Annotated in this window: 46 protein-coding genes and 1 tRNA gene (2 of these 47 running past the window's edge); 35 read left to right on the top strand and 12 right to left on the bottom strand. The window is 42.4% G+C overall.

Going from position 1 to position 57,671, the window contains the following annotated elements; genetic code table 11:
- A protein-coding gene (locus ACFOSV_RS16580; protein WP_377907165.1) for an alpha/beta hydrolase crosses the window boundary here: on the bottom strand, positions 1 to 197 show its start. Its footprint begins 640 nt before the window's first position; only the first 197 of its 837 coding nucleotides appear in the window; it begins with the start codon at positions 195 to 197; the stop codon falls past the left edge of the window.
- A 195-nt stretch (positions 198 to 392) separates the two neighbouring features.
- On the opposite strand from ACFOSV_RS16580, the gene ACFOSV_RS16585 reads away from it, so the two are divergent.
- On the top strand, positions 393 to 1,625 hold the full coding sequence (locus ACFOSV_RS16585; protein ID WP_377907166.1) for a serine hydrolase domain-containing protein: 1,233 nt from the start codon (positions 393 to 395) through the stop codon (positions 1,623 to 1,625).
- Between the two features lie 59 nt (positions 1,626 to 1,684).
- On the opposite strand, the gene ACFOSV_RS16590 is transcribed toward ACFOSV_RS16585, so the two are convergent.
- On the bottom strand, positions 1,685 to 2,080 hold the full coding sequence (locus ACFOSV_RS16590; protein WP_377907167.1) for an alkyl hydroperoxide reductase: 396 nt from the start codon (positions 2,078 to 2,080) through the stop codon (positions 1,685 to 1,687).
- Positions 2,081 to 2,213: 133 nt separating this feature from the next.
- The gene (locus ACFOSV_RS16595) at positions 2,214 to 3,047 is read right to left on the bottom strand and encodes a 1,4-dihydroxy-2-naphthoyl-CoA synthase (protein WP_377907168.1); all 834 of its coding nucleotides are present in this window, start codon (positions 3,045 to 3,047) and stop codon (positions 2,214 to 2,216) included.
- An 82-nt stretch (positions 3,048 to 3,129) separates the two neighbouring features.
- Here ACFOSV_RS16595 and ACFOSV_RS16600 point away from each other — a divergent pair, with 82 nt between their 5' ends.
- From ACFOSV_RS16600 to ACFOSV_RS16610, 3 genes are all read left to right on the top strand, one after another.
- On the top strand, positions 3,130 to 4,203 hold the full coding sequence (locus tag ACFOSV_RS16600; RefSeq protein ID WP_377907169.1) for an AMP-binding protein: 1,074 nt from the start codon (positions 3,130 to 3,132) through the stop codon (positions 4,201 to 4,203).
- On the top strand, positions 4,200 to 5,045 hold the full coding sequence (locus ACFOSV_RS16605) for a hypothetical protein (RefSeq protein ID WP_377907170.1): 846 nt from the start codon (positions 4,200 to 4,202) through the stop codon (positions 5,043 to 5,045). Before ACFOSV_RS16600 ends, ACFOSV_RS16605 begins: the two co-directional genes overlap by 4 nt.
- A gap of 61 nt (positions 5,046 to 5,106) precedes the next feature.
- On the top strand, positions 5,107 to 6,111 hold the full coding sequence (locus ACFOSV_RS16610) for a toll/interleukin-1 receptor domain-containing protein (RefSeq protein WP_377907171.1): 1,005 nt from the start codon (positions 5,107 to 5,109) through the stop codon (positions 6,109 to 6,111).
- Here ACFOSV_RS16610 and ACFOSV_RS16615 read toward each other — a convergent pair.
- Together ACFOSV_RS16615 and ACFOSV_RS16620 are read right to left on the bottom strand one after the other, a co-directional pair.
- A complete protein-coding gene (locus tag ACFOSV_RS16615; RefSeq protein ID WP_377907172.1) occupies positions 6,108 to 6,878 on the bottom strand; it encodes an XRE family transcriptional regulator in 771 nt (256 codons plus the stop codon). The two genes, ACFOSV_RS16610 and ACFOSV_RS16615, sit on opposite strands and share 4 nt — an antisense overlap.
- Entirely contained in the window at positions 6,875 to 7,132 is a 258-nt protein-coding gene (locus ACFOSV_RS16620) for a hypothetical protein (RefSeq protein ID WP_377907173.1), read from the bottom strand. The genes ACFOSV_RS16615 and ACFOSV_RS16620 overlap by 4 nt, the downstream gene beginning before the upstream one ends.
- Before the next feature lie 237 nt (positions 7,133 to 7,369).
- Between ACFOSV_RS16620 and ACFOSV_RS16625 the strand changes: the two genes are divergently transcribed.
- Positions 7,370 to 10,135, top strand: a complete 2,766-nt coding sequence (locus ACFOSV_RS16625; protein WP_377907174.1) for an outer membrane beta-barrel protein — start codon at positions 7,370 to 7,372, stop codon at positions 10,133 to 10,135.
- Between the two features lie 88 nt (positions 10,136 to 10,223).
- Here ACFOSV_RS16625 and ACFOSV_RS16630 read toward each other — a convergent pair whose 3' ends face one another.
- Positions 10,224 to 12,470 carry a Tex family protein gene (locus ACFOSV_RS16630; protein ID WP_377907175.1) on the bottom strand — a complete coding sequence of 749 codons (2,247 nt, stop codon included), beginning with the start codon at positions 12,468 to 12,470 and terminating at the stop codon, positions 10,224 to 10,226.
- A gap of 150 nt (positions 12,471 to 12,620) precedes the next feature.
- Between ACFOSV_RS16630 and ACFOSV_RS16635 the strand changes: the two genes are divergently transcribed.
- The 4 genes from ACFOSV_RS16635 (at position 12,621) to ACFOSV_RS16650 (ending at position 17,749) form a co-directional block, all read left to right on the top strand.
- Positions 12,621 to 13,241, top strand: coding sequence for a TlpA family protein disulfide reductase (locus ACFOSV_RS16635; protein WP_377907176.1), 621 nt, complete (start codon positions 12,621 to 12,623; stop codon positions 13,239 to 13,241).
- A gap of 126 nt (positions 13,242 to 13,367) precedes the next feature.
- Positions 13,368 to 15,758 (top strand): hypothetical protein, encoded by a 2,391-nt coding sequence (locus ACFOSV_RS16640; protein WP_377907177.1) that lies wholly within the window; start codon positions 13,368 to 13,370, stop codon positions 15,756 to 15,758.
- The gene (locus ACFOSV_RS16645) at positions 15,758 to 16,471 is read left to right on the top strand and encodes a hypothetical protein (protein ID WP_377907178.1); all 714 of its coding nucleotides are present in this window, start codon (positions 15,758 to 15,760) and stop codon (positions 16,469 to 16,471) included. The genes ACFOSV_RS16640 and ACFOSV_RS16645 overlap by 1 nt, the downstream gene beginning before the upstream one ends.
- 3 nt (positions 16,472 to 16,474) lie before the next feature.
- Positions 16,475 to 17,749 (top strand): cation:proton antiporter domain-containing protein, encoded by a 1,275-nt coding sequence (locus ACFOSV_RS16650; RefSeq protein ID WP_377907179.1) that lies wholly within the window; start codon positions 16,475 to 16,477, stop codon positions 17,747 to 17,749.
- A gap of 429 nt (positions 17,750 to 18,178) precedes the next feature.
- Here ACFOSV_RS16650 and ACFOSV_RS16655 read toward each other — a convergent pair whose 3' ends face one another.
- Positions 18,179 to 20,338 carry an alkaline phosphatase family protein gene (locus ACFOSV_RS16655; protein ID WP_377907180.1) on the bottom strand — a complete coding sequence of 720 codons (2,160 nt, stop codon included), beginning with the start codon at positions 20,336 to 20,338 and terminating at the stop codon, positions 18,179 to 18,181.
- 241 nt (positions 20,339 to 20,579) lie between these two features.
- Between ACFOSV_RS16655 and ACFOSV_RS16660 the strand changes: the two genes are divergently transcribed.
- From ACFOSV_RS16660 to ACFOSV_RS16700, 9 genes are read left to right on the top strand one after another with little or no spacing between them, the layout of a single operon-like run.
- Positions 20,580 to 21,605, top strand: coding sequence for a hypothetical protein (locus tag ACFOSV_RS16660; protein ID WP_377907181.1), 1,026 nt, complete (start codon positions 20,580 to 20,582; stop codon positions 21,603 to 21,605).
- Position 21,606: 1 nt separating this feature from the next.
- Positions 21,607 to 22,398: a gamma-glutamylcyclotransferase family protein gene (locus ACFOSV_RS16665; RefSeq protein ID WP_377907182.1), complete on the top strand. Its 792-nt coding sequence runs from the start codon at positions 21,607 to 21,609 to the stop codon at positions 22,396 to 22,398.
- 48 nt (positions 22,399 to 22,446) lie between these two features.
- Positions 22,447 to 23,163: a hypothetical protein gene (locus ACFOSV_RS16670; RefSeq protein ID WP_377907183.1), complete on the top strand. Its 717-nt coding sequence runs from the start codon at positions 22,447 to 22,449 to the stop codon at positions 23,161 to 23,163.
- A 3-nt stretch (positions 23,164 to 23,166) separates the two neighbouring features.
- Entirely contained in the window at positions 23,167 to 28,578 is a 5,412-nt protein-coding gene (locus ACFOSV_RS16675) for an AAA family ATPase (protein ID WP_377907184.1), read from the top strand.
- A gap of 51 nt (positions 28,579 to 28,629) precedes the next feature.
- Positions 28,630 to 29,619: a glutathione synthase gene (gshB, locus tag ACFOSV_RS16680; RefSeq protein WP_377907185.1), complete on the top strand. Its 990-nt coding sequence runs from the start codon at positions 28,630 to 28,632 to the stop codon at positions 29,617 to 29,619.
- Positions 29,616 to 30,686: a deoxyribonuclease II family protein gene (locus ACFOSV_RS16685; protein WP_377907186.1), complete on the top strand. Its 1,071-nt coding sequence runs from the start codon at positions 29,616 to 29,618 to the stop codon at positions 30,684 to 30,686. Before gshB ends, ACFOSV_RS16685 begins: the two co-directional genes overlap by 4 nt.
- 22 nt (positions 30,687 to 30,708) lie before the next feature.
- Positions 30,709 to 32,067: a glutamate-cysteine ligase family protein gene (locus ACFOSV_RS16690; protein ID WP_377907187.1), complete on the top strand. Its 1,359-nt coding sequence runs from the start codon at positions 30,709 to 30,711 to the stop codon at positions 32,065 to 32,067.
- Positions 32,068 to 32,109: 42 nt separating this feature from the next.
- Positions 32,110 to 32,853 (top strand): hypothetical protein, encoded by a 744-nt coding sequence (locus ACFOSV_RS16695; RefSeq protein ID WP_377907188.1) that lies wholly within the window; start codon positions 32,110 to 32,112, stop codon positions 32,851 to 32,853.
- Between the two features lie 23 nt (positions 32,854 to 32,876).
- Positions 32,877 to 34,199: a hypothetical protein gene (locus ACFOSV_RS16700; protein ID WP_377907189.1), complete on the top strand. Its 1,323-nt coding sequence runs from the start codon at positions 32,877 to 32,879 to the stop codon at positions 34,197 to 34,199.
- A gap of 460 nt (positions 34,200 to 34,659) precedes the next feature.
- On the opposite strand, the gene ACFOSV_RS16705 is transcribed toward ACFOSV_RS16700, so the two are convergent.
- The 3 genes from ACFOSV_RS16705 to ACFOSV_RS16715 all read right to left on the bottom strand — a co-directional run bounded on the left by ACFOSV_RS16705 (position 34,660) and on the right by ACFOSV_RS16715 (position 35,944).
- A tRNA-Pro gene (locus ACFOSV_RS16705) sits at positions 34,660 to 34,734 on the bottom strand.
- Between the two features lie 475 nt (positions 34,735 to 35,209).
- Positions 35,210 to 35,593 carry a DUF4174 domain-containing protein gene (locus ACFOSV_RS16710; protein ID WP_377907190.1) on the bottom strand — a complete coding sequence of 128 codons (384 nt, stop codon included), beginning with the start codon at positions 35,591 to 35,593 and terminating at the stop codon, positions 35,210 to 35,212.
- A gap of 63 nt (positions 35,594 to 35,656) precedes the next feature.
- Positions 35,657 to 35,944, bottom strand: a complete 288-nt coding sequence (locus ACFOSV_RS16715; RefSeq protein WP_377907191.1) for a hypothetical protein — start codon at positions 35,942 to 35,944, stop codon at positions 35,657 to 35,659.
- 124 nt (positions 35,945 to 36,068) lie between these two features.
- Here ACFOSV_RS16715 and ACFOSV_RS16720 point away from each other — a divergent pair, with 124 nt between their 5' ends.
- The 4 genes from ACFOSV_RS16720 to ACFOSV_RS16735 are packed head-to-tail and all read left to right on the top strand — an operon-like array spanning position 36,069 to position 38,511.
- Positions 36,069 to 36,518 (top strand): DM13 domain-containing protein, encoded by a 450-nt coding sequence (locus ACFOSV_RS16720; protein ID WP_377907192.1) that lies wholly within the window; start codon positions 36,069 to 36,071, stop codon positions 36,516 to 36,518.
- A gap of 3 nt (positions 36,519 to 36,521) precedes the next feature.
- Positions 36,522 to 37,421: a hypothetical protein gene (locus tag ACFOSV_RS16725; protein ID WP_377907193.1), complete on the top strand. Its 900-nt coding sequence runs from the start codon at positions 36,522 to 36,524 to the stop codon at positions 37,419 to 37,421.
- Positions 37,418 to 38,044 carry a Crp/Fnr family transcriptional regulator gene (locus ACFOSV_RS16730; protein ID WP_377907194.1) on the top strand — a complete coding sequence of 209 codons (627 nt, stop codon included), beginning with the start codon at positions 37,418 to 37,420 and terminating at the stop codon, positions 38,042 to 38,044. The genes ACFOSV_RS16725 and ACFOSV_RS16730 overlap by 4 nt, the downstream gene beginning before the upstream one ends.
- Before the next feature lie 11 nt (positions 38,045 to 38,055).
- Positions 38,056 to 38,511 (top strand): hypothetical protein, encoded by a 456-nt coding sequence (locus ACFOSV_RS16735; protein WP_377907195.1) that lies wholly within the window; start codon positions 38,056 to 38,058, stop codon positions 38,509 to 38,511.
- A 149-nt stretch (positions 38,512 to 38,660) separates the two neighbouring features.
- On the opposite strand, the gene ACFOSV_RS16740 is transcribed toward ACFOSV_RS16735, so the two are convergent.
- Together ACFOSV_RS16740 and ACFOSV_RS16745 are read right to left on the bottom strand one after the other, a co-directional pair.
- Positions 38,661 to 40,115, bottom strand: coding sequence for a sensor histidine kinase (locus ACFOSV_RS16740; protein WP_377907196.1), 1,455 nt, complete (start codon positions 40,113 to 40,115; stop codon positions 38,661 to 38,663).
- A gap of 9 nt (positions 40,116 to 40,124) precedes the next feature.
- Positions 40,125 to 40,823 (bottom strand): response regulator, encoded by a 699-nt coding sequence (locus ACFOSV_RS16745; protein ID WP_377907197.1) that lies wholly within the window; start codon positions 40,821 to 40,823, stop codon positions 40,125 to 40,127.
- A gap of 316 nt (positions 40,824 to 41,139) precedes the next feature.
- Here ACFOSV_RS16745 and ACFOSV_RS16750 point away from each other — a divergent pair, with 316 nt between their 5' ends.
- The 13 genes from ACFOSV_RS16750 to priA form a co-directional block, all read left to right on the top strand.
- Complete coding sequence (locus ACFOSV_RS16750; protein ID WP_377907198.1) at positions 41,140 to 41,919, top strand: SdiA-regulated domain-containing protein; 780 nt, start codon at positions 41,140 to 41,142, stop codon at positions 41,917 to 41,919.
- A gap of 131 nt (positions 41,920 to 42,050) precedes the next feature.
- The gene (locus tag ACFOSV_RS16755) at positions 42,051 to 44,333 is read left to right on the top strand and encodes a sodium-translocating pyrophosphatase (protein WP_377907199.1); all 2,283 of its coding nucleotides are present in this window, start codon (positions 42,051 to 42,053) and stop codon (positions 44,331 to 44,333) included.
- An 87-nt stretch (positions 44,334 to 44,420) separates the two neighbouring features.
- Positions 44,421 to 45,728, top strand: a complete 1,308-nt coding sequence (locus ACFOSV_RS16760; RefSeq protein ID WP_377907200.1) for a D-alanyl-D-alanine carboxypeptidase/D-alanyl-D-alanine-endopeptidase — start codon at positions 44,421 to 44,423, stop codon at positions 45,726 to 45,728.
- Positions 45,729 to 45,732: 4 nt separating this feature from the next.
- Positions 45,733 to 47,805 carry a S9 family peptidase gene (locus ACFOSV_RS16765; RefSeq protein WP_377907201.1) on the top strand — a complete coding sequence of 691 codons (2,073 nt, stop codon included), beginning with the start codon at positions 45,733 to 45,735 and terminating at the stop codon, positions 47,803 to 47,805.
- Between the two features lie 266 nt (positions 47,806 to 48,071).
- Positions 48,072 to 48,428 carry a hypothetical protein gene (locus tag ACFOSV_RS16770; RefSeq protein WP_377907202.1) on the top strand — a complete coding sequence of 119 codons (357 nt, stop codon included), beginning with the start codon at positions 48,072 to 48,074 and terminating at the stop codon, positions 48,426 to 48,428.
- An 11-nt stretch (positions 48,429 to 48,439) separates the two neighbouring features.
- On the top strand, positions 48,440 to 49,612 hold the full coding sequence (locus ACFOSV_RS16775; RefSeq protein WP_377907203.1) for an alpha/beta hydrolase-fold protein: 1,173 nt from the start codon (positions 48,440 to 48,442) through the stop codon (positions 49,610 to 49,612).
- 93 nt (positions 49,613 to 49,705) lie between these two features.
- Positions 49,706 to 50,224 (top strand): lipocalin-like domain-containing protein, encoded by a 519-nt coding sequence (locus ACFOSV_RS16780; RefSeq protein ID WP_377907204.1) that lies wholly within the window; start codon positions 49,706 to 49,708, stop codon positions 50,222 to 50,224.
- A 47-nt stretch (positions 50,225 to 50,271) separates the two neighbouring features.
- Positions 50,272 to 50,787 carry a DUF4440 domain-containing protein gene (locus ACFOSV_RS16785; RefSeq protein WP_377907205.1) on the top strand — a complete coding sequence of 172 codons (516 nt, stop codon included), beginning with the start codon at positions 50,272 to 50,274 and terminating at the stop codon, positions 50,785 to 50,787.
- A 211-nt stretch (positions 50,788 to 50,998) separates the two neighbouring features.
- A complete protein-coding gene (locus tag ACFOSV_RS16790; protein ID WP_377907206.1) occupies positions 50,999 to 51,409 on the top strand; it encodes a DUF1801 domain-containing protein in 411 nt (136 codons plus the stop codon).
- Complete coding sequence (locus ACFOSV_RS16795) at positions 51,406 to 52,146, top strand: DUF1835 domain-containing protein (protein ID WP_377907207.1); 741 nt, start codon at positions 51,406 to 51,408, stop codon at positions 52,144 to 52,146. The genes ACFOSV_RS16790 and ACFOSV_RS16795 overlap by 4 nt, the downstream gene beginning before the upstream one ends.
- An 83-nt stretch (positions 52,147 to 52,229) precedes the next feature.
- The gene (locus tag ACFOSV_RS16800; protein ID WP_377907208.1) at positions 52,230 to 53,219 is read left to right on the top strand and encodes a GSCFA domain-containing protein; all 990 of its coding nucleotides are present in this window, start codon (positions 52,230 to 52,232) and stop codon (positions 53,217 to 53,219) included.
- A gap of 11 nt (positions 53,220 to 53,230) precedes the next feature.
- Positions 53,231 to 55,261 carry a thioredoxin domain-containing protein gene (locus ACFOSV_RS16805; protein ID WP_377907209.1) on the top strand — a complete coding sequence of 677 codons (2,031 nt, stop codon included), beginning with the start codon at positions 53,231 to 53,233 and terminating at the stop codon, positions 55,259 to 55,261.
- 4 nt (positions 55,262 to 55,265) lie between these two features.
- Positions 55,266 to 57,671 carry the 5' portion of a replication restart helicase PriA gene (priA, locus tag ACFOSV_RS16810; protein WP_377907210.1) on the top strand. 114 nt of this gene lie beyond the right edge of the window, so the window shows 2,406 of its 2,520 coding nt (coding positions 1–2,406); it begins with the start codon at positions 55,266 to 55,268; its stop codon lies beyond the right edge, outside the window.

Consider the following 57,671-nt stretch of genomic DNA (forward strand, 5'->3'; position numbering starts at 1 on the left):
CCATGACCTCTCCCATCAAATGTAAAAACGGATACTCCAGCCTCAACCAACTTTTCAACCAAATGAACATATCGAGAACTATGCTCTCCAAGTCCATGAACCAGAAGTAAACTCGCCTTGGGCGAATCACTCATCCATGCTTGTAGGTACAACTTCTTCCCATCATGGGTATCATAAGTGGTTTCGAGGTGTTTCATTCGTTTATTTTTTACTTGTCTATGGCGGCCTTGTTTACTTGAGAGAGGTAGAAAATCGCGCCTGCTCTTTTCATTTATCCAGTGGACTTTCGGGTTCGGCTCGAATTCATTTGTTCAAATTAGGAAAAAGCATGAAAAGTGAATTAAATTCAAGCAAATTGTATACGAACCAAACTAACCTTAAATCCCATTTTCATGATAAAACTATACCTCAAATTTTTAATTGTACCCCTATTTATCCTTAGTACGGGGAGTTTTGCGCAAACCATTGCTGAAAGACACCATGCCACCACCTCCATTTCTGTCGATCGCCTAGGAAGATACGATGCATTTATTGAAAACGAAGTTGATGAAGGCAGATTAGCCGGAGCTGTGACTTTGATCTACAAGGATGGAAAGAAAGTGCATGAGAATACCATTGGTTATTCAGATTTAGAAGCGAAAAAAGAAATGGCGCTTGATCAGATTTTCTTTATCCAATCTATGACCAAACCTATCATTACCACGGCATTTATGATGCTTTATGAAGAAGGGCATTTTCAGCTAAATGACCCCTTGTATCGCTATTTACCAGAATTCAAGGATGTGATGGTAGCAAAAGACCCAATGCTAGGAACCGAAGGAGGCCTCGAGCCTGCAAAGTCTCCCATCCGCATCCATCAGTTGATGAGTCACACCGCAGGCTTATCGCATGGTCTTGGTAGATCCAAAGTGGACGAAGAGGTTGTGCAGGGCATTTACTACACACCTCATAAAGACATCGCTTCGAGAGTTTCTGCTTACGCAAAGCTGCCGCTGTACGCGCATCCAGGTGAAATTTGGTACTATTCTGCGTCTCCTGATATTTTGGCTCGATTGATTGAAGTTTTCTCAGGTCAAACGGTTGAAGAGTTTCTGAACGAAAGACTTTTTGAGCCTTTAGGCATGAAGGATACCGGCTATAACCTTAACGAAGAGCAACAGCAGCGAATGGCCACCCTACACACCTATGACGAAGAGGGGAAACTTATCAAAGCCCCACGGCAAACCCCAACTTCAGGCAATACAGTCTTTGCTGGAGCCAATGCCTTGTTTTCCACAGCTCAGGATTACGCGACTTTTGCCCAAATGCTGCTAAATGAAGGTGAATGGAATGGCAAACGATACTTAAGCCCTAAGACTATCGAGATCATGACCATGAATCAAATTGGAGAGATCAAGCGAGATCCGGGACAAGGTTTTGGATTTGGTTTTGGAGTTACAACAGATTTGGCTGACGCAAAGTCTTTAGGTTCAGAAGGGCAATACTATTGGAGTGGAGCTTATTGCACCTATTTTTTCGTCGATCCGAAAGAAAACCTCATTTCAATCATGATGACTCAAACGGCACCTTTCAGTGGCTACTACGATCAAAAAATGAAGCAATTTGTCTATCAGGCCATTGAGTAGGATTTTGGGGATTTCTCCCAAAAAAGAAAACAATAAGTGAATAAAGAGAGAAATGGCAATTAAAGTTGCCATTTCCATTTTCTAGCCTCATTTAAAATAAGGAAAAAAGGAATCCACCAGATCAGATCATTAGTGATTAGTGTGTATCCAAATGAACCGGGAACAACCCCGTTCAAATAATTAAACACAAAACCTAAGGGTCCAAAAATTTTCCCAAGAAAGCCTACAGCCACTATGGGCCAATGCTTGACAGGATTTGCTCCAGCCCACCAATAGCCCAATCCGTAAACACCAATCACCATTCCCATCCCTTGCCAGATCATGGGATGAACCGGCTCTGCCATTCCAGTCAGCTGAAAAAACTGAAGAGGAAAAAGTACCACCCATGCTCCCCAAAGCAAATTGTAAACTGCAGCGATTCGCATTACGGATTTCATCCAAGGCTTACTATTCATTATTTGATCTTTTGTATAGGGAATAAAAAAGACCTGAAATTGTTTTCAGGTCTTCGATTATATCTACGTATAAACCAAACGGTCAACGCTATTTAGGGAAGTACAAAGTACATTCCTCAGCCTTCATGCTCCCTTAAGGAATCCACTTATTCTTACCGAAATTAGGCTTTCTTTTCTCCAAAAATGCATTTCTACCTTCCTTAGCTTCCTCAGTTCCATACGCAAGTCGTGTCGCTTCTCCGGCAAAAACTTGTTGGCCAACCATGCCATCATCAGTCAGATTCATCGCAAATTTCAGCATTTTGATGGAAGTTGGAGACTTAGCTAGAATTTCTTGGGCCCACTCATAGGCAGTTGACTCAAGTTCAGCATGTGGGATTACGGCATTCACCATACCCATTTCATAGGCATCCTGAGCAGAGTAATTCCTACCTAGAAAGAAGATCTCGCGAGCTTTCTTTTGCCCCACCATTTTGGCTAAATAAGCCGAACCATAACCCGCATCAAAGCTGGTTACATCTGCGTCCGTCTGCTTGAAAATGGCATGTTCCTTACTTGCCAAGGTTAAATCGCAAACGACATGCAGCGAATGACCTCCACCTACAGCCCAGCCCGGTACCACAGCGATCACCACCTTGGGCATGAATCGAATTAGTCGCTGAACCTCCAGAATATTCAAGCGGTGATAGCCATCTTCGCCCACATAGCCTTGCTCACCACGCGCCTTTTGGTCACCTCCAGAACAAAATGCCCAGCCACCATCCTTTGGTGAAGGCCCTTCCCCGCTCAAAAGGATCACACCGATAGATGTGTCTTCTTGTGCGTCATAAAAAGCGTCGTAAAGTTCAGAAGTAGTTTTTGGGCGGAAAGCATTACGGACTTCTGGTCGATTAAAGGCAATACGAGCCACACCGTTACATTTTTTGTAAGTGATATCTTGGTATTCTTTGGCAGTGATCCAGTTCATGGGTATGTTTTTTTGTCTCAAAATTAACTGAGTCCCTTCTAAAATGTTGATTAACTTAGAACTCAATTCAGACCAAATTTAGATGTTTCAGCTTCGAATAGAAGATAAAATTTTACAAAGTGTTGCCGATTTTGAAGCTTGCCCTGAGTTATCAGAGATTTGGGCACAGGAAACTATCCGTTTTTGTTTGGCTTGGCTCAAGGGTGAAAAGACCTTTTCCCTTCAAACCAGCGGTTCCACGGGAAAGCCCAAGGTCATTCGCGTAAGTCGCCAACAAATGGAGGCTAGTGCCCAAGCGACTCGGAGTTTTCTGGGTACGGGTAAAAACTCGAGAATTCTCAATGCTCTAAATCCAGAATATATTGCTGGAAAAATGAATCTGGTAAGGGCTATGGTCTGGAAATGTGCGATACTCTGTGAATCACCCAGCAATCATCCTATTGGCAAGTCTGGATTGGAGTTTCGTCCCACTTTCGTGACTCTAGTACCGACCCAAGTCATCGAATTACTGCATAGACCCCAAAAAAAGGACAGCATCAAGCACCTACTCATTGGAGGCGCTCCACTTTCCGAAAGTCTAAAAAAGGAAATTGCTTCCAGCGGTATTCCTGCATGGCAAACCTATGGAATGACCGAGACCGTATCGCATATCGCTCTTGCGCGGATTACTCAGTTCCCGCTTCGATATCACACTCTTCCCCGGGTAGAAATAGGCGTTTCGGAGGAGGATGCACTTTGGGTCAGATGCTCCATGAGCAACGGTGAAAAGATCCAAACCAAGGATCGAGTGCAATTAGTATCGCCAACAGAGTTTTACTGGAAGGGTAGATTGGATTTTGTAATTAACTCCGGAGGAATTAAGCTTCATCCTGAAGAGTTAGAGTTGAAAATGGAGTCCATCATCCATGAATTTTTTCCAGATGTTGAATTTTTTCTGGCAAGTGAAAAAGACGAAAAACTTGGTGAAAAACTGGTTATTTTGATCGAAGGCCCAAAAATCGATTCAAAAATAAATGCAGTTTTTTTCAGCAAATTAAAATCCGCACTTCAAAAATTTGAGGTTCCCAAAGAGCTCTATTCAATCAGTCAATTCAGTCGGACTCCTTCAGGAAAGATCAATCGGAAAGCAACCTTAGCACAACTTGGTTTGAATTGATTTCACCCAAATTTCGAGAGGAATCCAGAGAGACCACTTTTCTCCAAAAAGCAGTACTTTTGCATCAAATTAGAATTATGGAATTTGATAAAGACCTTATTACTGGGTTAGAAATAGAATACGATTCGGGCAGTATCCCTCCTCCTTTTAGCAATGTATATCGATTGGTTTTGGATTGGAGCACAGAGGATTTGACTGCTGAGTTGATCCTTCATTACACCGATCGAGAAGAATTATCCGAGCAAGAAATTTTAGATGAGGGTTTTACCCTTGAGGACGACTACTCCGCCACTTTGACACTAGACTCGGCTTGGAAGCAGCCTGTTTTTCGGCTTTTGAAGGCCACTAAGTGGAATTCAAAGCAATTGAAGGATGAAGGGATTTCTCTGGCTCTGATTGAAAAAGATCAGAAAGATTCAAAACCGAAAATCCCTGTAGATCAAGAAGGCTGGAAGCTAATGGGGCAGGACCTTATTCAGGCCATTTATGAGACTAATAAAAAAGAAGCTCCTCTTCAAATTCAATTCAGAGTGGCAGATTCCGACTCAATCAAAGACGGAAAAATAACAGTGCATTTTTCAAGCAGAAAAGTTTTATTCCTATCTGGGCAAATCCAACGTGAATTAAACTGGGAATACGCGATCCAGTTAATGAAATTGATTTTTATGCCTGATTACAACTATGAGATAGCCAAAGAAGAAGCGGGCAAAAAGCGTGGGGTTTACCTAGAATGTGGTGATGGATTTTGGCATGAATTAGGAAAAGGAGTAACCAATATTGATTCGGATTATGATGCGGTCTCTAAAATGCGTGAAGGTTTTGAGGCTTTATTGAAAGACTGATTTAAATTTTTACATAATCACCTGATTTCTTTATATTTATGAATAGAAATCAGGTTTTTTTATGTCCTATAATAAAATTTTTGTCAGCTACAGACGGCAGGATGCCTCTGGTGAAGCAGGAAGATTGGTAGACAATCTTGAAGAGGTATTTGGATCGGAGGCCGTTTTTTTGGACGTCGAAACACTTGAAGCAGGACTAGACTTTGTCCAAGCCATTGATCAGGCCCTAAATAATTGCAAGGTGCTGATCGCTATTATTGGGCCGCACTGGGCCAATATCAAAGATGCAGATGGTAATCTGAGACTTTTCAATGAGGGAGATTTTATCCGAATTGAAATATCAGCTGCCCTTGAGCGAGATATTCGGGTGATCCCGGTCCTCGTAAATGGAGCCAGAATGCCAAGTGATTCAGAATTGCCCGAAGAGCTCAAAGCACTCAATCGCAGACATGCCCACGAGCTAAGCAGCTCCAGATGGAAATACGACACCGATCAGCTCATCGCTGTACTTTCTAAAATCATTGAACCCCAGAAAAAGCCCGTCAATCCGGAGCCTATCCGACCCAGACCCATTCCTCAGCCTAAACAGAAGGGATGGTTTGCAAAAAACTACCTCTGGGTTTTGGGGATTTTCGTGGTACTGATTGTACTGTTCGCGCTTGGAAGTGAGGATTTCCAAGAAGGATATGAAGACGGTCTTGCTGCTAGCTCAACAGAGTATGCTGTTATCCCCCCTCCAGTTAGCAATGATCAAGAATCCCGAGAAAGCGCGACGATGACAGGTAATTGGTCTGTTTATCTCAACGGAGAAAAGGTCAGCACATTTGTAATGACTACCCTTGAAGATGGAGTGGAGTTTACCGAATACGATTTGATTAACAACAATGTAGGAAATGGCATGGGCTACCGAGAAGGAAATCAACTCTTCCTTGACTACTACAATACCACAGAGGACGTAGTTGGGGAGTTTTATCTTACCACAGGAAACCAAGGCGTAACTTGGGAAGGCCTAGCTTCATTTCCATCCATTCAGGTGGAAACCAACATAACTCTTCGTAAAGATTAACCTTTGATCCTTTTCAGATCTGCCTGAATATCTTGAATCATTTCTCCTAAATCCTCCAGACTTAGGGGCTTCTTCTTATCTCCTGGGTTGGGAAAGTCCGTGCTGATGAAGGCTTTGGCCTCCCATACTTCCAACACATCGTCCCCTCTCACTTCGTAAGGCTTGTAGTGTTCATTATCAGAAACCAAAAATAGCTTCCCGTTATCCTCCAAATAGTTAAATACACGCTTGTATACCACTCCCTCAGTCTGGGTAACTAGTATGTAGGTTTTCCCACTTTTGATCTGATGGAGCTGGTCTACGTAGCTTCCAATGACAATTGTACCAGGAACCAAAGGCAACATGGAGTCCCCAGCCAATTCGAAAGCTCGATAACTCGCATTTTTAGATAAAGTGGGAATCTGGAACTGCTGTAAACCTTCCATATACTCCGGATCAGCATAGCCATTCAGGTAGCCTGCTGAGGCTTTTTGCCCTACCAAAAGGATATTTTCTTTTTCCTCATCTGCCGCTATGGTTAGGATATTCAATTTTCGCTTCTGGCTAGCCTTCCTACCTTTTTTCTCTATATCATGAAATATCAATTCATCCAACCCTACATCCAGAATCTCAGCAAGCTTCTGCAAGGTTAAAAGTTTTGGCTCGGATCTGCCATCCTCATAGGCGGATATCATAGTGCGCTGTACGGCAAGCTGCTCAGCCATCTCCGACTGAGTGATGCCTTTTTGCTTTCGCAGCAAACGAAGATTTGACGCAAGAAAACTCATGCCGAAAAGAGATAAAAGTTTTTGTCTTCAGGCTCAGGAGCTACAGGAAAAAAGGGATTAATCGCCCTTGATGCCTCTCGACGACGCTCCAGCTTTTGCTGAATTACTTGAATGATATCTCCAACCGGCTTGGGCTCATCCACCAAAAGATATCCGTATTGAGGATGTGTTTCATCTTCTACAAAAAACTTCACTTGGCAATTTCCGCTTGCTAGTTGCTTCGTGGTGATGTTGATTTTCTGATCCTGACTCATAGCTCTATGATTTAATTACCCTAAGATAAATGTTATTTTTATAAACAATCAAGTGTTGATTAAAATAACATTTTATTCTGACGAAAGTTGTCGCTAATTCAAGATTTACATGATCGGCGTACTCCTATACCACCAATTTACCTTTCAGCAAAAATCAAAAAACTAATTGAACAGGAGCTTGTTTTTTTGTTAGTAAAGTGAATTCATGCTAGACCTAGCAAGCTGAAAACCAACTAAATGAAGACTTTTATTATCTTTTTATTGCTGAGTTTAACCGTCACCACCGGCTTTGCTCAGCGCTATTCCATTACCGGCAAAGTCATTGATGTCGCTGACAGTAAATCAGTACCAAATGCTACTATCTTACTTTTGAGCGTAGTAGATTCCTCTCAGGTTGATGGGATTATTTCTGATTTTGAAGGAAACTTTGAGATCCCGGATGTACGAGAAGGTGAATATATTTTTAAGGTTCAATATCTGGGCTATCAAAATTATTTCCGCCTTCTACAAGTCACTAATGACCTGAATCTGGGAACAATTAGATTGCGAGAAGAGGCTACGGACCTAAGCGAGGTGACAGTATCTGCGCGTAGAGCTACCGGAGAGCAACGTGGTGATACCACAGCATTTAATGCCAATGCATTTAAAACCATGCGTGATGCAAGTGCGCAAACGCTCATAGAAAAACTCCCAGGAGTAGCCAATGAAGACGGGACCCTTCAGGCCCAAGGAGAGGCAATCACGCAAATTTTGGTAGATGGTGAGCCCTTCTTTGGAGGGGACGTGAAAGCCGCCTTGCAAAACCTGCCAGCCGAAGTAATACAAAGCATTGAAATTTTTGATCAGCTGAGTGAAAAGGCCCGTCTCAGCGGCTTCGACGATGGGGAGCGGATAAAAACCATCAATATCATCACAAAGCCCGAAAGCCGAAAAGGCCAGTTTGGCCGGGTCTCTGCTGGCTATGGTACTGACGATCGATACCTAGTTGGGGCCAGTGTAAACGCCTTCGATAATGACCGAAGGATCACTTTTACAGGCTTATCGAATAATATCAATATCACCGATTATACAGCCGACCCAAATGCTCAAAATAATTCGCGGCCTCAAAATGGGATAATTGATACCCATTTGATTGGAGTTAACTTTTCAGATAAATGGGGAGATAAAATCAAAATTTCTGGAAGCTACCTATTCAGCAGAAGAGAAAACTTTGGGCAGGAAAAAATCTTCCGTGAGTTTGTTACGAATGACAACTCTAATCAATTTTACGATGAATTAAACGAGGAAACCCGAATCAACAATCGTCATCAATTTGATATGCGATTTGAATATGATATAGATGAGCGAAACCGAATCGTGTATATCCCAAGGTTTTCAGCACAGTTTGAAGATGAGCGATCTTCTTTCTCAGGAGTAACTAGCGACGGAACCGACCTCATTAATACGGTGGAAAATTCACGAACGGCAAGAAACGAGAGTTACGATCTCTTCAATAGGATTTTTTATAGTCATAAATTCAAAAAGCCCGGAAGAACTTTATCCGTTAGAGCGCGAACGGGTAATAACTCTGATACCGATCGAGCGGTAAGAACAGCCACAAATGAGTTCTTTGTACCTGAATTCCGGACAGAAGTCATCAATCAGCAAATCAATAGGGATCGAACTGGATTTTCTTGGGAAACCGGAATATCCCTCACCGAAGCCCTCAGTGAGCGAAGTCAGATAGAATTGGAATATGAAATAGGGAATCGAATCAATGATTCCGATCAATTGATTTTTGATATCAGTAGTGAAGACCCAGGCAATGTCGATTTTATGTTGGACACAGCATTGAGTAATACTTTTGATAGCAAATTTTTAAGCCAAGAAGTGGAACTTGGATACCAATATCAAGGAGAAAAAGTACAGATTCAGGTAGAGGGTCAATATCAGAATGCCAAATTGGATAATACCCAAGGGTTTCCTATACCATTCGAATTGGATCGTGTGTTCCAAAGCTTCCAACCTTCTTTCCGTTTGGATTACAAAATTTCTCAAAACACCAATCTGGAATTTGACTATGATACCCGGACGAATGAGCCCGACCTAAGACAACTCCAACCCGTGGTGGATAATACAAATCCCACACAACTTTATGTAGGTAACCCTGATTTGGACCAAGCATATACGAACAGACTTCGTTTGAGATTCAGAAGTAATAATCCCAAGACGGATGAAAGCTGGTCACTTTGGTCACAGGCAAGATTTACCAATAATGCCATTGTGAATAGTTCATTTATCGCTCAGGAACCTACAGAAATTCAGGAAGGGATTATTCTTGACCCAGGTTCTCAGCTCTTTCAGCCGGTAAACGTACAGGGGCAGTTTGATTTTAGATCTTGGATGAGCTATGGAGTACCGGTAGATTTTATCAAATCAAATCTAAGACTAAGCATGAGCTCCGGGATTAGTAAGCGACCTACCCTTGTCAATGGAGAAAGTGGCTTCAACAATAGCACAAGGCTCTCTCCGGGAATTTCGATCAGCAGTAATATCAGTGATAAAATTGATTTTAACTTCCGAACAAGATTCTCCTTTAATAATGTCAAAAACACCATCAATCCTGACCTAGACAATCAATTCTACAATCAGAATGTACGCTTTAATTTCAATTGGATCATCTGGGAAGGAATCGTCTACAGAATGGACATATCTCATCAGGTAAACAAAGGACTGTCTGATGGCTTCGACAATAATTTCACATTGGTGAATATGAGTGTTGGTAAGAAGATATTCAGAAATCAAAGAGGGGAAATCAGCATCAATGCCTATGACCTCTTTAAGCAAAACAATAATATTCGAAGAAATATCACCGAGTCATTTATCGAAGACGTCCAGACTAATGTATTGCAGCGCTATTTTATGCTCACTTTCACATACAATATCCGTCGATTCAGTAAGGGAATGGACATGGACGACTATAATGAAATGATGGGAAGTGGCCAACCTGGAAGAAGGGATTGATTTTAGGATTTCATGTAAAAGATAAACGAGAAAACACCCAATTATTGGGTGTTTTCTCGTTTAAAAGTTTCCATCTTAGCAAAGGGGTTTACCCTCCAAATTTCCCTTTCAGCTGCTGAAGCTTATCTGCTAAAGAAGCCTCAGCTTCTCTTTTTTGAGCTTTAGCCGCAGGCTTCTTTTCCATCTTTTTGCCTCGATCGGCAAAAGGGTCTGCTTTCATGCTCAGGCCGATTCGTTTTCGAGGAATGTCGATTTCGGTCACCGTCACGTTCACTTTTTGATTGACTGAGACAATCTCGTTTGGATCTTTCACAAAACGATCTGCCAACTGGCTCAAATGAACCAAACCATCCTGATGCACTCCGACATCCACAAAAGCCCCAAAAGCCGTGATATTGGTCACCACACCCGGTAACTTCATCCCAACCTTGAGGTCGGACATACTATTGACGCTTTCTTCAAAAGCAAAAACTTCAAATTGCTCCCTTGGATCTCGACCAGGCTTGGCTAGCTCCTCCACAATATCTCGAAGTGTAGGTAACCCAACTGTATCTGAAACATAGTCCTTCAGCCGAATCTTCATGCGCAACAGGTCCGACTTGATTAATTCATCTACCGAGCTATTTAAGTCTTTGGCCATTTGCTGGACAAGTGCGTATCGCTCAGGATGAACAGCAGATCGATCGAGTGGATTTTGGCTGATTGCAATTCGCAAGAATCCTGCAGCCTGTTCATATGCCTTTTCCCCCAATCGAGGTACTACTTTAAGATCTTCCCTAGACTGGAAGGGGCCATGCTGATTTCTATGAGCTACTATATTCCCCGCCAAGACAGGTCCTAAGCCGGAGACATAGGCCAGCAATTCTTTGGAGGCAGTATTGAGCTCTACTCCCACACCGTTTACCGCAGACATCACCGTGTCGTCCAGTGAATTTTTCAGTGCTCGCTGATCCACATCATGTTGATACTGCCCCACTCCTATGGATTTTGGATCGATTTTGACAAGTTCCGCCAAAGGATCCATCAATCGCCTTCCAATCGAAACGGCACCTCTGACCGTAAGATCGAGATCCGGAAACTCTTCTCTAGCCACTTCTGAGGCAGAATAAATGGAAGCCCCGGCTTCATTAACCAAGGTGACGATGACCGATTTGGGAAGCCCTAGGCTTTTGACAAAAGTCTCTGTTTCCCGACCTGCCGTTCCATTGCCAATTGCAATGGCTTGAATCTTATGGCGTTCTACTAATCCCGAAATGCTCGCTGCCGCCTGCTGAGTTTGGCGCTGTGGTTCATGCGGGAAAATAGTCTCGTAATGCTGCAATTGTCCTTCGGGTCCTAGACATACCAACTTACATCCAGTACGAAATCCAGGGTCAATCGCCATCACAGAAGCTTGGGCTAGTGGTGCAGCCAAAAGCAATTGTCTGAGGTTTTCTGCAAAGACTTTGATCGCCTCCTCATCGGCTTTCTTTTTGGTGAGCAATCGGATTTCCGTCTCCATACTCGGTCGCAGAAGACGCTTGTAGCTATCCTTGATAGCAATTCTAACCTGCTCGATGGACTCATTGGCCCCATCAGCTAAAATCATTCGCTCCATCAAAGCGATCGCAGACTCCTCTTCCGGGGCAATATCTAAAAGTAAAAACAGTTCCTTTTCACCCCGTCTCATGGCCAAAACCCGATGAGATGGGGCTGTCTTGATGGGTTCGCTCCAATCGAAGTAATCCTTGTATTTGACTCCTTCCTTTTCCTTGCCCGTAATCACACGAGTTTTGAAAAACCCTTCGTTCAGGAATAATTCTCGCATTTTTGCGCGAAGGGCTGCATCCTCATTGACCCACTCCGCAATAATATCTCTAGAACCCTGAAGCGCAGCCTCCACATCGGCTACTTCCAGTTCTTCATTGACAAATTTCATAGCCTCCTCGGTTAAGTCTTTTGCTTCCTGCTGATAAATTAACTCAGCCAAAGGCTCTAGTCCCTTTTCTTTTGCGATGGTGCCTTTGGTGCGGCGCTTGGGTTTATATGGCAAGTAGATATCTTCCAGCGCAGACATAGTTTCAGCATTTTCCACGGCCTTTTTTAGTTCTGGGGTGAGCTTCCCCTGCTCTTCGATGGATTTTAGAACTGCTGCCTTACGCTTGTTCAATTCCTGCAATTGCTCAAATCGATCCCGGATATCAGCGACCTGTACCTCATCCAAGGTGCCTGTGGCTTCTTTTCTATATCGAGCAATAAATGGTACTGTGGCTCCGCCTTCCAATAAATCTAGCGTGGCTTGTACGTTTTTAGCATCTAGATTGAGATGGCTAGCAATTTCAAATGCGTAATTCATGTGGTAAATCTTAATTGGCTTCGCAAGATACAGCTCCGAAAGGGCTTTGAAAGGCAATATTTGCGAAGTCTTTTCAACTCACTGATAGACTGCGAGAAATTTTGTTCCAGCAATCAAAACTAAATCCAGACCCCAAAAAGCCTAGACTTTGTGTCAAAAATCACGTACAGAGGTACAACTTTCAGCTACTTTTGGAATATGAATTGGAAAAAAGAGATCAAGTCTTGGGGATTAATGTTATCATTTTTTGCCTTTCTCTATTTCACGGGAATGCTCCCTGTAGTTCAGGGTACCATTCAATCGGTATTTTTGTCCACAGGACTCATCACTCCAAAGCTTGATTCAAAAGAACAACTCGAGCAAAATTTCGACTTCAGAGGGAAATTTCAGGACTTTGATGGTAATCCCATTTTGCTTGAAGATTACCGTGGCAAAACACTTTTGATCAACCTCTGGGCCTCTTGGTGCGGCCCTTGCCGCGCGGAGATGCCACATCTCTCCGAACTTTATAAATCCCTCGCTGATAGACCGGATATCCAGTTTTTAATGATAGGGTTGGATCAGGATTTCGAGAAGGGCAAGAAATTGATTCAAAGCAAAAACTGGTCTTTTCCTACAGCTCATGCTAGTTTCGGTCTCAACCCAGATCTTCAAAGCGAATCCATTCCCACTACCTTGGTGATCAGTCCAGAAGGGAAAATTGTTTTCTACGAAGAAGGAATGAACAACTTCAATACTGCTGATTTTAAGCAGTTTTTGCGAAGTCTTTGAGATCATTCCAGTCTAAAAAAATCCTTGAATCCAGCCGGTTTTCCTTATTTTTCAATCCTTTTCAGAAGAAAATAAGTTTGCAATTGCAGGAAAAAGCCTTTCTTTGGAAAGGCAATATCAGATTGAATGGGAAAAATCCAAGACGTACGAGAGCCAGCTATTTTGCAAACCGAAGATAGTTTGAATGCTTTTCAATTGAACCTTGAAGAGCTGATTCTAGCTATCAGTAAATCAGGTAGTTCAGAAGAGCTGGTAGAACTATTAAGTCATAGTCAAGATGAGCTCGTGTCTTACTATATTTTGGAAGCGGATGCCTTTATTCCAAAAAGCGAAAAGGAAGAGATCAAGCCATCCATGATGAGTTATCTCTGGAATTATTTTCTTCCAGAGCGGTTTAAAAATCTTTCTCTGCTGATTCGCGACACCTTACTTCAGCTTTGTATTGCACAGCAAAGCCTGGCAGAAAAGAAAATCACGAAGAAAAAGGCAATCGAACATCGTGGGTCTTGTCAAAACCTTTTAATAGAAGCCTTGCAAAGCATTTGTAAGGAAATGACCGGGGAAATCCAGGTCTTGAAAAGTAAGGAAGGTGCGCTGGAGCGGAAATTTGAATCCATCCAGCATCTAAAAAATCCTTGGATCATCTACAAGGAGCAGTACATCCGGATTCTGAAGCAAGTGGATCAAATCCTCGGGGCCAATGATTTTGTCAAAGAAACCATCATGACTTTCACCCTGATCCGGTCCAATCTGGAGCGGATGGGTTTTGATATCAAAAAACAAAACATGGTTTTCCTCCAGAAAACTCAAGAATGCCAGAAGCTTTTTGAGAACCTAGAGGCTAGTGATAAAATCGATGAAGCCCTCAACTGGCTCGAAGCTGTACTGGAAGAACTCGTTAAATTTGAAGGAAAGCAAGAACACCAGGTTCGCGTGCTTGAAGGCTGGCTAGAAAGTCTCAAAAGCTACACCATTCCTGTTGGAAGTGCAGATGGGGTTTTACTCACCAAGCAAATCGACTTCAAAAAAACAACCACCAAATGGCTGGATTACTTTATCCTGCCAGATATCATCGAGCTTTGGGAGGATCAGGAGACGATAATTTCCAGAGTGAAGCATGTGATCACACAAGTACGAGGAAGTTTGACTATCGCCAAGAAGTCAGAGACTCCTTCCAATTTCAATTCCGATCGAAATGTCATTCAATTGCTATTGAACGGGATTACTGAAAACTCCAGAAGAGCGACGGATTTGCTGATTCATATCGATGAGACCATCCAATCGGAATTCTTCGTCACTACACTTTATGAGGACTCAGAGTTTTTGAAAGTACCACTTCAAACCTCTTTTACAGGATTTCGATCTAAAAATAATTCCATTGGGCAGTGGTTTCGAAAGAACTTTGACTCCCTACTCCAGCGAATAGATAAAAAGTACAAAGAAACTCGGGAAAAAACTCCGCATCAAGAGCTTGAAATGGCTCTTCAAGTGATAGAGAATAGAAGTCACCCGGATCATCCAGATCACTATCATGCCCTGTTTTTGACCAAAAACTTTGTTGGTGATCTTTTTTTAGTGCCTCGTCTGGAAATAGAAAAGCAGCTGGAAGACATAGTGGGCCAGTGGAAATCTGGCAAAAGCAGATCTATTCTCCTCGCAGGAGCGCCACTCTGTGGAAAGTCCACCATGGCCGAACATCTTTCCAAGGTTGACTTTCCAAAACAGACGATTTTGCTTTCTCCAAATACGGACCTAATCGTCGAGGGGAGGAAATACCGCACAACTTACAATCTTAAGGAAACGCTGGACTTTGTCAAGCGAGCACTTCACAATTCATCCCCTCTGGTGCTGATTGATGATGTACAACTCTGGCGAAATAAAGAAAATAGCCTTTTGTCCAATGTCAAGGCCCTGATGGAATTTCTAGCTACGCATGGATCAAGAACACTTGTATTGGCGACGATGCCAGATATTTTGGTGAAACACTTGGATTCACGAATGACGTTTTCTTCCAGTTTTACCAATTATTTTGATTTGAACACGTCAAGCTTAGAGCAGATCTATAGAGCCATCATGCTTCGCCACGGCGCGTCGCATAAGGTGCTTTATCAAGGAGAAGACCATGCGCTCACCGACCGGGAAATCCAGAAGAAAGTTCAAACCCTCGCCAAAAAGTTCGAAAGTAACATAGGGGCTGTTTTGCAGGCTTGGACCTTTTGCACCCAGGTTTTTGAGAGCGACCGTATACAGTTTGTGGATAAAAATATTGAACTCAATGACTTTTTCAGTCCGTCTGAAGTGCTCTTGCTGAAGTATATTTTGCTATATGGTAATGGTTCTGAATTGGAATTCAAGACCTTTTTCGAAGACCGATTTGATACTGAAATTCGGCCGGCCATTCGCAGGTTGTTGAATATCCATATTCTGGGTAGAAATGAAGAAGGTCAACTGATTGTAATGGACAATGTCAAACAGGACGTTTATTCACTTTTGAAATACAAGGAGGTATTTAGCTGATGGAAACTACCACCGACATATTCACTTGGAAAGACCTATGGCTTCTCGCCTTGGTGCTTTTGGCCTTGTACGGATTGTTGCATTTGATTCGACTGGGTTTTGATCGATACATGAAGCAAAACCGGATCGGTAATCGCTTAAAATTGAGCAGCAAGCGATTTGAGCTTTTCTACATACCCATGGCCTGGCTTATTTTGGTAATTGGCTTTATTTCAATTGACCCAATTTGGCATGGCTTATTTTTAGGCATTGCGGGGCTTTTTGCTTTCCCTTATCTCAAAAACTACGTGAGTGGGCTTTTTCTTAAAGCCAACCCCATGTTGGAAATAGGAGCAATTGTCCAAAATGGAGAGGTTCGGGGATTAATCAATCGGATTACCTCCTTAGGACTAGTCCTAGGCACTTCCACAGGAGAACAGTTTGTTTGGTATAGTCAGTTTGAAAAAATGGGTTTTGCGGTGATTGCTCAGCAAACCAATCAAAGATTACAATCGGTCTATTTGGAGTCAGATTTGTCCACCAGCCAGATTTTGGACGTGATGTTTGATCATCCGGTTCTTTCTTTTGGGAAGAAAATAAACCTTCGCCCCACTAAGCGAAAAGGCATTTACCTCTTACAGTTTGCCTTAGAGCAGGGCGCCAAAACGGAGGATCTCACCACCTTTTTAGAAGGTCATGGGATCGTCACCAGTCTTACAGAAAAATTTGAATAAGCGATGGAAATAGTCTCTTCATATAATCTAATCATTGAGTTTTCGGTCATTCTGATCCTCTCCTTCCTGTTTAATGGAATCTCTAAGCGCACGAATATTCCATCCGTCCTGATGTTGATTGGCCTAGGAATTCTACTTCAATATTTGTTGAAAAACTTCACCAGCGCAGAAATAGACTTTTTCCCTATTCTGGAGGTGTTGGGTATTGTGGGTTTGATAATGATCGTGTTGGAAGCGGCACTCGAGCTCGAACTTAAAAAGGAAAAGCTACTCCCAATTCTTAAATCATTTGCGGTGGCATTAATAGGCCTAATAGCCTCTGTATGGGCAACCGTATGGATTTTGATGACCTTTGTACCCGATATGACCAACGAATCGGCTTGGTTGTATGCCACTCCACTTTCGATTCTCTCGAGTGCGATCATCATCCCGAGTGTTGCAGGATTGAGCAAGAAAAAGCGTGAATTCCACATCTATGAAGGGACTTTCTCAGATATTCTGGGAATCATGATGTTTTATTTCCTCACGGGAAAACTAAATCCTAGCGAGGATTCGGGCATCGTTGGGTTTGGAGGAAACATTATTTTGACCATAGTGATCTCCTTGGTAGCTAGCTATGCAATCATCCTGATATTTCAAAATATCAAAACCCCTGTCAAACTCTTCTTACTCATTGCATTGCTGCTACTACTCTACGCCTTGGGTAAAAAAATGCATCTTTCTTCATTGATCATTATTCTGATTTTTGGATTGGTGATTGCCAATATGAAAGTCTTTTTCCAAGGCAAACTCTCCAAGTGGCTGCATTATGAAAAAGCCCATCAAATATACCATGAGCTCCATACGATTACCGCTGAGACCGCCTTTGTGGTGAGGACATTCTTCTTTGTGATATTCGGTTTGACCATCGTAGTTTCCTCTCTTTTTGACTGGCAAGTGGCTTTGGTAAGTTCTTTAATCATCTTCTCCATCTACCTCATTCGACTGATAATTCTTATGGTCTTTGTGGGTAAGGATATGCTCCCCCAGCTCTTCATCGCTCCGCGAGGATTAATTACGGTATTGCTGTTTTATGCCATTCCTGTAGAAGCACAGATTGAAGGTTTCGAACCAGGGATTCTTCTCTTTGTCATTATTGGCACTAGTTTGATCATGACCTTCGCTATGATTTTTGATAAAAAAAGAAGCAACAAAGCCATTCAGGAGGCTCAAAATCGCAAAGTGGAAAATGTAAAATGGAAAGTGCCTACCGTACTTGAAGATGGAGAGGCCAAGTAAAAATTAGGTTCAATGGTGGTTTGTACCCTTGCGATCATTTTTTTTTGAATGATCAAAATCAAAAACCGATTAAACAGGCAGATTACCTCAAATCATAAAAAACCCCAGATGGCAAACCTTTGTAGTCCTAAATCGATTTGATGGTATGCCGAAATTGAAAATGGCTTAACTACTCAAAACGAGTAAAGCTTTTCTCAAGTTTAGTTGATACTGGCATTGGAAAGCCTCCTTTTGGAGGCTTTTTTGATTTCAAAATCTAGGTACTAAAAGATAAAAAAGAAGCCGTCTCATGAAGTGCTTCTGCCCCATAGGTCCCGAAGATTGTACGGGATTGAAATGTTGCTTGATTGTTTACAAGTAGACTTCACCTTCGCCCAGTCTGACCAGAATACCACTTATAAGACAGCCTCCTTCAAATTTTCAAACTAATTAACTTTCCGTATTAGGGAAGGACTTGTCAAAAGGAGGCTCGAACTCTGGCTTATCCTTTCTTGGGGCAGATTCTTGAAAGACTGCTTCAAAAGTCGGTGCCTGATCCATCCGATCACCCATTCCCCATCGTGACTTAGGCACACCATACCATTTCAGCAAAGTGGCAGCAAAGGAGGTGGAATCAAAGGGTGTTTCCCCCCCTGATCTGATGACAGTGTTTTCTTTGATCCATGGAGAAACCATTATTGTAGGGACTCTTGGTCCTAACAAATCAAACTCAAAACCATCTACACCATCATTAGCGAAAGGCTTAGCTGCATAAGGAGGCGCAACGTGATCGTATAGACCACCATTTTTAGAGAAGGTGATTACAAGCAATGTATCCTCCCAATTTGGACCGTTCTTTATCGCCTCATAGATTTCATTCAATTGAATTTCGGCAGGGACCATATCACCTCCAGGGTGGTATGAAGTAGTTCCCACCGGAGCAATCCAAATCGGCTCTAGAAAACTGAAAGAAGGCAACTCACCGTATCTCGCCTGCATTTTAAATGTATTCAAACTATTGATATACGGCGTAGGATAGGCATCGATGGATGGTACTTGTCCTTCCAGATACAAATGATAGGTAAAAGGCTTACCCAGCCAATCAATCACGTTAAAGATTTTCCAATCCTTGATTCCATTATTATACAAAATCTTCCAAAGTGATGGTCTATGCGGATAATCGGCCCAGTTTGCATAAATGCTTCCTCCCTCCCATGTGTCTAGACGATTCATAGCAGAACCTGTAACTGAAAAAGAACGATTGATATCTGTGCCTCCAGGTACCGAGCTAAACCACTCATCGCTAATGGCAAAGTTATTGGCCAGCCCATTCAAAACTGGAAGTTGATTAGGGGTGAAAGACAGCATGACTTCCGGGTTTGAGTTGTTTTCCACAAAACCTTCCATGCTTGGCTTTTCTTGTTTAGCATAGCCCTGCCCTTCATCATTGAACATTTGAGAGAGTCCATCAGAGGTATCATGAAAAGGATCCTGACTCTCTGCTTTCAAATCCCACTGATCACTCAAAGCTCCATTTTGGTATTTGCTCTGGTGAATACTCTTGCTTTGATAAGGGTTAGTGTTTGAGCTGCTAGCTCCTTCAAAAGGCTTATCCGAACCGATGTAATTGATTTTTGTTAAATCATTTTCATACAACCAGCCACATACATTATCAAAAGAGCGACTTTCCACCATGTAGTAGACAACTTTCTTGATTTTAGTACGCATGAAATCCATAGTGCCTGGCGCCGGAGCATCCTTGATTTTAATTTCCTCCAAGCTTTCAAAACTTGAGATATCACTACCAGATTTAAACTCAGCAGGCAAGGTTCCCCCACAAACTTCTTCCGTGAACGGATTTTTGGCAAAAGGATCCACGGACCAAAGTGAATAACCTAGTTCTCCTGGGATCCAAGTCAACAATTTTTTGCCTACTGCAATTACTTTGTGTGCTGAAGTAATACCTTTCCACTCTCCTGTGTTGACTTCTGGGATGGATAGGGGCACCGTATTTTGCGGATCAAAATTCCAGATTCGATAAGTGCTTCCATTAGAAAAACGATCCAAAACATAATTTCCAAAATTAACCAACTCATGACCTTCATGGATACTTGGAAATCCACCCTGAGGAGTAAATCCGCTTGGGATTGGATCAGGGTTTAATGGATCTGAAGGCTTGGGATCAAAATTGTACAATGTGTAAGTGCCCCGACCTTTTCCGCCTACGAAGAACATCAAGAAATTTCCCATGGAAATCAGCGGAAGAGTCTTTTGCTCATCAGGGTTTGAAGAATAATGGCCTCGATACCCCCAAAACTTACTCGGAGGCAAAGCACCTTTTTGGATCGCCTTCATAGAGAAAGGCTTACCCGGCCCGGTATTTAGCTCCAAAAGCTCGAAAGGAAATCCGTCTGGAAGACATGGAGCATTTTTTTGATTTGGACCCCAGCTTAGGAGATACCCGCCTACCGAGGCGAGCTGGTAACCCTGCTCAAGAGTGAAGCTTGGGTCGACATCTACTTTAGAAAAAACCTGATCACTATGTGGATCAAATTTCCAAACTGTAAATTTTGCTGAGGAATCACTGCGACTAAAAAGGAATGTACTCATGATTTTAGAAAATAAATGGTTAAAAAAACAAAAATTACTAGATCCACATAAGTGGTTGAAGGAATGAAAAGTAGGGATAATAAGCCAGATTAAAAATGATTTTATTCTAAAAAAAGTCCTAATTTCAAAACAATAAATGTATATTTCATCCTATGATTTTGGACTTATCTAGGATTTAACTCCTCGTTTTTTAAAACATCTTTTTATCAAAAAATTCTTTTTCAAGTAAAGCTTATATTCTATGAAAAACAGTGTTGATCTTACCCTATCCTGCACGGAAGATGATTTAGCAGAAATATTCTCTTTCACGGCCGAAAAAAGTATCGCTGGACTTACAAATCTGGAAACTTTCATAGGACATGCATTTAACCTCACGCTTCAGCGCGATGGTTTTTTTGGGGCTTGGGCCAAGGTTTGGCAAAAAGACGGAACGTATAATTTAAAACTTTCTAGCCCACATCATGATCTATCGGCCTATGAAACCAAAGTTCCAGATTTCATTTCTGCGGCTCAAAAGGCGCTGGAAATAAAGCGGGACAAACAGAGCATGATTGATTCGGTGATAAATAGTACGGGAAAGGAAATGAGATTTATTTTGCCTTTTGGAACTGCTATGGCTAGCACTCGATCTGTGCAGTTTTTGCATTTCCCACCGATTGAGACCTATGACTACACTGATTATTTGTTTTCACCAACCAATCGTCGATGGGAAAATCTTCTAGGCTACAATGGCGTACATGACACCAATTTCTCGGTGTTGGAGAGTGTGGTAGATTGTGTCCCCTTGGGTGCACCTGGTGGGGATGCCGATGGGATTAATCCCTTCAATGATACTTTCACTGATTATGTCAAAGTCATGCTTCAGGCGAGACTCAGGACCTATAAAAAGACCACGGTTCCACTTGTGGCTCATGGAAGTCCCGTACATGACTGGCTAAAGAAAAATTACTCTAATCAAATTGATGGATATTTTGATACGTTGAAAATAGCTGAAATCCACTTCTTTGATGATGACACCAAAACACCCGTTTTGGCGGCCAATCATCCAAGTGAATACTTGTATTATGCAGACAAACCTTATTCGGAAGCTAAAGAGAAACTTCTAACTCAGGATTTGATTTCGGCAGGATGGCAAGCCCGCATGTCTAAGCACCCACAGGATTGCCCCTTTAAAGTTTTGGACTCTCTCACAGCCTACTGGACTGCAAATCCCAGGCTTACTGAAATCATGAATCAAGAAGATCAGGCCTATAATTTCAACCCATAAGATGTTTTATTACTTCGGGTACGGTTCCAACATCAATATGATCTCACTTAGAGCCAAAGGAGTGAATCCATTTTCGTCTGAGCGTGCTTTTTTGAGAGGTTGGGAATTAAAATTCAATGTTGAGCATTGGTTCAAACATGAAGGTGGTATGGGCAATATCGAGCCATCCTCCAATGCAGAATCCTTCGTGGAGGGAATGCTCCATGCCTGCCCAGACGAGAGTTTGGCTTCGCTGGATGCCATGGAATCCAAGGGCGTAGGATACGACAGAGTCGAAATAGAAGTAGAAACAATCGATGGATCAATAAAGAAAGCTTTTGCCTATGTGGGACTTCCAGCTTATCTGAATGAATCTTGTCTTCCTACCCGTAGATATCTTTCCATCATCTTGAAAGGAGCTAAAGAAGCCGGTTTTTCACCGAAATATATTTCAAAGCTTGAGTCCCAAGAAATATTAGAAATCAAGGATTATCCTAGTTTCAACCCAAGTTCGAATCAGGTTTTCACTTTCGATGAGGTCAGGGATAATCCAAGCTTAACCGTGCTCTCAGGATTTGTTTTTGACATGTCTGAATGTAGACCAAAACTAGCACCGGTAAAGTCATTATTTGGCGGCAAGGATATGACGCTATTTCATGCCAAAAGACATGATAGCAGTACAGGTCAGGAAACAATGGAGGATATCAAAAAGGGAAAAATCTCTACAGGAGCGAAAAACTACCTCAATGCTTATTTGCACGAATACGAAAAAGAATTCCAATACTTAGGTAGAATGGAAGAATATTATTTTTGAAAATAGGATATTTATCAAACGTTTATCACACACAAATTAAGTTTAGTTATGACACAGTATCAAGACGCACTTCCTCATGGCAACATTCAGGAAGTATTACCAGACGTATTTTTCGTGACTGGATCGATGAAAAATGAATTTTTTGGCTCTATGTGGCAGTTTAGTAGAAATATGACCGTGGTCCGGGACAATGGAAATCTCACCATTATTAATTCTGTTCGCCTAAATGATGAAGGACTGGCCGAACTTGACAAACTCGGAAAGGTAGTCAACGTGGTACGAATCGGAGACATGCACGGCGTTGATGATCCATTTTACGTAGATCACTACAAAGCTACCTTTTGGGCAATGCCAGGCATGGGTGTACAAAAAGATCTTAAAGTCGATAAGCTGCTAACCGAAGGCGGGGAAATGCCGTTTAGCGATTGCTCCTTTTTCGAATTCAAATCGGTACAAAGACCAGAAGGCATTCTCCGATTAGATCGTGAAGGTGGAGTAATGATCGCTTGCGACTCTCTTCAGAACTGGGTAGAACCAGATGAGTTTTTTGACCCTGAAACGGTAAGTACCATGGCCAATATGAATTTCTTTGTCAAGGCTAACTTGGGACTAGCTTGGCTTCACGAAAGTAAACCTGAGCCAAGTGATTTTATCCGTTTGAAAGAAATTCCTTTCGAACATGCACTCTGCGGTCATGGTTATCCATTTATAAACAATGCTCAAGCTGAGTACCACCAAACATTCAACAGGTTTTTTAACGTCTAGTTAGTGAGTAAGAAAAAGGAGAATAGCATCACGGATAGGATTCCGAACCATTCGGTATTGGAGAAAATCTGTGACTCTTTTCCTCATGTGATTTACAGAGCCAAAAGAACTCTCGATGACCAAGAAGTGGTCTTGAAAACGCTTCAGGACCACTATCCTAAAAAAGAATGGCTCGCTAGTATCCGAAGAGAATTCAATATTCTTACAAAAGTTCAAGGGCAAGATGTGATCAAGGCATATGAACTCATACCCTATGGTAATGGGAATCTTGCTATCGCCATGGAGCCATTTGGAATTTCACTCAGCCAATATTTAGAAAGTCTTGAGAACAAAACCATTCCCTTGGCTGAGTTTTTCAAGATTGCGATTAAAATCGTGGAGGCTCTTGGAGTCGTACACGAAAACCGGATTATTCATAAGGATCTGGTCCCTCGTAATATCCTGATTGATCCCAAAACGAAAGATCTGCGAATTATTGATTTCAGCGCATCTTCTGAGCTTTTTCGAGAGCATCAAGACGTGACCTTTTCCAAAGTCATCGAAGGTTCCCTCCCCTACCTTTCACCCGAGCAATCGGGCCGAATGAATCGGGACATAGATTATAGGACTGACTATTATGCCTTAGGGATTTCCTTCTATCAAATGCTCTCAGGAAAGCTTCCTTTTCAGGCGAATGACGCTTTGGAATGGGTTTACGCTCATATCAGTAAAAAAGCTGATCCACTTCATGAGGTCAATCCCAAAATACCGATGGCTTTATCCAATCTGGTAGCCAAATTGATGGCAAAAAATGCAGAAGATCGGTACCAAAGTAGTTTTGGATTAAAATCTGATTTGGGAAGAATCTGGGATGCTCTTAAAAATGGAAAAGACAACCCAGACTTTGAACTGGCACAATTCGATGCATCAAGTCAATTTCAGATCCCTCAAAAAATATACGGTCGGAATGCCGAGCTGCAGAAGCTCGAAGAGTTTTTTACAAAAGCCGCAGATGGTGCGGTAGAATTTTGCCTAGTGGCTGGCTATTCAGGAGTAGGAAAATCAGTCCTTGTTCATGAATTGGGACGTTCCATAGTAAAAAAGCATGGATACTTGATCCATGGAAAATTTGAACAATTCAAGCAAAATACGGCCTATAGAGCGCTTTCTAATGCTTTTCGAGATCTCGTAAGACAACTTTTGGGTGAACCAAAAGAAAGACTCGATCATTGGAATGAACGTATCTCTGAGGCTTTGGGAAGCAATGCTCAACTCATCATCGATCTAATCCCAGAACTGGAGTTGATCATCGGACCTCAGCAAGTAGTTCAGGAACTCTCTCCAGAAGAGTCCCAAAATAGATTCCTAATTCAATTTTTGAACTTTGTCAAAGTTTTTGCAAATGAGCTTCACCCCATGGTCATCTTTTTGGACGACTTGCAGTGGAGTGATATTCCCACGCTCAATTTGATTCAGAGATTGGTGACCAATCAAGACTTGAGCAACCTCCTAATCATAGGGGCATACCGCGACAATGAAGTGGACCAGTCCCACCCTTTTCGTCTCACTTTAAACGAAATTGAAGAAAAGCGAAAAGTTGACCATCTATCTTTGAAGCCACTGAGCATAGATGCGGTACATCAAATCACAGAAGACACCCTCATGCGGGTGGACCAAGATACGGATGCATTAGCCAAGATTCTTTTCGAAAAAACCGATGGAAATCCATTTTTCACGATTGAGCTTCTTAAGAATCTTTACGAGCAAGGGAGTATTTACTTCAATTCCAGCTTAGGTAAATGGGAAGTGGAACTGGAGCAAGTTCAGAAGGTCCAGCAAAGTGATAATGTCATTGACTTTTTGGTTGCGGGACAGCACAGACTCAAGTCCGAGACACAAAATATTCTTCAGCTAGCTGCCTGTATAGGAGCTAAATTTGATTTGAAAACCCTTGCGATCATTGGGGAAAGCACAATGGAGAAAACGGCTGTTCAGCTCTATGATGCCTTAAAAGCAAACATGATTCTGCCGCTCAATGAGAATTACAAACTTGTTGGAGTTGGCGAGGGCGGTGAGGATCCAGCCAATTCAGATCGTTTTGAATTAGAGTCAAATCATCTAAATCCTACTTACAAGTTTCAGCATGATCGGGTGCAGCAGGCAGTTTATACCATGATTTTGCCTGAAAAAAGAAAGCAAGTCCATCTTTCCATTGGAAGACTTATCCTTAATCATACTCGGGAAAACGGGCTAGAGGATGTTTTGATGGATGTGGTGAGCCATTTAAATGAAGGAAGAGTTCTTGTTAAAGACCAAGAAGAGCTGGTTGAAATTGCCGATCTGAATTTGAAAGCCGGTATCAAAGCCAAGCAATCATCAGCCTACGCTTCTGCCCTCAACTTTCTCAAGATCAGCCTGGAAATTCTTAAAGATATTGATTGGGAAAAAAATTATTCCCTCAAATGGAAGCTAGCTGAGGAGCTTCAGCACTGTTTCTACTTAACAGGTGATCGGGAAAATGCGGAGAAATGGACCGAAATCATGCTTTCCCATTCCAGATCCGAAATCGAAAAGGCACTTGTTCTTTCCGCTCGGACGAGGCAATATGCCACCATTGGTAAAATGAAGGAGTCTATTGTGGCTGCTCAAGAAGGCCTCTTAGCTCTTGGGTTCGTGTTTAATGAAAACCCCACACAGGCTGATGTGGATCAGGAAGTCCAAGATGTGGTCATTAATCTCAAGGGAAGAGCTGTGGAAGATTTGATCCAAGCACCCCCTCTTACTGACCCAAAAGCTCGAATAGCCAGTCAGCTTTTGATGGAAATTTTTGCCGCAGCATTCTTATCTGGCAGTGGTACTCTTTTCCCCTACTTAACCTTAAAATCCGTAAATCTCGCTCTGAAATATGGAAATAGTCCCGAAACTGCTTTTGCTTACGGAGCATATGGGATGATTCTTTGCGGGTTCTTGGACGATCCCGCCAAAGGGTACAAATACGGAAAGCTCAGTGTTGACTTGATCGAGTCTTTTGACGACTTGGCTCTCAGGTCAAGAATCATGTATGTATATGCCATGTTTGTTCATCACTGGAGCAAGCATTGGTCGAGTATGACTCCATGGTTTAAAAAAGGAATAGAAGCAGGTTATCAATCTGGTGATTTACTCTATTTGGCCTATAGTGCACAGGATTGTATTATTTGGGACCCCAGTTTGGACTTGGAATATGCGACCAAAGAGCATAGAAAGCTTCTAACTATCGTCAAAGACTGCGAATATCAGGATTCATATGATTCGGGCACCCTTTTTCTTCAAATGCAATTGAACTTTCAGGGTCTAACTGAAAGTACTTTCTCCATGTCTAATGAGGATTTTAATGAGGCAGAGTGCGTGAAAGGTATGCATGAGCGAAGGTTTATGACGGGTATTGCAAACTACCATATTTATAAATCGGAGATTTATCTGCTCTATAATCATCCCAAAGGAGCCATTGAACATATTTTGGAGCAAGAAAAGCTTATGGCTTCCGTGATGTCCTTGCCGCAACTGGTGCGCTTTCATATCATTTCCTTCTTGGTTCGATCCATGTATTTTGAGTTGGAGGACAAAGAAGGACAGGCCTCGAGCATCCGGAAAATGAAAGCGAGCTTGGAGCGAATGAGCTTTTGGGCTGCGCATTGTCCAGACAACTTTGAGCACCTCAAATTACTGATGGAAGCAGAGCTTGAAGGACACTTTGGCCAAACTAATGCTGCAATCCAAATCTATGAAGCCGCGATTCAGGCAGCAAAAGTCAATTCTTTTGTGAGAGATGAAGCAATGGCCAATGAAATGGCGGGACGATACCTTCTTCGGATTAACTTGGAAAAGGCGGCTGAGGGATATTTGAAAGCCGCACATTATCTCTATTACCGTTGGGGAGCTCATCGCAAAATAGAGGAAATGGAAAAAGAATATGATATTTTCCGACAGAGCAATCCATATTCTCCAGGTAAAACCCTGCGCTCCAAGACCTCCGGAAGAAGTGTACGTTCAGATAGCTTTAGTGGAGATCAATTGGATATGAATTCTGTGTTCAGGGCCTCCCAATCCATCTCTGGTGAGCTTGTTTTGGATAAACTTCTGAAAGCTACTCTGGACATTCTGATCGAAAATGCCGGTGCTCAAAGAGGCTTTCTTGTGCAAGATAGCAATGGACAATTATCAATTCTTGCATCCAATCTGGATGAGGACTATTCCACCCAAAGTGCTTCAGAGCTTACGATGGAATCGGATCGCTTGCCAGTCACCATCATCAATACGGCCATTCGGACCAATGAGCCCATCGTGATAGGAAATGCGTCTGAACCCAATAACTTCTCAACAGATCCATACATTCTTCTGACAAATCCGCTTTCAGTTATGTGTGTACCAATCGCTGATCATAAAAATCAGAAGTTGGCGATCTATCTAGAAAATAACTTAACCCATAGCGCTTTTACTGAAGGAAGAATCAAGGTGATAAAACTTCTAGCTGCTCAAGCGGCCATTTCAATAGAAAACTCCAGAATTTACGAGGAACAAGACATTCTGCTGAAGGCACAAAAGAGATTTGTCCCAAGCCAATTCCTAAAGCATTTGGGACATAATGATATAGCAAAAGTGGCCTTGGGTGAATCCGTGTCCATGGAAATGTCTGTACTATTCTCGGATATCCGAGATTTCACTCCTTTGGTAGAGCTATTGACTCCCCAGGCGGTGATTGAACTTTTGAATGAATACTACAGCCAGCAAGGTACCCATATCACTGAAGCTGGAGGGTTTATCGATTCCTATTCCGGAGATGAAATTTTGGCCTTGTTTGCCGTACCAGCGCAGCAAGCTGTAGAAGCTGGCGTTAAAATGGGACAAGAACTTTGGCGTTTCAATCAACAATCACTTGCTTTAAACCGGCCCCAACTCAACATGGGCATTGGGATAAATACAGGTCCTCTGGTTTTAGGTACAATGGGGGGTCTTGACCGTATGCAGTGTTCTGTTTTGGGAGATACGGTAAATCTTGCTTCAAGAATTGAAAACCTAACCAAAACCTATGGTTCACAGTTTTTAATTGGAGAAAATACATATTTAGCCTTAGATCAACCTGAAAAATTCTCCATTCGCATGGTGGACCGGGTGGCAGTAAAAGGCAAAGAAAAAGCAATCAGGCTGTATGAAGTCTTAGATGCCGAGAATGACGAGCGGAGAGCCAAAAAGGAATCTACTATGAAGCTATTATCTGATGCCTTTGATTTTTACTATAATCGGGATTTCGCGAACGCAAAAATGGCCTTTCTTGAAGGGTCCAAAATCAGTCCAAAGGACCCAGTTTTCAGGCTTCTGCTAGAGAGAGCAAGTTTCTATGCCGACAACCCGCCTTCTGAATCATGGCAAGGATATGAGGTTTTGACATTCAAATAATTAATAAACATTATCCCTTTTCTCAACACACCTTTTTAATCTCAGCTACCTATGGATCAAACTAACAAAAAGCGCCTCAAAATCGGAGTGGTAATGGATCCAATAGACTCGATCAATCCTAAAAAAGATACTTCGCTAGCGCTCATGCTGGAAGCTCAGGCCCGCGGACACCAAGTAGCTTATCTGGAAATGAAAGACCTGTTCATTCTCGACGGAGAGGCAAAAGGAAAATTGACTTGGGTTAAGCTGTTTGATAGTCAGTCCAAATGGTATGAGGTCCAAAGCCAAGAGGAAGCTTCTTTGGGTGATTTGGATGTCATTTTGATGCGAAAAGATCCTCCTTTTGATATCGAGTTTATAATGTCCACCTATATTTTGGAGCTCGCTGAAGCACAAGGAGTACTCGTGGTAAATAAAGCTCAATCCCTTCGAGATGTCAATGAAAAGGTCTTTACGGCTTGGGTTCCGCAATGCTGCCCATCAAGCATACTCACTCGCTCCAAAGAGCGCCTTAAAGAGTTTCTCAAGAAGCACCAGAAAATCGTAGTGAAGCCGACAGGAAAAATGGGTGGTCAATCCATTTTCGTCATCGCTGAAGGAGATATCAATACGAATGTAATTCTTGAAGAAATCACTCGAAAAGAAACCGAATATGTGCAAGCCCAAGCTTATATTCCAGAGATTGAAACCAAGGGAGATAAACGGATTATTCTAATCAATGGAGAGCCAATTCCCTATGGAATCACCCGAATTCCTAGTAAAGGGGATCATCGTGGCAATTTAGCTGTGGGAGCGAAAGCGGAAGGCTTTAAGCTCACAGATCGGGACCTTTGGATTTGCCGCCAACTTGGCCCAATCCTCAAGGAGAAAGGGCTCATATTCGTTGGAATAGATGTCATTGGCGACTATCTCACAGAGATCAACGTCACCAGCCCCACCGGAATCAAGGAGATAGATCATTTCTTTTCCACGAACTGTGCAGCAGAATTCTATTCGTGTATCGAGGAGATAGTTTCCAATTCGAAAACTAAGCTGTCATGATTTCACCTTTGAGTAATGTGGATGGCAAACCTGTTGATTGGTGGTTTATGTACAAACTTCCAATGAACGTAGGGCCAAAAAAGGATTCAACAGGATTTGAATTTCTTTATTTTGACGCGCAGTCAACAGACGGGGTTAAGTTATCTTCAACACGGTTGAACGAAAAAACGTCGGCCTTGGGATTGACTCTAGCCCAGATTTTTTCAAGTCCAAAAAAAGGTGGTTTTGTACTTTGGAATGATGAAATTCCTCCAACCACAAAAAACCCTAATCCCAAAAATCAAGGTCAAAAAGGCCATTCGAAGGGAATTTTAGCTTTTTCAAAAGAAACTAATTCTGGCTTTTACCTCCTCCACTCCACTCCTAGATTTCCAACTAGCGCTGAAATCGAACTTCCAGAAAATGAACGGAAATTTGGCCAAACTTATCTTTGCATAAGCTTGAAAGATTATGAAACCGCCAATGCGATAGCTGAGGTGGTTCATACCCAAAATGACGGTCAAGTCTATGAGTCCAATTTGGAGGAAGTCTCTGTGGACGACGCGATTTATAAGTTTGCAAAAAATCTTCCTTATGAAAAACCAAGTAAGCCCGCGAATCTGACATTTGCTTCAAAGGAAGGAAAAACTTTCTCCCTAATCGCCAAGAATAGGGTTTGGAGTAAACCTAAGGCTAAAGGAGAAATAGGTTTTGATTTTTGGAAAGATCTGATCGGACCCACATTGGCGATTAATCTGAGTGTAGAAACTTGGCGCCGGGGGATGGTCTTTGATGATATCGATTCTGTAAAATCAGAATTGACAGAGGACATTGTAGATATTGATTTATCGAAAATAGGTTTGGACGGATACCGCTGGGGTTTTTCAAAAGACCATGCGAAATGGGGAATTTCTTTTGACGAACAAAAGAATATGATCATTATCGCGGACATTAATCGCCAAATCAGCCAAGAAAGACGTGGCGGAGGGGGTATCGCCTTTGAAAATCCAATACTCTGGAAAACCCTCAAAAAGATCGAAATAATAGAAAAAGTGATAGAAAAAACTGAACATATCGACAGAATGTAATTATGCCATCAATTATTTTTTAATGGAATTCACCAACCTAAATCAGGAACTTTGTCGAAAGTTTGTTGAAGATGAACTCTTCAGCCCAAGGCTACAAAAAAATCCAGTTCAGCCCGGCTTAATCGGATTGGAAATCGAGAGCTTTCCATACCGCATCGATCAAAAAACCATTCTACCTGTTCCACTTTATGAAGGGGGAGATTCTCTTGCAGCCAGCGTAGAAAAAACAGCTGAATCCCCTTCGCACGAATCGATGTTTTATTCCCTACCTGAACACCACAATCGATTTCTCGATAAGGTGATTCTTTCCCACGGAGACATTATCCAATTTGAGCCAGGTGGTCAATTGGAAGTGGCCACAGCTCCTTGTTATAGCTTTGATCAAATTCAATCGCAATTACAATCTACTTGGGCTTTTCTCAATAAAATTTCCCAAAATGAGGAAATCCAATTTGCACATTATGGTACCAATCCCTGGCTTGATGAAATTGAAATCGGGCTGCAACTGCCAAAACCAAGATACCAAGCATTACAGCAATACCTGAACGGCATCAGCCCGAATGGAAAACAAATGATGCTTTTGACATGCTCTATTCACATTAACTTAGACCTAGGGCAAAGCAAAGAAACCCGACGAAAAAGAATAATCGCATCCAATCTAATCGCACCATTTCTCAGTGCCATTTTCTCACATTCCCCTGTCCAAGCAGGCAAGCTTACTTCGCATAAGTCGCATCGAAGTTTTCTTTGGCAAAATCTAGATCGTCAGCGAACTGGATTTCCCTTGGATTTCAAAAAGAATCAGGATTTTGACTCATTAATCGATTCCTATTTGGATTTCGGATTGAACGCACCTCTGATCCATATCCATCGATTGGTAGCAAAGCCACTACCAAAAGGGTTTTCCTTCGGTGATTGGCTTCAAAATCCCATTTCCGGGATTTCTCCCACGATAGATGATCTCCGAAATCATTTTACACTGCTCTTTCCAGAGGTGAGACTGAAAGGCTTTCTCGAACTCCGGTCCTGCGATGCATTACCAGAAAAATGGCAATTGGTCCCACTGGCATTCTGCTGTGGATTATTATATCATGATCAAAGCTTGGACGCGGTCTTGGAACTCTCCGAAGAGATTCTTCCAGGTTTAAAGCAGTATTGGAAAAAAGCGAGTTTTGGGCTAGTGGATAAAGCTCTTTTTAACTATGCGCTGAAGCTTTTCCAACTAGCAATTTCAGGATTTACCTCCTTACCCGCTGGGTTCAGAAGTCAGGAGCAACTGAATCTACTCTTAGAGTACTTTGAGCAATATACTAATCAGCAATCCTCTCCTGCCGATGATTTGATCCGAGAGTTTCAAATGAATAATTCATTGATTATCTGAGTTTTTACTTTATCTTTTTACATCTAAACCTTTTTACGAATTATGGAAAACTTTTCACCCCTTCAACAAGTACTTGCTAATATCAAATCCTCCAAAAGCCTCCCAATAGTAGTCTTCGATCTGGACGACACATTATTCGCCACAGCGCGCAGAAACCTTGTCATCATTCAAAACTTTGCCGCAGACCAAGGAGATAAGTATCCTGATTTTGTGAAAGTAGCATCCGGTCTCACGTTGAGTGATATGAATTGGAGTGTGTCTTTTGCACTTACTCAAGCTGGCTTAGATCCGAATAGCGCCTCACTTACCCCGTTTAGAAACTATTGGGGATCTACCTTTTTCACTGACGACTATGTGGCTTTAGACCTTCCTAATCCTGGAGCTGTAGACTTTGTGAATGCCTGCTATCAAGGCGGCGCCCTGATCTACTACCTGACCGGAAGGCATATTGGAGACCGTGGGTTAAGAAATGGAATGGGCCAAGGCACCACATTAAGCCTTACCAACAGAGGATTTCCATTTTGGCAAGGCAGATGCGAGCTCAATTTAAAACTAGACAAAGACCAAAAGGACGCCGACTACAAGGCTGATGCGATAAAATCAATTCAATCCTTAAATGGAAACGTGATCGCGACTTTTGATAATGAACCACATAACTGTGAGGTTTTTCAAGAACACTTTTGCAATGCAATGAATTTTTGGGTAAAAACTACCTGGAATCCAAGTGATAAATACAAAAGTGATTCACTTCATGTGATCTCTGATTTCACTGGATGGAATAAATAATTTTTGAACTAAATTTTAAGCTTATGACTGTTTACAGATACTCCCTGGGCTCTGCCCATTTTATAGATCAACTTTACCCTCCCGCCAAAGACGCGGACCCCAAAAAATTAAAGGTCAAAAACCTTTGCGATGTAATCGCACATTACACCTCAAACTCTTTGAAAGCCGACGGGATTTCAAAAATAGATAAGGTCGAAGTGGACTTAGTCGATGGGGAGTATTTGATAGAAATTGATGCTGAAGCTGATATTAATTTGCTAGTCAATTTCGGTACGTCCCATGCTAAAATTTTCAGCAAAGACTATGCTGTAAAGGCAATACGGGGTAAGGAATTGCTTCAAGAGCTAGGCGTTTGGAATCCAATGGAAGGATATCATGTCAACAAAAATCCTGCTGACGGCACCTCAAAATGGCAGCTCTTTCCTCCACTTGGACTGAATGTCATGGGACAAAAAGGCCTTCTGCTCCTGCACTATCCACCATGGGCGGTATTGCAGGCAGGCACCTTTGATAATGCCATGACTTTCCAGCGTTGGGGGCGGATTCTTGAGGCTGCCGGAGTGGACTCTTCTGAGATCAGTCGTTACAAAACCTTTATTGATGTGAATCCTATCGCCGCTCCCGGCTCTGGTGAGAGTGAATATGCCAATGACTATTTCCCGATCATGATGGCCTCTGGTTTTTTTGACGGAGGACCAGATCGAGACTATATCAAGTCTATGTTGGAGCTTTATCTTTCTCCCCCGGACTTACCAGAAGACAGCAAATACACGCTTCCCCTATTGATTTGTGGTTCGCCTCTTTATGACCCACAGGCGCCAGGTTGGTTTAGAACAGCATATACGGACATTCTGCCGCAAGAGGACAAGGTGCCTCAAGTCAATGTGATGCAAACAGGGAAATTTAAGGTGAGACCAGATTCGAAAAGAGAAACTCCCTACCTCATTGGCAATCATATGATCGCGGCAGGTGTGACTGGACTTTGTACGGACGACAAGACTAAAATTCCTAATATCAGTCAGTACGAAGCACAAGATCTGGTCGCAGCTACTTTCCTTAAGATTTACTCGGAAAATCCCAGCATAGACCCTGAGGATGCTAAGGCTCAGGCCTGTATGAGATGGTATGGAAACAAAGAGGGAATTGGAGCACCAAAACCGCCTTCAAAAGATGATGAGATGATGATTTGTGCCTTGGCACAGATGGATCTCTTCTTCGAAGGTCAACCCTATCCACATCCGAAGTACACGATTGAAGAGGGTCTAGAACGATGTAGAGATGCATCAGAACCCGGTAATCCTTGTAGCGAATCTATCAAGCCACCTCCATACAAATGGGGATGCTAAATTTTGAGCCTTGGTTTCTTTTGGAGCCAAGGCTTTTTGTTTAAAGAATGGAAGGAAACAAATAAGTATTAATTCATTTGCCCGCGTAGTATTTAACCAGCTTGTGAGATTAAAGTATGTATACCTTGAATTCCATGACTTAAAAAAAAAGCAGCTCCGAAGAACTGCTCTATAAATGTCGGGGTGGCGGTCCCGAAAGCTTTCGGGAGAACCCACGACCCTCCTGACCTCGGTCAGGATACGCTAACCGTCCCAAAAAACTACAGTATCTGCTAATAATCCGAACCATCTGCAATTCTGCCTCGGTGAGTGTCCTCACTCACTGAACGGACTTTTTCTTAACACCATTTCATGAGAAAAGGAAATGTGAGTGGAGACACTCACATGGGCAGCCATCTTAGACCTGATACACCATTCTTAATCAAAAAAAAAGCAGCTCCGAAGAACTGCTCTATAAATGTCGGGGTGGCGGGATTTGAACCCACGACCCCACGCCCCCCAGACGTGTACGCTAACCGGACTGCGCCACACCCCGAACTATTTTATTTCGAACGCTAACCGTCCCGAAAAGCTTATAAAAAGCAAAGCCCTCTATAAGTGAGGGCGAAATTAATACATTCCAATGAAAATGCTAAGAGCAGTGAAATCTTTTATTCTGGGCTATCCGAAAAGGAGACCTGGCTGTTTCGATTAGATCTGCTTACAAAACTTGGACTAAAAGTAGACTGACAGCAGGTGGTACAAGTCACCGCTTTATTGTTTTTTAATAGAGCTGCACGAAGAGCCTCCTGACCAGAATTAAAAGGCCCTAAATAAATTAAATCTAACAAGGGGGGCTTGTGCACACAATTCCTTTCATGAATTTCAAACCTGGAATTTTCTGTGGGGAGAGAAGAAAGATAGAAGAATTTCATCTGGCTGGTTCTTTAATATATATCAAAACTAAAGAATCTACCAGCTCGAGAAAATACCCAGTACTGGGTATTTTTGACTACTTTTTGAAGTTTTTTCTACCTATTTCGACCATCTTTCACTCTTTTTCTAATTTCTGACTGCCGCATAGGCATACTGTCTATGGTTTTGAAAACCTCTTCAATTTCTGGTTTCTGCTCACCAAAAGCCTTCACACCTCCATCTAATCCAATCAAGATCCACTTCACCGATTCATTTTTTCGTAGTTGCAAAAAGCTCGACTCATCTATTTCACCAGAGAAGTTGCTCTCCCTAATCTCTTCACCGTTAAAACCGAAGTAAAGTAGTCTACGCTCTTCAAACCCATTACCCAGAGCTTCGACTTGCGTTTTCGATGATTCTTCCCAATTATAACAGATTAGAATACGGTTTTCCCATCGGAAATCCTTCGGGGCTTTAGCATCTGAGCTGAATGAAAACATTAAAACAATAAATTGAATAAAGAGGAACATAGATTTATAACCCTTTATAAATCATAATGTTAATCAACTCTTCGAAAATCTTTCACAAAGATTTACCCATTCCTCTTGGAGACTCAGTTCGGGTCGGATTTCCCCGGCACGTCTATACCAATAGTCCGCATTCCAAAGGTCTCCTTCTTTTCGATGCAAATAAGCATGGATTCTAGCCGCTGATTTGGAAGCAGGTCCATCCACAAGATCGTGTGCTTTCTGCCAATTTCCATTCCCATCCCACCATAAGGCCTGTAGTTCTACACTGCCTAGATTTTCTAGTGAAGTCTTCAAAAACTCCTCTACTTCAAAATGTTTCATATCATAAAACTGATTTATGGGTATGCAATATTCTGATTATCGGTGGTTTAAAAGGTTTAATCTTCTGTGATTTTTTCGTGATATCCTCTAGCCACCTTTGTGTAAATCAAAAACCAATAATACCATGAAAAAAATGTTTCTTCTTATTTATGTCGCCTTCTTTGGCCTTATCTCTTGCTCTGATGATACAGATCCTGTCATTATTGATCCCACTAAGCCAAGCGGTCAGCTCACAGTGCTTCGCTCAGGAAACTTCATCGACCAGAACAATGCAGGGTCCATGGGGACTGCCTCTCTTGGAACCGATTCGGAAGGTGTAGAATTTTTGCAATTCAGTTCTAGCTTCAATACCGCTCTTGCCACGGGTACAGTGACTGTCTTTCTCTCTACTTCAGACACCTTTATGGCAGACCCTGCCAATGGAAATCCTAATCTACTCCCCTTGGGTCCTGTTAGAAATGCAGGAGAAAATTTCTTTCGAATCCCCCAAGGGTCAAGTACCTCCAATTTCACCCATGTAATCCTGTGGTGTGGCTCTGTTGGTGTTCCTTTTGGCAATGCCAATCTACAATAAGCAATGATGACCACACGCTCAATCACCAGGTATGCACGAGTTCTAGTCCTAGGATTAGGCTCGTGCCTATTCTTATTCAATAGCCCTGTGCTCGCTCAAAGTGGATGGACTAAGGAAAAGGGCGAGGGCTTTTATCAATTGAGTTTTCAATCCTTCCAATCTTCGGACTACTATACCTTGGGCGGAGAGCTTCTTAACACGAATAAATTTTCCCAGCAGTCATTAGTCTTCTATGGGGAGTACGGCTTGACAGATCGCTTCACGATAATCGCCAACCTTCCATTACAAACCTGGAATGGTTTCGAGACCACAGAAACCGTCAGCGGCTTGGGAGATCTGAGATTGGAGTTTAAGCATTCTCTGCTCAAGAAGTATCTGCCCTTGAGCATCTCAGTCGCACCCGAAATACCAATTGGGAGGGCTAATAATTTTGCGCAAAGCACAGTCAATGATTTTGAAGAAATCAATCTTCCATCGGGCGACGGTGAATTTAATGTGTGGACAACCTTGGCCAGTTCATTTGCCTTGCCTAATGCACCCTTTTATGGGAGCATTTTCGCAGCCTATAATTTTCGAACTGAATACGAAGAGGTATCCTTTTCCGATCAAATTGCTATCGGCGCAGAAGTAGGCTATAAAGTAGCTAACCTCGTGTGGGTCAATGCTCGGCTAAACGGCTTGAATTCGGTTGATGATGTTTTGGTGGCCACGGACTTTGTACGTGGAGATGGTACGGAATATACCAGCTACAGTTTTGGAGCGAGTTTTCCGGCGTACAAGGATTTTCATCTAAATCTGAACTATAGAAACTTTGCGGATTTCATTTACTCCAGACGAAACCTGTATTCGGCAGGAACCTGGAGCATTGGAATCTTATATCAAAGAAAACCAAACGAAAAATGATCACTTCAATCATCAATTATATTCCCAATCCACAACGAGAAAGAACTTGCCTTAACACCTTTAGTAAGGGCAAGCGAATCTACAGGCAGGGAGATATTGCCGAAGGCTTTTATTTATTAAAATCCGGATCGGTCAAGCTACAAAAAATGCTCCCAAATGGCGAAAGCACCATTATTCAGATCGTCACAGAAGGTCAAATCTTTGGGCAAAAAGGTTTTCATCAAAGCAAAAATGCCCATCACACACATTTTGCTGTGGCATTAGAAGAAAACACCACGATCGAGAAGATTTCATGTATTTCTAGCCTACCAGAGCAATGGGTTGATCAAATTTTGAATCATTTGGCCGAGCTGGCAGCGATCAATATCGCTCGATACGAAAGAGTCATCACCATGGAAGCAGAAGCTAGAATATGCTTTTACATGAAAGAGCTGGCGCAAAGAATGGGTAAACGCTACGGAGACGAAACCCTACTCAAAGTGAACCTCACCCATCAAGAGTGGGCACTTTACACTGATACCAGTCGCCAAACAGTAACACAGACCCTATCGAAACTGAAGAGAGAAGGGCTCATCACTTACAGTAGAAACAGAATTTTATTCAGAAACCTTGAAACATTTTAAATCAAATACCTATGAAAAAGATCCTCAATCCCTTTTTTCTAGCCATGCTAGTTTTTGCAGTGCTCAGTGCATGTAGCGATTCGGACGATATGAAACCGAAGGATAAACTTCCGGATGCGGAAGCCCCGACCAATTTTGAAGTGCAAAAAGGAGGAACACTTACAGCACAAAGTAGCACCAACACTCGTGGGATGTTTCAAATCGTGAAAGATGATACCGGTGCTTATTTCGTTCGTCTGACTAGCGATTTTACCACAAAATTCAGCACTGGTACAGTGACGGTTTATCTTTCCGATTCGGATCGTTTAGATCTAAGCCAATCCGGAAGCTTTCAGTTGGTCTCTGTGGTAGGTAAAGCTGGAGAACACTTCTTTCCACTTGCAGCTGCTCCTGACTCCAAATTCACCCATGGAATCATTTGGTGTGGTGCAGCGGCCATACCTTTTGGTTTTACCCTACTCCAATAATAGATCCCGATGAACATCAAAAAAAGCGGCAAATGCCGCTTTTTTTTGCCTTATGGAAGGAGTTTTACTTTTGTTGGAATGGGTTAAAAAATCAAATTATACTTAGGATGCCAACACCATTTGAATCTAATCACAAAAACGAATCAAGCTTAATCTTGGACAGAAAGATCAAATGAAAACTGAGTAAAACTCTCTGAGTCTGACTCAATCGTGATTTCTGATCCATGAATCGAAAGAATCTTTTTTACAATGGCCAAGCCTAATCCAGAACCTTCTATTCCTTCTCTATCCTTATCTATTTTATAGTATCGATCAAAGATCGCTTCCAAATCAGCTTGAGGTATTCCACTTCCAGAATTCCGAATAGTCACACTCACCCCTTTAGGACTTGAACATGCATCGATGAGAATTTTTCCTTTCTGCGGCGTGTATTTTACAGCATTATCTAGCAGGTTTTGAATCACGCGATCCATCAAGTACAAATCCGCCTGAACGGTCGGGAGATTTTGACAAATGGTAGTCTCTATCTCAATGTTCTTGGTTTGCGCCAGCAATTCATACTTCAAGCAAGAATCATACAGGAGTTCTTGGATTTTGATCTTCTCAAGCTTAACATTCATTTGTCCCGATTCAAGCTTAGACAAGTCAAAAAGATCCGCCACGAGCTTGGTAAGTCGATCTGTAGAATCGGTAATGATCTTTAAGTATTTCGTCTTTTCTTCTTTGGTCAGCTTTTCTCCTTTGATCTGAAGCGTCTCCACATAGCCATTGATTATAGCAAGTGGGTTTCTCAGATCGTGCGAGACATTTGCGATGAGTTCTCTTCGCAGTCGATCCACTTTTTTAAGCTCTTCAATGTTTTCAAGTAAGGTGTCAGCCATTTGATTGAAGGTATCACCTAGCAAAGTCAATTCGGATTTAGAGTCAGTTGTGGGCACCCTTGATTCAAAGTTGCCTTCCTTAAATTCATTCACGGCAACGATAATTTTCCTTAAATGTCGGGTCAGCCAGCTAATCAGAACCAAACCGATGAGCATGGCAACACCTAGCGTAATCACCAGGGAAGTAAAAGTTAATTTGATCCAATAACTACCGAAGAGCGAAGAGGCTACGGTATCAAACTTTTCGCTCTCCAAAGTGATATAAACAAATCCTAGCAGGCTTCCATTTTCATAAACTGCTGTGGCGGAAAAGACTGCTTCGTCTCCAGGGTTTCGGGGATCGTCTCCTAACACATATTCTTCCCCCTCCGTCTTAATGAAGTTCAGGATGGGTTGCATATTGACTCGCTTCAACTTTACGAGTTGATCCAAGACCACATAGGACAAGATTTCGCCTTCTGGATTTAAAAGATAAACTTCTATCCCAGGGTTAACGGCCATCATGGAGTGCATAATGATCCCTAGGGCTTCCTCATTAACTTCACCATCCTGAAAGGGATTGACTTCTTTAATCAGATATTCGGCCACATCTGCATTCAATCGCTGCGTAGTCTCTTGGAAGTACCGCTGGGTAGAATAAGCCGTAATCAACACATAAGAAAAGCCGACAATCAATAGGACGGCAATAAATGAAAGCGAGATTCTCCAGTATAAGCTTTTCATGATTAGGAGTTAAAGTTCATCATTGAAGCGATAGCCTACGCCCCAAGTCGTGAGAATAAATTGTGGTTGATTCGGATCATTTTCGATTTTTGATCGGAGTCGATTGATATGAGCGTTAACAGTATGCTCATAACCGCTAAAATCATACCCCCAGATAAGCTCGAGAAGTTCACCCCTCGAATAACTTCGCCCAGGATTTTTAGCCATCAGCAATAGCAAATCAAATTCTTTGGGAGTCAATTCAATCCTTTTTTTATTCAAAATGACCTTACGCATCGACTCATCCAACTCCAATTCGCCAAACACCATATTCTTGGATTTCGCCTGAGCCGACTCTTTGTAGACATCCTGCCTTCGCATAATAGCCTTTACTCTGGCGATAAATTCCCTGATCTTAAATGGCTTGGTGAGATAGTCATCAGCGCCAGACTCCAATCCTATGATCTTATCAATCTCTTCAGATTTGGCGGTGAGCATCAAAATGGGCGTATAATTATCTAATGCCCGCAAACGCTGGCAGATGGAAATGCCATCCATTTCTGGAAGCATCAAATCCATCACGATAAGTTCAAAAGCATTGCTATTTGCTGTCTCAAAGCCCTCTCGGCCATTGTTTCTTACTTGGATCTGGAAACCCAAATCGCTCAAGTGGATTCGGATCAGTTCACTGATGTTGGGATCGTCTTCGATGACGAGAACTTTTTTCATGGTATAGTGATGAATCGGAAAGTTAAGTTCTAAACTTCACGAAACTATCACAGCGAAAAAAAAGTGAATCCAGGGTTAGCGACTTAGGGTTACTTTTCATCTCAATTTTGGTCTTTTATGTCGAAAACCTGAAGATAATAGGCTTTGTATTATCCTTTACTTCAAAATGAATCAACTAGGTCGGCTTCACTACCTTCAACTTTTTTTCGCATATTAGATCATACAAACCCATTTGTTTAAAATCATGTATCCAGGCAAATCAATAATTTTTTCGTTAATGGTCTTGGGCCAATGTCTCTCCAAAGTTGAAACCAAAGTGGACTACAGGTTTCCAGCCCCTTATTCTTTGGAAGAATTGACCGTGGTCAATTTGCCAAGAAAAATGGCCGAGGTATCAGGTCTTGAGTGGACGGCTGACAATCAACTCTGGGCCATTGAAGATGAATCCTCCTCCATATATAGCCTAGATCCAAAGAGTGGTGAAATCATCAATGATAAAAAATTTGCGAAAAACACAGATATCGAAGATTTGCTCGTCATAGACGGAGTTGCATGGGTACTCGAGAGCAACGGCAAACTCTATGAAGTCAAAAATCCACTTCAGGAAAATCAAGAAACGGAGACCTATTCTTTTCCATTTAAAGAAAGGCGAGATTTTGAAGCGATCGTTCACTGGGAGGGCAGTGACTACATTTGGGTTTTTTGTAAAGATTGCAAATGGGATGATGGCTCAAAGGAATCTTCATTTTATCCCTTTTCTCTAGCAGAAAAAGAATACCTGCTGGATCAATCTCAAAAGATAAAACGAAAGAACTTCCGCAATCTTCCAAATCTCGACGATGACAAAAAATTCCAAATGCAACCATCGGGAGCTGCAAAACACCCTCTTCGAGATGAGATTTACATTATTTCCTCAGCAGGAAATTGGCTTGCTACTTATGATCTCGAATTTGAACTGATCGATGCCTTCGAGTTGGATCCCTCTATTTTTAAACAACCAGAAGGAATCACATTCGATCAAACTGGCAACCTTTACATTTCAAACGAAGGCCGAGGAGGAGCTGCAAATCTGCTAGTTTTCCCTTTCCGACCTTAATCGAGAAATCTTAAATCAGAAATACGCTAATCACCCTATCCTAGTGCCGTGAGCATAAAGGTCTTGGGGAGTTCCTCAGAAGTTCTATCTTTGCGCCATTATTTATCTAAGAAGGTCAAAGAAAACTATAAATGGAAAACTTAATCTTTATTTTACCAATTTTCGGAGTAATTGGATTGGCATACATGCTGTACTTAAGGGCATGGGTAAGAAAGCAAGATGCAGGTGATGAGAAAATGCAAAAACTTGCCGGCTACATAAAAGAAGGTGCTTTGGCTTTCTTAAAAGCTGAGTACAGAATGCTTACCATTTTTGTTGTTGTTGCAGGCATACTACTAGGTGTTATTTCTATGTTGGTAGAAACCACCCACTGGTTTATCGTAATTGCCTTTGTGATTGGTGCTGCCTTTTCAGCTATCGCTGGAAACATAGGAATGCGCATTGCGACTGACGCAAACGTTAGAACCACACAAGCTGCAAGAACAAGCTTAATCCAAGCCTTGAAAGTATCTTTTACTTCGGGTACCGTTATGGGCCTTGGTGTTGCTGGCTTAGCGGTTTTTGGTTTAAGTACCATCTTCGCTTTGTTAACCATGACATTTATGGCAGATGGCTATAACTACATGGACATGACTATCGTGTTAGAATCTTTAGCGGGTTTCTCCTTAGGAGCTGAGTCTATTGCTTTGTTTGCACGTGTGGGTGGTGGTATTTATACCAAAGCTGCCGATGTTGGTGCTGACCTTGTAGGTAAAGTAGAAGCTGGTATTCCAGAAGATGACCCGCGTAACCCTGCTACAATTGCAGATAACGTGGGTGACAACGTAGGTGATGTGGCTGGTATGGGTGCAGACCTTTTCGGATCGTATGTGGCAACCATGTTAGCTGCTATGGTTTTAGGAAACTATGTGGTAAACGATCACACAAACGGTGTGGGTATGGACGACGCTTTTGGCGGGATCGGTCCAGTATTACTTCCTGTTTTAGTAGCAGGTTTAGGTATTGTCTTTTCTATCATCGGTACATTCTTTGTGAAAATTAAAGACGAAAATGCAAAAGAAGCTGACGTACAGCGTGCCTTTAATATTGGCAACTGGGGTTCAATCATCTTAACCGGTATTGCAACCTTCTTTGTAATCCAATGGATGTTACCAGAAAACATGAATATGTCTTTCTTTGGAGAAGGCACGAAAGTGATTTCCTCAATGGGTGTATTTTATGCGGTTCTTGTTGGCTTAGCGGTTGGAGGGTTAATCTCTTATTTGACTGAGTATTACACGGCTATTGGTAAAAATCCAGTAAATACGATTATTCAAAACTCATCTACGGGCGCAGCAACAAACATTATTGCAGGTTTGTCTCAAGGTATGCTTTCTACGTTCTTCCCTGTATTGTTATTCGCTGCAGCTATCTGGGCGGCTTATGCTTTCGCAGGATTTTACGGTGTAGCAATCGCTGCTTCTGCCATGATGGCCACAACAGCTATGCAGTTAGCGATTGATGCTTTTGGACCTATCGCGGATAATGCTGGGGGGATAGCAGAAATGAGCGAATTGCCAAGTGAAGTAAGAACTCGAACAGATATTTTAGATACGGTGGGTAACACCACGGCTGCTACGGGAAAAGGTTTTGCAATTGCTTCTGCAGCTTTAACTGCCTTAGCCTTATTTGCTGCCTATGTGACGTTTACTGGAATTGACGGGATCAACATATTTAAAGCTCCTGTGTTATCTGCACTATTTGTAGGCGCTATGATTCCAGTTGTTTTCTCTGCTTTAGCTATGAGCGCTGTGGGTAAAGCTGCCATGGCCATGGTAAAAGAAGTGAGACGTCAGTTTAAAGAGATTCCAGGAATTATGGAATACAAAGCTGAGCCAGAATACGATCGTTGTGTGGAGATTTCTACAGAAGCATCTTTGAAAGAAATGATGTTGCCAGGTCTTTTGACCATCGTTACTCCATTAATCCTTGCATTTGGGACACAATTGTTAACTGGAAACACTCTATTAGCTGCTGAAGTATTAGGTGGTTATATGGCTGGTGTGACGGTATCTGGTGTGATGTGGGCCATCTTCCAAAACAATGCCGGTGGTGCTTGGGATAATGCTAAGAAATCTTTTGAAGCTGGTGTGATGATTGACGGTGAAATGACTTACAAAGGTTCTGATGCTCATAAAGCGGCAGTGACTGGAGATACCGTCGGTGATCCTTTTAAAGATACTTCAGGCCCTTCTATGAACATCTTAATTAAGTTGACCTGTTTGGTCGGATTGGTCATTGCACCACTTCTTTCTTCTGATGAGTCTCATGGCGCGATCGCTCAGAAAAAAATCGTAGAAGTGAAAAAAGAAATCATCGTGGACGAAAACGGTAAAGAAACCGTGACTACAACGACTACTGAAAAGTATAAGTAATCGAATATTCAATAGGTTGGGATAAATCCTTACCAAACTAATCAGTCTCCTGCCCTCAAAAGCAGGAGACTTTTTTTATTTTACATCATGAAGAAAATCCATTTTATCGCCTTGATTTTTTTGTGCTCTTGTACGGTGCAGAAAATCAACAAATCCTTTACTACGTCAGATATCTTTGACCAAGGACATCTAGGCTTTATGCTCGTGGATCCTGACAAAGGTAAAACCCTCGTGGATATCAACTCCGACAAATATTTTATCCCAGCTTCTAACACTAAACTATTTACCTTTTACACTTCTTACACCGTACTCGGAGATCAGCTTATAAATGGCTTAAATTATCTCGAGCGAGGTGATTCATTGATCTTTTGGGGAACTGGCGACCCATCTCTTCTCCACCCGGACTTGAAAAGCGAAGTGACTTTGGACTTCCTTCGCTCCAGTGACAAATCACTGTATTTGGTTGATAATTTTGACCAAGTCGAAGCCTTCGGCCCAGGATGGTCCTGGGATTGGTACAATTATTACTTCGCCACAGAGCGATCTTCTTTCCCGATTTATGGAAATATCGTGCGCTTTACAGGAGAGCGTGACGAGCCTAATTACAAGATTTACCCTTCACGCTTCGCGAAAAATCTCACTCAGGAACATATTCCCGAACTTGAGTCATTTAGATTTCGAAGAGACCGCTTTGAAAACAAGTTTTTTGTTGGTGAAGGCGATGAAATAGAATTGATGCCCTTTGAGCGAGATGTTCCTTTTGTCACTTCAGCAGAATTCACAGCCGAACTACTCTCTGAGGCATTAGGAAAGAAGGTTTCCGTGGTCAAAAACCAATCCTATTTGCAACTTGATCCCAAAAAACTACAAACTGCCCCAGCAGATAGCATCTACGCCCAGATGATGAAAATCAGCGATAACTTCCTGGCAGAACAGCTACTTCTACTCGTTTCGGATCAGCTTTCCAATCAGCTCAGCGCAGCCGATGCCATTTCTTATGCCAAAGAAAATCTATTGGCAGACTTACCAGATGAGCCCATTTGGTACGATGGATCAGGACTATCTGCTAGAAATATGTTTACCCCAAGAACAGTAATAGCGCTTTTAGGCAAAATCCGATCGGAAGTACCACTTGAGAAGATTAAGGCATATTTCCCCGCTGGAGGAGAATCAGGAACCATCCGCAATTGGTATCCAGCCGATGAAGGGCAGCCTCCTTACATTTATGCCAAGACAGGTACGCTTAGCATGTCCAATGCGCTTTCAGGCTATTTGCTTACTAAAAGTGGGAAAATCCTTCACTTCTCCTGCATGATGAATAATTATGCTATCCCTTCGAGCCAGTTGAAAACTGAGCTACAGGAGATTCTTTATTTCATTCACGACAACTATTAATCTTATGAAAGCCCACCATCTTTTCGCCTTTCTTTTTGTATTCGTCTTTGGGAGCGCTTTTCCACAATCCTTTACCATGCAGCAAGTGGGTAAATTCAGTTTTCCTTCAGAACTCACTTCCTCTCCTACTGGAGAAAAAATAGCCTGGGCGATGAATGAACAAGGAAAGCGAAATGTCTATTTTGCCGAAGGTCCAAACTTTAATCCAGTCAAACTTACGGCCTTTGACAGCGATGATGGACAGGAAATCAGTGGGCTGCACTTTTCCCCGGATGGGAAATGGTTGGCTTTTGTCCGCGGTGGAGATCATGGAGGAGGTAATGCATCTTCCACTGTTAATACAGAGAATTTACCCAAGCTCCCAGAGGTGGAGATTTTTGCCATCGATCTTCGTTCCCGAACTGTCAAAGACCTAGGACCTGGAGACAATATTCTGTTCGGACCGCTTGGTACTGTTCTATTTTTAAAAAATGGACAAGTCTGGGAAGTACACCCCAATTATGACAAAGCCCCACATCAAGTATTTGAAATCAAAGGCAATGTGAATGCCATGGAGTTTTCACCGGATGGAAAAAAACTCGCCTTTACCGTGAGTCGCGGGGGGCATCAGCTTTTGGGAATTTATCAGGATGCAAACACAGCGATTCAATTCATTGCTCCTGCTTTCCACAGATACAGATCCCCAAAATGGTCTCCGGATGGAAGTCAGATCGCCTTCATCAAAACCTTAGGTGGTGAAGGAGCCGCTTTCCCTCTTTTGGAACCAAGGCATGAGCCATGGGAAATTTGGATAGCTGATGTGGCCTCCGGCAAGGCCAAAAAACTTTGGAAAGCCCCCGAAACTCTCCCCGCTTCTTTTAGGTATGGCTTTTTTAGCTTTCCGAAAAATGAGGAGATCATCTTTGAATCTTATCAGGATGGCTGGCAGCATCTTTACAGTTTGAATACAAATTCGGGACAGCAGATGATTCTCACCCCTGGCGAGTATATGGTAGAGCAGATCAAACTGAGCCCCGATGGTAGCAAGATTGTCTTTTCAGCGAATGCCGGGGCAGAGGCCGAAGATCGGGACAGAAGGCATATTGGTTCTGTAGATCTATCCAACAAAGCACTTACATGGGAAACCAGTAGCACAGGAATCGAGGCCTACCCTGTCGTAATTGGCTCTGGAGATCAACTGGCCTACTTTTCTGCTAATGCGCAGCGCTCTCACTTAGTCACTATCAAAGACGGAAATCAAACCAAACTCCTTCAGGAAAATAGTATTCCGGCGGATTTTCCCCAAAATCAATTGGTTACTCCAAAGCAAGTGATCTTCACTGCTCCAGATGGTACAAAGGTGCATGGTCAACTCTTCGAAAAAGAAGGTGGTCCAGCCAAAAAACCGGGGGTGGTCTTCGTTCATGGAGGGCCTCAGCGTCAGATGCTTTTGGGATGGAGCTATATGGATTACTATTCCAATACCTATGCGATCAATCAGTATTTAGCCGAAATGGGTTTTGTCGTGCTTTCTGTGAATTTCAGGCTGGGAATCGGCTATGGGTATGAATTTCACAGACCAGCCTATGGCTACTATCAGGGAGCTGTAGAATATCAAGATGTGAAAGCTGGTGGAGAATTTTTAGCCGGACTTGATCAAGTGGATGGTGAACGCATCGGGATTTATGGTGGAAGCTATGGAGGCTATCTGACTTCCCTAGCCTTGGCTCGTGATTCGGAGCTCTTCAAGGTGGGTGTGGACATCCATGGTGTACACGATATGGATGGGCGCTACGAACTCAGCAATCGCTATGAGCAGGCCCCAGATTATGAAAAAGCCAAAGAAACCGCATGGAACTCCTCCCCCATGCCCGATCTGGATCGCTGGACTTCTCCGGTCTTATTTATCCATTCGGATGATGATAGAAACGTGAATATCAGTCAAACCACTAATCTAATCCGACGCTTTGAGGAACTGGGCAAAACCTACGAATCTATCCTGATACCCGGTGACACCCATCACTGGATGAAGTGGGAAAATATGATCCGCGTGGATCAAGCCACCGCAGACTTTCTGAAAAAACATCTGATGAATTAATCACAAAGCCCGATGGAAAAACCCCTCGGGCTTTGTGTTGACATTGATTTATGGAACTACATTTTTTTGTACGTCCATGTTTTCAAGAATAAATATTAAATTCTATCATAATCAGAAATTTTCAGGACTATCAAAGCTTCAAAAAAAGGGAGGATAAATAAGTCAAAAAATCAGCTCTTCCTTCTACAATTCTTTCACGAATCAGCACTAAGAACCAAGGCTATTTACGACATAAATAATAAGTTGGAGGTAAACCCAATACAATCATGATATTAATAATACTGTTTGGCTTTCTAATTGGGCCATATTTAGCAATAGCTCAAGTGAACAAAAATGCGGCAATAGCCGGAATGTCTACCCTTGAAAATTTTAGGGAAACAAAAACCATGAATACCGGCGTCGAAATAGGGGTTATACTAATCTCACTCCTTGGGCTCTCGGCTTGGACTAATTATTATGCTGAACCACTAATTCTCGGAGGTATTTTTTGGGCTGGGCTTTTGTTCGGACCTGTGATAGCTATTTATAGTTTTTGCTCAGGAATACTCTCTGTTTCTGTGAGACAAGGATCAGTTGGTTCCATCAACCCCTCCTCTTCTTATTTACTTGAACCTATCATATAGCCAACAACAGGATGCGTATAAAAATTATTATAATCCTATTCTTACTGATTGGAATAAATCATGCAAAATCACAAGATGTCGAGCAAATTGTAATTGGCACCAAAAATCTACTCCACTCCACTATTTTAAATGAGGATAGAGAATATTGGGTGAGCCTACCAGACTCTTACAAAAAAGAAGAATCATATTACAAGGATTATCCTGTGCTCGTCCTACTTGATGGGAATATCCACTTTAAAGCGATATCAGGTTTGGTTAACTCTATGAGCTCTGATTCATACCGAAGTTGGAAAATTCCAGAGATGATCGTGGTAGGTATCCAAAATGTAGATAGAAGACGAGACTTCACACCGGATAAAATTGTTACCGTAAGGGAGAATAATTCAGGTGGTGGTGAAAATTTTCTCAGCTTTTTGAATAATGAGCTAATTCCCGAAATAGATCAAAAGTATAGAACAGCGCCATACCGAATTCTTTTTGGTCATTCTTTAGGGGGATTGTTGGCCACCCATGCCTACATGAAAGAAGAGACTCCATTCAATGCATTTATTGCTGTAGATCCAAGCTTTGGCACATGGGACGAAGCAACTATGGACAAGAAGTTAGATGATGTGACTGATCGTTCATTTGAAAGGTTCCTTTACATCGCCACAGCAAACTGGGGCAAAAGAAATATCAGAAATAGGGATCGGCATGTCAGATTGTACGAGGCGTTAAACAATAAATGTGAGAGAGAATTTCCCGCAAGGCTGGAATACTTCGAAGACGAAAATCATGGATCTGTCCCTCCTATAGCTTTTTACAATGGCATTTCGACTATTTTCGAAGGCTATGGGATCTCCTACCGAAATGTGGAAAACATAGAAGAGCTAAAACAACATTTTGAATCAATTTCTAAACGGCTTTCTTGGGATTTTAAGCCGCCAGAGTATCTCGTGAACCAAATAGGCTATAGCATGCTTCGAAGTCAAAATGAAACTGTAAGATCAAAGGCATTGGCATTTTTTATTCTGAATACCGAAAACTATCCTAATTCATTCAATGCCTATGATAGCTTAGGTGAGGCTTATGAAACTCTCGGAGATTCGGGAAAAGCCGTCGAAAACTATAAAAAATCTCTGGAGCTCTATCCCAAAAATGAACATGCCCAAACGAAGATAGAAAGCTTAGGGAATTACGATTAGTAAATGGATAGTATTAAATTAAAGGTATGTAGCAAATGACACCCATTCAGTCTGCTACATTTCTTTTTCTCAACTCTGGCAACCATTAAAACTATGAAATTGGCCTACTTTTACTCAGCTTTTACCTTTCTCTTGCTTGCCTCCTGCACCCGAGAAAAAGAACCCTCAGATTTAGAAAAGTTCACCGGAAGATGGTCCCTTTATATTGTAGAAGAACAGGTCGATTCGGCAGCCAATTGGGAGCCAAGACAAGACCATTACAAAAACAGAAAAGGCTTTATCATTTATGACGGACAAGGCGGAATGGGTGTCCACCATGTGACGGAAAATTATGATCAATATGTGTTTGAAGGTAAAGGTGGCCTTGATAGTCTAACCGCAAAAGACCTGAGGCATATGGCTGATAATTTCGTGTATTTTGGAAAGTACAGCGTGGATGACTCTCTCAAAATTATTGAACACCACATCGAATCGGCAAATTTTCAAACCATGTGGGGCACCACAGCCAGTAGGAAGTATGCCTTTTCGGGTGACACTTTAATCCTTTCCCCAATTACGGAACGGTATCCAAAAGGCCGCCTCAAATGGATCAGACTAAAGGATAATGAATAGAAATTTGGGATTAATAAAAGTCAAATCATAAGCGAAAAACCCAAACTATGAGATTCATCAAACTATTCATTCTCACTCTACTTATTTATGGCTGTGACCAAAAGAACAATTATCAGGGCAATGTTTCTAGTGCTCTCGAAACCTTACAATTGGAAGTGAGTCAACAGGATAGCTTGGAAATCAAAAACATAATCAGCATTCAAACTAAGAATGGAAATTTTGAAGAGCGTGAAAAAATATGGGCAGAGGATGGCCGCTGGCTGCAGGCCTTTGGGCGAGTATTTTATGGCAAAGACACCATAATCAAGTTCATTAAAGTACTCCACACTAACCCCCGATATGCTGCCTCGACGGCGAATGAATATAGTGAGCCAGAAATCAAGTTTTTGAGGTCAGATGTTGCAGTAGTGCACCAATATCACGAAAGAGTAGGTCAGGTGCTCGACGGAATTGTCACACCAACGAGAAGAATAAACACGACTTACATTATCACTAAAGAAAACAGCACTTGGCTACTCCGCGATAAAGTAACCATGGATGAAAGGGAGCGATCACAGAACTGAAAATGACCACAAGTCATATTTTCACCCCCTTTATTTTGACGTCTTTCAAACAAGGATCCCTGACTTCCATCCATTCTGAGGTTAATTATAAGAGAATAAAGCTCCCTTTTTCACCTTATATCGATGAATAACAGAGTCAGCAGGTTCTTTTATCAGAATAAAAATTTTAACTTCTTGTTGAAGTATCCTCAATATTCAAAATCCTTTTCCCATGAGTGAACTCAAGACAAAACCAAACAACCAGTCCGTCGAGGGCTTTTTAAATGCCGTAGAACACCCGGTTCGTAAGGCCGATGGCTTGAGACTCCTTGAGATCTTTAAATCCGAAACCGGAGAAAAGCCCGTACTGTGGGGCGATAGTATTGTAGGCTTTGGAAGCTATCCATATCAATACCCCAATGGCAAAACCATGGAATGGTTTCCCGTGGGATACTCCCCAAGGAAGACTTCTCTTTCGCTTTACCTCATGCGTAGTCATAAGGAATATCAGTCAGACCTCGATGCTCTTGGAAAGTATAAGACTGGGAAAGGTTGTCTTTACATAAACAAGCTCGCAGATATCGATGAGTCCGTACTTCGTAAGATGATCCGTGAAACTTATCAAAAACTGACTGCTTCTTGAAAGAGATTCACGTCCTAAACGGGGACTCGCTTCTGCACCATTTGCCACCTTCCATATCGGGTGAAAAAATCGTGTTCCGCGAATGCTTGGTTTATGGCCCTGTGACATCCCATTCCTTTGAAGAACTTGTGCAAGTGCGGCAACCCTTTTTGGATTCTGTTTTTCCAGGTTCCGATTATCAGAGAGTTGTCGTCCCAGAATTAGAAAAACTTACCATCATTCCTTCAGAAAGCGAGGTTTCTTGCTGGTTTGAGGAGGATCTTTTTTGCCAAGTAAATTTCTGGTGCAGCATAGCTTTAATTTCAAAAATTACCCAAAACATCAAACTGGTTCTCCCACGCACAAATTTGGAATATGGGTTTGCAGGATTGGAAGAAAGAGGTCTTTTACAAGCAAAAGAAGCGGCTTTATCACTTACGAGGGATCAAATTCAGTTACTATCACGACTCTGGGATCTATTTGCTCATGCAAAAACCAAGGAAGCACTCGCTTTGGCACAAAGTCAAAAAGAAGATTTACCCTTTCTCCTACCCGCTGTTCAAGCTTGGGTAGATTCTACTCCTCGAGAGGGTGAGATGGGTTTACCAAAAAGGTTCTTGTCCAAACTGATGAAAAATCCCGAGATCGATAGCTTCGGAAAGGCGTTTCGTACCTTTCATCATCAATTGCCAATTTATGGCTATGGGGATGCGATTGTCAAAATCCTTTGGAACGAATTGAAAGACGAAGGTTATTGATTTTGTACAGAAAACAACTGACATCCCCAACCAATCGCTTTCCAGATACTTCCTCTTGCTGGCTTTTTGTGTAATTTCAATTCATGAACTGGTTTACCACTTTTCAAATTCCAAAAGCCCAACCACCCATAGCTTTTGATGCTAAAATTCTCAGCTTGGGTTCTTGCTTTGCACAAGTCATCGGAGAGCAGCTTTCAAGGCGAAAGTTCAAAACCCTTATTAATCCTTTTGGCACCCTTTTCAACCCAATTTCTATCGCAAAGGTCCTTGAAGACTCCCTGATGGATGCCCCTCTCGATACATCTTTGATCAATGAACGCGAGGGATTGTTTTTTCATTACAACTATCACTCTGACCTAAACGCTAAAACCAAGGCAGAATTGGTCGAGAAGATAAAGAAGGTACAAGCTGGAGTTCGGGACTTTTTGCAATCTGCAGATGTTTTGATCCTGACCTTTGGTACTGGTTGGATTTATAGCCTTGCAGATTCGAATGAAGTGCTAGCCAACTGCCACAAGCAGCCCCAATCACTTTTTGAAAAGCGGCTCCTTACCCTAGAGGAAATGTATCAGGCCACAAAAAGTCTACTCATGACTATTCAGGAACGTAATCCAAATCTCCGTGTCATCCTTACAGTAAGTCCGGTTCGGCATACAAAGGATGGGGTTCCCGAAAATCAACTCAGCAAAAGCTTACTTCGAGTGCTTTGCGATTCACTTTCGAAATCTTCACCTCAGGCTGAGTATTTTCCGGCTTATGAGATCATGATGGACGAACTCCGAGATTACCGCTTTTATAAGTCTGACCAAATTCACCCATCTCAAGAGGCCGAGGAATATATCTGGAACAGATGGACTCAAACCTACTTTAGCGAAGCGACCCTAAAGAAAGTAGTGGAAATAGAAAGAATCCAAGCCCAACTGCAACACCGGCCGTTAAATCCCGAAAGCCAGAACCATAGACAGTTTCTCCAGAAACTCCTAGAAAAGCTGGAACGATTGGCTGGAGAATTTGATTTTTCAACAGAAATCAAAAGCGTAAACCAACAGCTTAAAGACTTAAGCGAAAATTGATATTAGCATATATGCCAGCAAATCGACTTATACATAGCCAAAGCCCTTATTTACTCCAACATGCTGAAAATCCTGTGGATTGGTACCCTTGGGGAAAAGAGGCTTTGGCGAAAGCCAAAAATGAAAACAAACCCATTTTGGTTTCCATAGGCTACTCGGCCTGCCACTGGTGTCACGTAATGGAGCATGAGTCTTTCGAAGATGAAGCCACGGCCCAGCTGATGAATGAAAATTTCGTTTGTATCAAAATCGATCGAGAAGAGCGACCAGACTTGGACAATATCTATATGGATGCAGTGCAGGCCATGGGCTTACAAGGTGGCTGGCCACTGAATGTTTTCCTGATGCCCAATCAAAAGCCATTTTACGGCGGCACGTATTTCCCAAATCACAAATGGAAGGGGCTATTGGGAAATATCGCGGATGCTTTTGCCAAACATGAAGATCAGCTGGCGCAAAGTGCGGAAGAATTTGCCGCAAATATCGGACGGAAAGAAACGGAAAAATACGGAATCCAAACCGGAGAATTTGAAGCGGATGCTGATGAATTGATGGAGGTTTACGTGAAGCTGAGTGCTCAATTTGACCCGGAATGGGGTGGAATGAATCGAATTCCAAAATTCCCCATGCCATCAATTTGGAGCTTTATTTTGGACTATGGCATTCTTTCCAAAAGCCAAAAAATCAAAGATCAGGTCTATTTTACCTTAAAAAAAATTGGCGCAGGTGGGATCTATGATCACCTAAGAGGAGGATTTGCACGGTATTCTGTGGACGGAGAATGGTTTGCTCCGCATTTCGAAAAGATGCTGTATGATAATGGGCAACTCCTAGAATTATATGCCAAAGCCTATCAAGAATCCCAAGATGATTTCTTCTTAGAAAAAATTCAAGAAACGGTAGCCTGGTTGGAATATGAAATGCTTCAGGAAGAAGGAGGATTCCATTCCGCTCAGGATGCAGATAGCGAAGGTGAGGAAGGAAAGTTTTACACCTGGACCTTGGCCGAACTTGAGGCTCTAGTTCCAGATCAAATACACTGGCTCAAAGACCTCTACAACCTCAAGCCGAAAGGTAATTGGGAAAGTGGGGTAAATATTCTTTTCCAAACCAAAGATTTTGCTGAGATCTGGCAAACTCATAGGATGACGGAGGAGGAATTTGACTTGAATCTTAAGCAGGTGAAGGAAAAGCTTTTGACCGTACGAAATAAGCGAATACACCCAGGGAAGGACGATAAAATACTGAGTGGATGGAACGGTTGGATGTCTGCAGGACTGATCGAAGCTTTTCATGCCTCCGGCAATGCGCATTACCTCGACCTTGCCAAAAACAACCTTCGGTTTATCCAAGAAAAGATGATCATCGAGGGGCAGCTATATAGAAGCTACAAAAACGGCACACAGTACACGCCCGCATTTTTGGAAGATTATGCCGCAGTGATCAAAGCCAGTATTTCCCTCTACCAAGCTACAGGAGAGAAAAACTGGATTGACCTGGCAATGCAACTCACTGATTTTTGCATGTCTCATTTTCTGGATGAGTCAGACGGATTTTTCTTCTTCAATGATCCCACAGCCGAGGATCTGATCGCAAACAAAAAGGAGCTTTTTGACAATGTGATTCCGGCTTCCAATTCAATAATGGCTAGAAATCTACATGCTCTTTCACTATTCACCTATAATCAAGAGTGGACGGACCTCAGCACAAAAATGATTTCAGGGATGAAAGACTTGTTCTTACGTGAACCAGGCTTTCTGACCAATTGGGCGGCGCTTTATCTTGAAAAGCTGGTACCCACGGCGGAGATTGCCATTGTGGGAACAGGTGCCGAAAAGCTAGCGAAAGCACTTTTGGCGAGCAGCCAACCAAACATGGTAGTTGCATGGTCAGAAACTGTCACAGATCATTTGCCAAACTTCGAGTATAAAACAGCAGATTCGGAAGGAAATGCCTTAATTTATGTCTGCTTTGACAAAGCCTGTCAGAGACCTGTTAAGACGGTGGAAGAAGCCCTGACTTTACTCCCTTACCTAGCCTGAGCCCTTGGAAAGCCTATTTGGAAATTATGAACCTGTAAGTACCTCTCAGGTCAGCAATTTTGCTGATGTGATCCTTCCTGTACCCATTCCACGGATGTTTACTTATAGTATTCCTCGTGAATTTTTACCCTCCATTCAGATTGGCTCTCGGGTGATTGTACAGTTTGGGAAAAAGAAAATCCTGACGGGTATCATTGGCAAGGTGCATTCTAATCCTCCTCAGGCTTACGACGCGAAGCATATATTGGATCTTTTGGATGAGCAACCCAGCGTAAATCCCATGCAGATTCAGTTTTGGGGCTGGATGGCGGAATACTATTGTTGCGATCTGGGTGAAGTCATGCATGCTGCTCTGCCCTCTGGACTCCGACTTAGCAGTGAGAGCAAAATCCAGCTCAATCCATCTTTTGATCCCGAGAGTAGTAAATATCCTCTAGACGTTCGTGAGGAAAAGATTCTTGAAGCGCTGGAAAATGCTAAAGAACTCGGCTATGATGACTGCGAAAAAATCCTCGAAACCCGCACGATTCATCCTATTCTCAAAAGTCTCGTGACCAAAGAGGCTATTTTGATTTTTGAGAAAGTTCAAGAAAAGTATAGCCCAAAAGAGGTAACCAAAATCCGCCTCGTACCTGCATTAGCTTCGAATAGGGATGAATTGCAGACACTTTTTGAAACTTTGGCTGACAAGCCCAAGCAAGAATCAGTGTTGCTGAAATACCTGCGGGAAGTACCCGTCCTCAGCATTCCAGAAAGCAATGATGCAGGGCTAGACAAAGCCAGCCTTTTGGCTGAAGGGGACTCCGAAAGTTCCCTCAAAACTCTAATCAAAAATGGAGTTTTTGAGAGCTTCAAAGAGCTTGTCAACCGGATCGAAGAGGTCAAGGCAGATGCAAAAACAATTGTGCTTTCAGAGGAACAAGAAAGGGGATTGAATGAAATCAAAGGTCATTTTGAGGATAAACAGTCAGTTTTGCTCCAGGGAATTACTGGAAGTGGGAAGACGGAAGTCTATGTGAAATTAATCCAAGAGGTGATCGAAAGCGGTTCTCAAGCCTTGCTCCTGCTTCCTGAGATTGCCCTGACCACACAAATTGTTTCTCGCCTCAAACAAGTATTTGGAAGCAAAATGGGCGTCTATCATTCCAAGTATTCCGATAATGAGCGGGTAGAGGTTTGGAATGGAGTGATCCAAGGCCGTTTTCCATTTGTGGTGGGAGTGCGCTCGGCGCTATTTCTACCTTTTGATAGTCTGGGTTTGATCATCGTGGATGAAGAGCACGAGGCGAGTTACAAGCAGTTTGACCCGGCTCCTCGCTTTCAGGCAAGGGATTCAGCCATTATGCTAGCCTATTTTCATCAAGCCAAAACCCTTTTAGGCTCTGCCACCCCATCCTTCGAATCCTACACCAACGCCCGATCAGGGAAGTATGGCCATGTGGTTTTAGATAAAAGATATGGGGAGGCCAAGCTGCCTATGTATCATCTGTCAAGTCTGACTGATGACAAACGCAAAAACCTGCTCAAACTAGACACCACACGTTTATTGCGTGAAAAGATCCAAGCTGCGCTGGAACAAAACGAGCAGGTATTGATTTTTCAAAATCGACGCGGGTATGCTCCATATATCCAATGTGAATCATGCGGATGGACCGGACAATGCGTGCAATGCGATGTGAGCTTGACTTTTCACCAATTCTCGAATGAATTAAAGTGCCACTACTGTGGATACAAAGAAGGTACGCCTAGCACCTGCCCTACCTGTGGCAGCGGAGAACTGAAAATGATGGGAATGGGTACAGAGCAAATCGAGGAAAACTTGGGCTTGCTCTTTCCTGAAGCTAGAATTGGACGAATGGATCTGGATACCACGCGTAGCAAGCACGGATACCAGCGGATTTTGGAGGAGTTTGCTTATGGGCACTTGGATGTTTTAGTAGGGACCCAAATGATCACCAAAGGTTTGGACTTTGAGCGAGTTACGGTTGTTGGTGTTTGGGATGGAGACCGGATCTTAAACTTCCCAGATTTTCGATCTGGTGAACGTGCTTTCCAGCAGATCACTCAGGTGGCTGGACGAGCCGGACGTAGTGCCAAGCGAGGAGAAGTCATCATTCAGACACGCAAGGCGGATGAGCCAATTTACCAGCAGATTATCAAGGGTGATTTTGATGAGTTTTACCTTCAAGAAATGCATGAGCGGAAGCAGTTTTTCTACCCTCCTTATGTGAAATTGGTGAAAATCACTACTCGTCATCAAGACTACAAAACCACCGAACAAGCGGCCAGATATCTGCATCAGCAGATGGCTACTTTGGCGATCAAAAAAATTGTTTTGGGTCCAGAAAAAGCCTTGATCGGCAAAATCAAAAACAAATACCAGTTTGAAAGCCTAATCAAACTTGATCGA

It is taken from the genome of Algoriphagus namhaensis (genome assembly GCF_042649705.1).
In the GTDB taxonomy this organism is placed as follows: Bacteria; Bacteroidota; Bacteroidia; order Cytophagales; family Cyclobacteriaceae; genus Algoriphagus; species Algoriphagus namhaensis.

Excerpts from the sequence above, each read along its gene's own strand:
- ACFOSV_RS16585 (WP_377907166.1), top strand. The coding sequence starts at position 393 with ATGATAAAACTATACCTCAAATTTTTAATTGTACCCCTATTTATCCTT.
- ACFOSV_RS16590 (WP_377907167.1), bottom strand. The coding sequence starts at position 2,080 with ATGAATAGTAAGCCTTGGATGAAATCCGTAATGCGAATCGCTGCAGTT.
- ACFOSV_RS16595 (WP_377907168.1), bottom strand. The coding sequence starts at position 3,047 with ATGAACTGGATCACTGCCAAAGAATACCAAGATATCACTTACAAAAAA.
- ACFOSV_RS16600 (WP_377907169.1), top strand. The coding sequence starts at position 3,130 with ATGTTTCAGCTTCGAATAGAAGATAAAATTTTACAAAGTGTTGCCGAT.
- ACFOSV_RS16610 (WP_377907171.1), top strand. The coding sequence starts at position 5,107 with ATGTCCTATAATAAAATTTTTGTCAGCTACAGACGGCAGGATGCCTCT.
- ACFOSV_RS16615 (WP_377907172.1), bottom strand. The coding sequence starts at position 6,878 with ATGAGTTTTCTTGCGTCAAATCTTCGTTTGCTGCGAAAGCAAAAAGGC.
- ACFOSV_RS16620 (WP_377907173.1), bottom strand. The coding sequence starts at position 7,132 with ATGAGTCAGGATCAGAAAATCAACATCACCACGAAGCAACTAGCAAGC.
- ACFOSV_RS16625 (WP_377907174.1), top strand. The coding sequence starts at position 7,370 with ATGAAGACTTTTATTATCTTTTTATTGCTGAGTTTAACCGTCACCACC.
- ACFOSV_RS16630 (WP_377907175.1), bottom strand. The coding sequence starts at position 12,470 with ATGAATTACGCATTTGAAATTGCTAGCCATCTCAATCTAGATGCTAAA.
- ACFOSV_RS16640 (WP_377907177.1), top strand. The coding sequence starts at position 13,368 with ATGGGAAAAATCCAAGACGTACGAGAGCCAGCTATTTTGCAAACCGAA.
- ACFOSV_RS16645 (WP_377907178.1), top strand. The coding sequence starts at position 15,758 with ATGGAAACTACCACCGACATATTCACTTGGAAAGACCTATGGCTTCTC.
- ACFOSV_RS16650 (WP_377907179.1), top strand. The coding sequence starts at position 16,475 with ATGGAAATAGTCTCTTCATATAATCTAATCATTGAGTTTTCGGTCATT.
- ACFOSV_RS16655 (WP_377907180.1), bottom strand. The coding sequence starts at position 20,338 with ATGAGTACATTCCTTTTTAGTCGCAGTGATTCCTCAGCAAAATTTACA.
- ACFOSV_RS16660 (WP_377907181.1), top strand. The coding sequence starts at position 20,580 with ATGAAAAACAGTGTTGATCTTACCCTATCCTGCACGGAAGATGATTTA.
- ACFOSV_RS16665 (WP_377907182.1), top strand. The coding sequence starts at position 21,607 with ATGTTTTATTACTTCGGGTACGGTTCCAACATCAATATGATCTCACTT.
- ACFOSV_RS16670 (WP_377907183.1), top strand. The coding sequence starts at position 22,447 with ATGACACAGTATCAAGACGCACTTCCTCATGGCAACATTCAGGAAGTA.
- gshB (WP_377907185.1), top strand. The coding sequence starts at position 28,630 with ATGGATCAAACTAACAAAAAGCGCCTCAAAATCGGAGTGGTAATGGAT.
- ACFOSV_RS16685 (WP_377907186.1), top strand. The coding sequence starts at position 29,616 with ATGATTTCACCTTTGAGTAATGTGGATGGCAAACCTGTTGATTGGTGG.
- ACFOSV_RS16690 (WP_377907187.1), top strand. The coding sequence starts at position 30,709 with ATGGAATTCACCAACCTAAATCAGGAACTTTGTCGAAAGTTTGTTGAA.
- ACFOSV_RS16695 (WP_377907188.1), top strand. The coding sequence starts at position 32,110 with ATGGAAAACTTTTCACCCCTTCAACAAGTACTTGCTAATATCAAATCC.
- ACFOSV_RS16700 (WP_377907189.1), top strand. The coding sequence starts at position 32,877 with ATGACTGTTTACAGATACTCCCTGGGCTCTGCCCATTTTATAGATCAA.
- ACFOSV_RS16710 (WP_377907190.1), bottom strand. The coding sequence starts at position 35,593 with ATGTTTTCATTCAGCTCAGATGCTAAAGCCCCGAAGGATTTCCGATGG.
- ACFOSV_RS16715 (WP_377907191.1), bottom strand. The coding sequence starts at position 35,944 with ATGAAACATTTTGAAGTAGAGGAGTTTTTGAAGACTTCACTAGAAAAT.
- ACFOSV_RS16720 (WP_377907192.1), top strand. The coding sequence starts at position 36,069 with ATGAAAAAAATGTTTCTTCTTATTTATGTCGCCTTCTTTGGCCTTATC.
- ACFOSV_RS16725 (WP_377907193.1), top strand. The coding sequence starts at position 36,522 with ATGATGACCACACGCTCAATCACCAGGTATGCACGAGTTCTAGTCCTA.
- ACFOSV_RS16730 (WP_377907194.1), top strand. The coding sequence starts at position 37,418 with ATGATCACTTCAATCATCAATTATATTCCCAATCCACAACGAGAAAGA.
- ACFOSV_RS16735 (WP_377907195.1), top strand. The coding sequence starts at position 38,056 with ATGAAAAAGATCCTCAATCCCTTTTTTCTAGCCATGCTAGTTTTTGCA.
- ACFOSV_RS16740 (WP_377907196.1), bottom strand. The coding sequence starts at position 40,115 with ATGAAAAGCTTATACTGGAGAATCTCGCTTTCATTTATTGCCGTCCTA.
- ACFOSV_RS16745 (WP_377907197.1), bottom strand. The coding sequence starts at position 40,823 with ATGAAAAAAGTTCTCGTCATCGAAGACGATCCCAACATCAGTGAACTG.
- ACFOSV_RS16755 (WP_377907199.1), top strand. The coding sequence starts at position 42,051 with ATGGAAAACTTAATCTTTATTTTACCAATTTTCGGAGTAATTGGATTG.
- ACFOSV_RS16760 (WP_377907200.1), top strand. The coding sequence starts at position 44,421 with ATGAAGAAAATCCATTTTATCGCCTTGATTTTTTTGTGCTCTTGTACG.
- ACFOSV_RS16765 (WP_377907201.1), top strand. The coding sequence starts at position 45,733 with ATGAAAGCCCACCATCTTTTCGCCTTTCTTTTTGTATTCGTCTTTGGG.
- ACFOSV_RS16770 (WP_377907202.1), top strand. The coding sequence starts at position 48,072 with ATGATATTAATAATACTGTTTGGCTTTCTAATTGGGCCATATTTAGCA.
- ACFOSV_RS16775 (WP_377907203.1), top strand. The coding sequence starts at position 48,440 with ATGCGTATAAAAATTATTATAATCCTATTCTTACTGATTGGAATAAAT.
- ACFOSV_RS16780 (WP_377907204.1), top strand. The coding sequence starts at position 49,706 with ATGAAATTGGCCTACTTTTACTCAGCTTTTACCTTTCTCTTGCTTGCC.
- ACFOSV_RS16785 (WP_377907205.1), top strand. The coding sequence starts at position 50,272 with ATGAGATTCATCAAACTATTCATTCTCACTCTACTTATTTATGGCTGT.
- ACFOSV_RS16790 (WP_377907206.1), top strand. The coding sequence starts at position 50,999 with ATGAGTGAACTCAAGACAAAACCAAACAACCAGTCCGTCGAGGGCTTT.
- ACFOSV_RS16800 (WP_377907208.1), top strand. The coding sequence starts at position 52,230 with ATGAACTGGTTTACCACTTTTCAAATTCCAAAAGCCCAACCACCCATA.
- ACFOSV_RS16805 (WP_377907209.1), top strand. The coding sequence starts at position 53,231 with ATGCCAGCAAATCGACTTATACATAGCCAAAGCCCTTATTTACTCCAA.